55 protein-coding genes and 2 tRNA genes (2 of these 57 only partly in view) are annotated in these 54018 nt (G+C 73.7%); 28 read left to right on the top strand and 29 right to left on the bottom strand.

The window, feature by feature from the left end:
• Positions 1-617, bottom strand: partial view of a LacI family DNA-binding transcriptional regulator gene (locus ACH4C6_RS08540; protein ID WP_398107758.1) — the 5' portion only. It extends 412 nt beyond the left edge of the window; the window shows 617 of its 1029 coding nt (coding positions 1-617); its start codon is at positions 615-617; its stop codon lies beyond the left edge, outside the window.
• A 108-nt stretch (positions 618-725) separates the two neighbouring features.
• On the opposite strand from ACH4C6_RS08540, the gene ACH4C6_RS08545 reads away from it, so the two are divergent.
• Genes ACH4C6_RS08545 through ACH4C6_RS08555 form a run of 3 tightly spaced genes read left to right on the top strand, consistent with a single transcriptional unit; the run spans position 726 to position 3717 of the window.
• Positions 726-1883 carry a phytanoyl-CoA dioxygenase family protein gene (locus ACH4C6_RS08545; protein WP_398107759.1) on the top strand — a complete coding sequence of 386 codons (1158 nt, stop codon included), beginning with the start codon at positions 726-728 and terminating at the stop codon, positions 1881-1883.
• 8 nt (positions 1884-1891) lie between these two features.
• Positions 1892-2668, top strand: coding sequence for an SDR family oxidoreductase (locus ACH4C6_RS08550; protein WP_398107760.1), 777 nt, complete (start codon positions 1892-1894; stop codon positions 2666-2668).
• 44 nt (positions 2669-2712) lie between these two features.
• Positions 2713-3717, top strand: coding sequence for a Gfo/Idh/MocA family oxidoreductase (locus ACH4C6_RS08555; protein ID WP_398107761.1), 1005 nt, complete (start codon positions 2713-2715; stop codon positions 3715-3717).
• A 99-nt stretch (positions 3718-3816) separates the two neighbouring features.
• Here the strand turns inward: ACH4C6_RS08555 and ACH4C6_RS08560 are convergent, their stop codons facing one another.
• Genes ACH4C6_RS08560 through ACH4C6_RS08580 form a run of 5 tightly spaced genes read right to left on the bottom strand, consistent with a single transcriptional unit; the run spans position 3817 to position 8774 of the window.
• Positions 3817-4836, bottom strand: coding sequence for a Gfo/Idh/MocA family protein (locus ACH4C6_RS08560; RefSeq protein ID WP_398107762.1), 1020 nt, complete (start codon positions 4834-4836; stop codon positions 3817-3819).
• 18 nt (positions 4837-4854) lie between these two features.
• Positions 4855-5757 carry a sugar phosphate isomerase/epimerase family protein gene (locus ACH4C6_RS08565; protein ID WP_398107763.1) on the bottom strand — a complete coding sequence of 301 codons (903 nt, stop codon included), beginning with the start codon at positions 5755-5757 and terminating at the stop codon, positions 4855-4857.
• A 1-nt stretch (position 5758) separates the two neighbouring features.
• Positions 5759-6673 carry an ATP-binding cassette domain-containing protein gene (locus tag ACH4C6_RS08570; protein WP_398107764.1) on the bottom strand — a complete coding sequence of 305 codons (915 nt, stop codon included), beginning with the start codon at positions 6671-6673 and terminating at the stop codon, positions 5759-5761.
• 5 nt (positions 6674-6678) lie between these two features.
• Positions 6679-7755, bottom strand: a complete 1077-nt coding sequence (locus ACH4C6_RS08575) for an ABC transporter permease (RefSeq protein WP_398107765.1) — start codon at positions 7753-7755, stop codon at positions 6679-6681.
• Positions 7755-8774: a sugar ABC transporter substrate-binding protein gene (locus tag ACH4C6_RS08580; protein WP_398107766.1), complete on the bottom strand. Its 1020-nt coding sequence runs from the start codon at positions 8772-8774 to the stop codon at positions 7755-7757. Before ACH4C6_RS08580 ends, ACH4C6_RS08575 begins: the two co-directional genes overlap by 1 nt.
• 321 nt (positions 8775-9095) lie before the next feature.
• On the opposite strand from ACH4C6_RS08580, the gene iolC reads away from it, so the two are divergent.
• The 6 genes from iolC to galE all read left to right on the top strand — a co-directional run bounded on the left by iolC (position 9096) and on the right by galE (position 15810).
• Entirely contained in the window at positions 9096-10073 is a 978-nt protein-coding gene (gene iolC, locus ACH4C6_RS08585) for a 5-dehydro-2-deoxygluconokinase (protein ID WP_398107767.1), read from the top strand.
• Between the two features lie 13 nt (positions 10074-10086).
• The gene (locus tag ACH4C6_RS08590; RefSeq protein ID WP_398107768.1) at positions 10087-10965 is read left to right on the top strand and encodes a deoxyribose-phosphate aldolase; all 879 of its coding nucleotides are present in this window, start codon (positions 10087-10089) and stop codon (positions 10963-10965) included.
• Positions 10966-11020: 55 nt separating this feature from the next.
• On the top strand, positions 11021-11914 hold the full coding sequence (iolB, locus tag ACH4C6_RS08595) for a 5-deoxy-glucuronate isomerase (RefSeq protein ID WP_398107769.1): 894 nt from the start codon (positions 11021-11023) through the stop codon (positions 11912-11914).
• Positions 11911-13782, top strand: a complete 1872-nt coding sequence (iolD, locus tag ACH4C6_RS08600; RefSeq protein WP_398107770.1) for a 3D-(3,5/4)-trihydroxycyclohexane-1,2-dione acylhydrolase (decyclizing) — start codon at positions 11911-11913, stop codon at positions 13780-13782. Before iolB ends, iolD begins: the two co-directional genes overlap by 4 nt.
• A 59-nt stretch (positions 13783-13841) precedes the next feature.
• Positions 13842-14627, top strand: coding sequence for a GntR family transcriptional regulator (locus tag ACH4C6_RS08605; protein WP_398107771.1), 786 nt, complete (start codon positions 13842-13844; stop codon positions 14625-14627).
• Positions 14628-14709: 82 nt separating this feature from the next.
• On the top strand, positions 14710-15810 hold the full coding sequence (galE, locus tag ACH4C6_RS08610) for a UDP-glucose 4-epimerase GalE (RefSeq protein ID WP_398107772.1): 1101 nt from the start codon (positions 14710-14712) through the stop codon (positions 15808-15810).
• 88 nt (positions 15811-15898) lie between these two features.
• Here the strand turns inward: galE and ACH4C6_RS08615 are convergent, their stop codons facing one another.
• On the bottom strand, positions 15899-17719 hold the full coding sequence (locus ACH4C6_RS08615) for a glycoside hydrolase family 15 protein (RefSeq protein WP_398107773.1): 1821 nt from the start codon (positions 17717-17719) through the stop codon (positions 15899-15901).
• A 199-nt stretch (positions 17720-17918) separates the two neighbouring features.
• Here ACH4C6_RS08615 and ACH4C6_RS08620 point away from each other — a divergent pair, with 199 nt between their 5' ends.
• From ACH4C6_RS08620 to ACH4C6_RS08640, 5 genes are read left to right on the top strand one after another with little or no spacing between them, the layout of a single operon-like run.
• Positions 17919-18740 carry a glycosyltransferase family 2 protein gene (locus tag ACH4C6_RS08620; RefSeq protein ID WP_398107774.1) on the top strand — a complete coding sequence of 274 codons (822 nt, stop codon included), beginning with the start codon at positions 17919-17921 and terminating at the stop codon, positions 18738-18740.
• The gene (locus ACH4C6_RS08625; protein WP_398107775.1) at positions 18737-19990 is read left to right on the top strand and encodes a glycosyltransferase; all 1254 of its coding nucleotides are present in this window, start codon (positions 18737-18739) and stop codon (positions 19988-19990) included. Before ACH4C6_RS08620 ends, ACH4C6_RS08625 begins: the two co-directional genes overlap by 4 nt.
• A gap of 10 nt (positions 19991-20000) precedes the next feature.
• Positions 20001-21350: a lipopolysaccharide biosynthesis protein gene (locus ACH4C6_RS08630; protein ID WP_398107776.1), complete on the top strand. Its 1350-nt coding sequence runs from the start codon at positions 20001-20003 to the stop codon at positions 21348-21350.
• Between the two features lie 16 nt (positions 21351-21366).
• Positions 21367-22344, top strand: coding sequence for a glycosyltransferase family 2 protein (locus tag ACH4C6_RS08635; protein WP_398107777.1), 978 nt, complete (start codon positions 21367-21369; stop codon positions 22342-22344).
• Entirely contained in the window at positions 22341-23165 is an 825-nt protein-coding gene (locus tag ACH4C6_RS08640; protein ID WP_398107778.1) for a polysaccharide deacetylase family protein, read from the top strand. Before ACH4C6_RS08635 ends, ACH4C6_RS08640 begins: the two co-directional genes overlap by 4 nt.
• 7 nt (positions 23166-23172) lie before the next feature.
• Here ACH4C6_RS08640 and ACH4C6_RS08645 read toward each other — a convergent pair whose 3' ends face one another.
• From ACH4C6_RS08645 to ACH4C6_RS08655, 3 genes are read right to left on the bottom strand one after another with little or no spacing between them, the layout of a single operon-like run.
• Positions 23173-23997, bottom strand: coding sequence for a family 16 glycosylhydrolase (locus ACH4C6_RS08645; RefSeq protein ID WP_398107779.1), 825 nt, complete (start codon positions 23995-23997; stop codon positions 23173-23175).
• A gap of 5 nt (positions 23998-24002) precedes the next feature.
• Positions 24003-24458 (bottom strand): hypothetical protein, encoded by a 456-nt coding sequence (locus ACH4C6_RS08650; protein WP_398107780.1) that lies wholly within the window; start codon positions 24456-24458, stop codon positions 24003-24005.
• The gene (locus tag ACH4C6_RS08655; RefSeq protein WP_398107781.1) at positions 24455-26281 is read right to left on the bottom strand and encodes a glycosyltransferase; all 1827 of its coding nucleotides are present in this window, start codon (positions 26279-26281) and stop codon (positions 24455-24457) included. The genes ACH4C6_RS08650 and ACH4C6_RS08655 overlap by 4 nt, the downstream gene beginning before the upstream one ends.
• Before the next feature lie 179 nt (positions 26282-26460).
• On the opposite strand from ACH4C6_RS08655, the gene ACH4C6_RS08660 reads away from it, so the two are divergent.
• Positions 26461-27345, top strand: a complete 885-nt coding sequence (locus ACH4C6_RS08660; protein ID WP_398107782.1) for an alkaline phosphatase family protein — start codon at positions 26461-26463, stop codon at positions 27343-27345.
• Between the two features lie 9 nt (positions 27346-27354).
• Here the strand turns inward: ACH4C6_RS08660 and ACH4C6_RS08665 are convergent, their stop codons facing one another.
• Both ACH4C6_RS08665 and ACH4C6_RS08670 read right to left on the bottom strand, forming a co-directional pair.
• Positions 27355-28437, bottom strand: coding sequence for a GNAT family N-acetyltransferase (locus ACH4C6_RS08665; protein WP_398107783.1), 1083 nt, complete (start codon positions 28435-28437; stop codon positions 27355-27357).
• On the bottom strand, positions 28434-29519 hold the full coding sequence (locus ACH4C6_RS08670) for a phosphotransferase family protein (RefSeq protein ID WP_398107784.1): 1086 nt from the start codon (positions 29517-29519) through the stop codon (positions 28434-28436). Before ACH4C6_RS08670 ends, ACH4C6_RS08665 begins: the two co-directional genes overlap by 4 nt.
• A gap of 166 nt (positions 29520-29685) precedes the next feature.
• On the opposite strand from ACH4C6_RS08670, the gene ACH4C6_RS08675 reads away from it, so the two are divergent.
• Entirely contained in the window at positions 29686-30474 is a 789-nt protein-coding gene (locus ACH4C6_RS08675; protein WP_398107785.1) for a TetR/AcrR family transcriptional regulator, read from the top strand.
• Here the strand turns inward: ACH4C6_RS08675 and ACH4C6_RS08680 are convergent.
• Positions 30428-31264, bottom strand: a complete 837-nt coding sequence (locus tag ACH4C6_RS08680; protein ID WP_398107786.1) for a DUF427 domain-containing protein — start codon at positions 31262-31264, stop codon at positions 30428-30430. The genes ACH4C6_RS08675 and ACH4C6_RS08680 overlap by 47 nt on opposite strands.
• A gap of 197 nt (positions 31265-31461) precedes the next feature.
• A tRNA-Pro gene (locus tag ACH4C6_RS08685) sits at positions 31462-31535 on the bottom strand.
• Positions 31536-31633: 98 nt separating this feature from the next.
• On the opposite strand from ACH4C6_RS08685, the gene ACH4C6_RS08690 reads away from it, so the two are divergent.
• Positions 31634-32173, top strand: a complete 540-nt coding sequence (locus ACH4C6_RS08690; protein WP_398107787.1) for a DUF309 domain-containing protein — start codon at positions 31634-31636, stop codon at positions 32171-32173.
• A gap of 51 nt (positions 32174-32224) precedes the next feature.
• On the opposite strand, the gene ACH4C6_RS08695 is transcribed toward ACH4C6_RS08690, so the two are convergent.
• Positions 32225-32998, bottom strand: a complete 774-nt coding sequence (locus ACH4C6_RS08695) for a sulfite exporter TauE/SafE family protein (RefSeq protein WP_398107788.1) — start codon at positions 32996-32998, stop codon at positions 32225-32227.
• An 86-nt stretch (positions 32999-33084) separates the two neighbouring features.
• A complete protein-coding gene (locus tag ACH4C6_RS08700) occupies positions 33085-34272 on the bottom strand; it encodes a thiolase family protein (RefSeq protein ID WP_398107789.1) in 1188 nt (395 codons plus the stop codon).
• Positions 34273-34458: 186 nt separating this feature from the next.
• Between ACH4C6_RS08700 and ACH4C6_RS08705 the strand changes: the two genes are divergently transcribed.
• The 7 genes from ACH4C6_RS08705 to ACH4C6_RS08735 all read left to right on the top strand — a co-directional run bounded on the left by ACH4C6_RS08705 (position 34459) and on the right by ACH4C6_RS08735 (position 38917).
• Complete coding sequence (locus ACH4C6_RS08705) at positions 34459-34749, top strand: WhiB family transcriptional regulator (RefSeq protein WP_398107790.1); 291 nt, start codon at positions 34459-34461, stop codon at positions 34747-34749.
• Between the two features lie 16 nt (positions 34750-34765).
• A complete protein-coding gene (locus ACH4C6_RS08710; protein WP_398107791.1) occupies positions 34766-35248 on the top strand; it encodes a Dps family protein in 483 nt (160 codons plus the stop codon).
• Positions 35249-35310: 62 nt separating this feature from the next.
• The gene (locus ACH4C6_RS08715) at positions 35311-35655 is read left to right on the top strand and encodes a DUF3140 domain-containing protein (RefSeq protein ID WP_398107792.1); all 345 of its coding nucleotides are present in this window, start codon (positions 35311-35313) and stop codon (positions 35653-35655) included.
• A 3-nt stretch (positions 35656-35658) separates the two neighbouring features.
• Entirely contained in the window at positions 35659-36300 is a 642-nt protein-coding gene (locus tag ACH4C6_RS08720) for an endonuclease (protein ID WP_398107793.1), read from the top strand.
• Between the two features lie 186 nt (positions 36301-36486).
• Positions 36487-37308 carry a hypothetical protein gene (locus ACH4C6_RS08725; protein ID WP_398107794.1) on the top strand — a complete coding sequence of 274 codons (822 nt, stop codon included), beginning with the start codon at positions 36487-36489 and terminating at the stop codon, positions 37306-37308.
• 125 nt (positions 37309-37433) lie between these two features.
• Positions 37434-38246: an SAM-dependent methyltransferase gene (locus ACH4C6_RS08730; RefSeq protein ID WP_398107795.1), complete on the top strand. Its 813-nt coding sequence runs from the start codon at positions 37434-37436 to the stop codon at positions 38244-38246.
• A 143-nt stretch (positions 38247-38389) separates the two neighbouring features.
• A complete protein-coding gene (locus ACH4C6_RS08735) occupies positions 38390-38917 on the top strand; it encodes an NUDIX hydrolase family protein (RefSeq protein ID WP_398107941.1) in 528 nt (175 codons plus the stop codon).
• A gap of 90 nt (positions 38918-39007) precedes the next feature.
• Here ACH4C6_RS08735 and ACH4C6_RS08740 read toward each other — a convergent pair.
• A tRNA-Pro gene (locus ACH4C6_RS08740) sits at positions 39008-39081 on the bottom strand.
• 136 nt (positions 39082-39217) lie between these two features.
• Here ACH4C6_RS08740 and ACH4C6_RS08745 point away from each other — a divergent pair.
• On the top strand, positions 39218-39922 hold the full coding sequence (locus tag ACH4C6_RS08745) for a transketolase (protein ID WP_398107796.1): 705 nt from the start codon (positions 39218-39220) through the stop codon (positions 39920-39922).
• Positions 39923-39988: 66 nt separating this feature from the next.
• Positions 39989-40900 carry a transketolase family protein gene (locus ACH4C6_RS08750; RefSeq protein ID WP_398107797.1) on the top strand — a complete coding sequence of 304 codons (912 nt, stop codon included), beginning with the start codon at positions 39989-39991 and terminating at the stop codon, positions 40898-40900.
• A gap of 12 nt (positions 40901-40912) precedes the next feature.
• Here ACH4C6_RS08750 and ACH4C6_RS08755 read toward each other — a convergent pair whose 3' ends face one another.
• The 12 genes from ACH4C6_RS08755 to ACH4C6_RS08810 form a co-directional block, all read right to left on the bottom strand.
• Complete coding sequence (locus ACH4C6_RS08755; RefSeq protein ID WP_398107798.1) at positions 40913-41272, bottom strand: MmcQ/YjbR family DNA-binding protein; 360 nt, start codon at positions 41270-41272, stop codon at positions 40913-40915.
• A gap of 30 nt (positions 41273-41302) precedes the next feature.
• Positions 41303-41830 carry a GNAT family N-acetyltransferase gene (locus ACH4C6_RS08760; RefSeq protein WP_398107799.1) on the bottom strand — a complete coding sequence of 176 codons (528 nt, stop codon included), beginning with the start codon at positions 41828-41830 and terminating at the stop codon, positions 41303-41305.
• Positions 41827-42402 (bottom strand): helix-turn-helix domain-containing protein, encoded by a 576-nt coding sequence (locus ACH4C6_RS08765; protein ID WP_398107800.1) that lies wholly within the window; start codon positions 42400-42402, stop codon positions 41827-41829. Before ACH4C6_RS08765 ends, ACH4C6_RS08760 begins: the two co-directional genes overlap by 4 nt.
• A 46-nt stretch (positions 42403-42448) precedes the next feature.
• Entirely contained in the window at positions 42449-43366 is a 918-nt protein-coding gene (locus tag ACH4C6_RS08770; protein ID WP_398107801.1) for a LysR family transcriptional regulator, read from the bottom strand.
• A gap of 18 nt (positions 43367-43384) precedes the next feature.
• Positions 43385-44590, bottom strand: coding sequence for a glycine C-acetyltransferase (locus ACH4C6_RS08775; protein ID WP_398107802.1), 1206 nt, complete (start codon positions 44588-44590; stop codon positions 43385-43387).
• Positions 44591-44626: 36 nt separating this feature from the next.
• Positions 44627-45655 (bottom strand): L-threonine 3-dehydrogenase, encoded by a 1029-nt coding sequence (gene tdh, locus ACH4C6_RS08780; RefSeq protein WP_398107803.1) that lies wholly within the window; start codon positions 45653-45655, stop codon positions 44627-44629.
• A gap of 178 nt (positions 45656-45833) precedes the next feature.
• Positions 45834-46406: a GAF domain-containing protein gene (locus ACH4C6_RS08785; RefSeq protein ID WP_398107804.1), complete on the bottom strand. Its 573-nt coding sequence runs from the start codon at positions 46404-46406 to the stop codon at positions 45834-45836.
• A gap of 60 nt (positions 46407-46466) precedes the next feature.
• On the bottom strand, positions 46467-47096 hold the full coding sequence (locus ACH4C6_RS08790; RefSeq protein WP_398107805.1) for a GTP-binding protein: 630 nt from the start codon (positions 47094-47096) through the stop codon (positions 46467-46469).
• Entirely contained in the window at positions 47074-47445 is a 372-nt protein-coding gene (locus ACH4C6_RS08795; RefSeq protein WP_333935161.1) for a DUF742 domain-containing protein, read from the bottom strand. The genes ACH4C6_RS08790 and ACH4C6_RS08795 overlap by 23 nt, the downstream gene beginning before the upstream one ends.
• A 2-nt stretch (positions 47446-47447) precedes the next feature.
• Positions 47448-47882, bottom strand: coding sequence for a roadblock/LC7 domain-containing protein (locus ACH4C6_RS08800; protein WP_086564018.1), 435 nt, complete (start codon positions 47880-47882; stop codon positions 47448-47450).
• A gap of 80 nt (positions 47883-47962) precedes the next feature.
• On the bottom strand, positions 47963-50209 hold the full coding sequence (locus ACH4C6_RS08805) for a sensor histidine kinase (RefSeq protein WP_398107806.1): 2247 nt from the start codon (positions 50207-50209) through the stop codon (positions 47963-47965).
• Between the two features lie 569 nt (positions 50210-50778).
• Entirely contained in the window at positions 50779-52047 is a 1269-nt protein-coding gene (locus ACH4C6_RS08810) for an MBL fold metallo-hydrolase (RefSeq protein WP_398107807.1), read from the bottom strand.
• A 128-nt stretch (positions 52048-52175) separates the two neighbouring features.
• Here ACH4C6_RS08810 and ACH4C6_RS08815 point away from each other — a divergent pair, with 128 nt between their 5' ends.
• Both ACH4C6_RS08815 and ACH4C6_RS08820 read left to right on the top strand, forming a co-directional pair.
• Complete coding sequence (locus ACH4C6_RS08815; protein ID WP_398107808.1) at positions 52176-53354, top strand: Glu/Leu/Phe/Val dehydrogenase dimerization domain-containing protein; 1179 nt, start codon at positions 52176-52178, stop codon at positions 53352-53354.
• 60 nt (positions 53355-53414) lie between these two features.
• Positions 53415-54018, top strand: partial view of a TetR/AcrR family transcriptional regulator gene (locus ACH4C6_RS08820; protein ID WP_398107809.1) — the 5' portion only. Its footprint extends 11 nt past the window's final position; 604 of the gene's 615 nt are visible here — the first part of the coding sequence; it begins with the start codon at positions 53415-53417; its stop codon lies off the right edge, out of view.

Genomic DNA, 54018 nt, shown 5'->3' on the forward strand with positions numbered 1-54018 from the left:
AAGCCCATCTCGCGCTCCTCCTCGTTGCGGAAGAACCCGCTGCTGAGGCTGGTGAGGACGTTGCCGGGGCGCTCCCCCAGCCACTGGCCCGTCAGATAGGCGGCCGTGGCGCCCGCCGCCCGGTCGTCGATGCCGACGAAGGCGCGGCGGGCGCTGGCGGGCAGGTCGGTCACCAGCGTCACCACGGGGATTCCGGCGGCTTCGAGGCGCCCGACCGCGGCGGTGACCTCGGGAACGTCCGGGGCCTTGAGGACGACGCCCTGCGAGCCGCGCCGGGCGATGCGGTCGAGGATCCGCACCAGGTCCGCCGCGCCGGTCTCGCGGAAGTGGAAGCGCGAGCGCAGCACCGCCGGGTGCAGGGACGGCAGTTCGGCCTCCAGTGCGGCACGCACCGCCGTCGTGAAGCGTTCCGGGGCCTGCATGACGATGTCGACCATGAACGTCCGGCCGACCAGCCGGACCTGGGTGCGCTGCCGGTCGAGGTCGGCGATGGCCTGGTGGACCTCCCGCGCGGTGCTCTCGCGCACGCCTCCCCTGCCGTTCAGGACCCGGTCGACGGTGGCTTCGCTCAGTCCCGCCTGACGTGCGATCTCCCGGATCGGGAAGGGGTGGCCCATGCGCCGGCTCCTTGAGGGGTTTTTGATGGCTCGCTGCTGGTTGTTCGAGGGGTTTGTACTGACAAGAATGGCAGGGCTGCGTCGCTCCGTGACCCCGAAGGGACGACGATGTCCTTCACTTCCGTCCACCACCGCGCCTGGCTGTCCGAACAGGACTGCGACCTCGACGCGTTCCGCGCCCTGGTCGAGCAGGCGACGGATCCCACCGACTACCCGCACGCCTCCACCGTGGAGCGCGACGTGCCCGTGTACGACTGCGCGCTGCTCGAGGGCGACCGCGTGGTGCAGGCCGAGCTGGTGCGGGCCCTCGCCGACGGCCCCGGCATCGTCGTCTTCCGCGGGGCCTTCCCCGATCCGGGGGTCGTGGACCGGGCCACCGCCGTCTTCGAGGCGCTGATCGCCGAGCAGCGCGCCTCGGGCGCCGCCGCCGGCGACCACTTCGCCGCGCCCGGCGCCAACGACCGCGTGTGGAACGCGCTGGAGAAGGCGGCCCTGCACGACGCGGAGGCGTTCGCCGACTACTACGCCAACGACGTCCTCGCCCTGGTGGCCACCGCCTGGCTGGGCCCCGGCTACCAGGTCACCTCCCAGCTGAACGTGGTCAACCCGGGCGGCGCCGCGCAGAGCGCCCACCGCGACTACCACCTGGGCTTCCTGACGGACGAGGCGGCCGCCGCCTACCCGGCGCACGTGCACCGCCTCTCCCCCGTGCTGACCCTCCAGGGGGCGGTCGCGCACTGCGACATGCCGGTGGAGTCCGGGCCGACGAGGTACCTGCCGCACTCGCAGAAGTACGAGCCGGGCTACCTCGCCTGGCGGCGCCCGGAGTTCCGGGCCTACTTCGAGGCGCACCAGGTGCAGTTGCCGCTGGCCAAGGGCGACGCGGTGTTCTTCAACCCGGCTCTCTTCCACGCGGCCGGCACCAACCGCTCCACCGGCATCCGGCGCATGGCCAATCTGCTGCAGGTGTCGTCGGCGTTCGGGCGGGCCATGGAGACGGTGGACCGGGAGGCCGTCGTCGGCGCCGTGTACCCGGTGCTGCTCAGGCGCCAGGCCGAGGGCGCGGACCGGGCCTGGCTGGAGCACGTGGTCGCGGCGAGCGCCGAGGGCTACCCCTTCCCCACCAACCTCGACCGCGACCCGCCGCTGGACGGACTGGCCCCACCCTCGCAGGCGGACCTGGTACGGCGGGCGCTCGCCCAGCGGTGGGAACCGGACGTGCTCCGGGCGGAGCTGCGGGCCGCCGCGCGGCGGCGGGAGAGCTGAGGAACTCCATGGGACTTCTCGAGGACAAGGTCGTCCTGGTCAACGGCGGCAGCCAGGGGGTCGGCGCGGCCGTCGCGCGGGCCGCGGTGCGCGAGGGAGCGGCCGTCGTCGTCACGGGCCGGCGCACCGGGCCGGGCGAGGCGCTGGCCGCGGAACTGACCGCCGCGGGCGGCAGGGCCCGCTTCGTACGGGCCGACCTCGCCGACGCCGAGCAGGCCAGGGGCGCCGTCGCGCGGACCGTCGGCGCCCACGGGCGGATCGACTGCCTGGTCAACTCGGCGGGGCTGACGTCCCGGGGCACCCTGCTGGACACCACGCCGGACCTGTTCGACCAGCACATCGCCATCAATCTGAAGGCGCCGTTCTTCGCGATGCAGGCGGCGGTCGCCGACATGGTGGCGCGCGGGGCGCCCGGCACGGTCGTCAACATCATCACGTCGTCGGCCCACGGCGGCCAGCCGTTCCTCGCCCCGTACGTCGCCGCGAAGGCCGGCCTGATCGGCCTGACCCGCAACGCCGCGCACGCGCACCGCTGGGACCGCATCCGGATCAACGGGCTGAACATCGGCTGGACGGCGACCGAGGGCGAGGACGCCACGCAGCGGGCTTTCCACGGGGCCGGGGACGACTGGCGCGAGGAAGCCGCCGCCAGGCTGCCCATGGGCCGGCTGGGCCGGCCGGACGAGATCGCCGACTTCGTCGTCCTGCTGCTGTCCGACCGGTCCGGGGTGGTCACCGGGTCGGTGATCGACTGGGACCAGAACGTCCTCGGCGGACTCGACTGAGCACCACCCGCACGCCCCCTCACCCTCTCCAGGAGCACCACCTCATGCGTATCGGAATCCTCGGCCTCGGCCGCATCGGCGCCTTCCACGCCGAGACCCTCTCCGGACTCGACGCCGTCGACTCCCTCGTGCTGACCGACCCGTTCGCGGACGCGGCCAAGACCGCCGCGGAGCGGTTCGGGGCCGAGGTCGTGGACTCCCCGGAGGCCCTGCTGGCCGCCGGGGTGGACGGCATCGTCGTCGCGGCCGCCACGGACGCCCACCCCGCGCTGATCCTGGCCGGGGTGGAGGCCGGCGTGCCGGTGTTCTGCGAGAAGCCCGTGGCCCGCACCATGGGCGAGGGCGTCGAGGTGCTCCGGGCCCTGCGGGGTGCGGACGTGCCGGTCCAGATCGGCTACAACCGCCGCTTCGACGCGGGGTTCGTCAACGCCCGCGCGGCCGTGCTGGGCGGTGAACTCGGCACGCTGCACACGGTCCGCTCGACCACGCTCGACCCGGCGCCCCCGCCGGCCGCCTACATCGCCGCGTCGGGCGGCATCTTCCGCGACTGCTCCGTGCACGACTTCGACATCATCCGCTGGGTGACCGGCCGCGAGGTGAGCGAGGTCTACGCGGTGGGCGGCAACCGCGGTGCGGACTACATCAAGGACGCCGGCGACGCCGACACCACGGGCGCGATCCTCACGCTGGACGACGGCACCCTCGCGGTCGTCTCCAACTCCCGTCACAACGCCCGGGGTTACGACGTCCGCATGGAGATCCACGGCTTCGCGGACTCCATCGCGGTCGGCCTGGAGGACAAGCTGCCGCTGCGCTCGGTCGAGCCGGGCGTGACGTTCCCGGCGGGCACCCCGCACGACTTCTTCATGGACCGCTTCACCGACGCCTACCGTGCCGAACTGACCGCTTTCACCGAGGTCGTGGCCGGTGTGCGGCCCTCGCCCTGCACGATCGAGGACGCCCTGGAGGCGGGCTGGATCGCCGAGGCGTGCACGCTGTCGCTGCACGAGCACCGGCCGGTGACCATCGAGGAGGTGCGGCAGGCCTGAGCGGCCGCCGCGCGTGCGGCCCGCGTGTGAGCGCGCGCCAGGCCCGCAGGGGGAAGGGCCCGGTACCGGTACCGGGCCCTTCCCCCTGCGGGCGGCTCCTCAGGCGTACAGCGCGGGTCGGTCCACCAGTTCGACCGCCACCCGTCCGCCGTCGTGCAGCGCCCGGACGCCCGCCTCGCACACCGCCGCCGCGGCGTAGCCGTCCCAGACGCTCGGGCCCGTGACCTCACCGCGCCGGGTGGCGTCGACCCAGGTCTGGATCTCGCGGTCGTAGGCGGTCTCGAAGCGTTCGGTCCAGTCCTGGGCGATGGTGCCGCCCCAGCGGCCGGCCATGTGGGTGACCAGGGCGTGTCCGTCGCCGATGCGGGCGGTGCCGCGTTCGCAGACCAGCTCGGCCTGGACCTGGTAGCCGAAGCCGCAGTTGACGAAGATCTCGACGTCGCTGAGGGCGCCGCCGTCGGTCTCGAAGACGACGAACTGGGGGTCCTGCAGGCCGTCCGGGGCGCCGGCCGAGGGGGTGGGGCGCAGCACGGTGACGGCGGTGATCTCGTGGCCCAGCAGCCAGCGGGTCGCGTCGGCCTCGTGGGCGACGGAGTCGGTGACCAGCATGGAGCTGGTGAAGGAGGGCGCGCTGGCGACGTTGCGGTGCCGGTTGTGCAGCATCAGCGCGCGGCCCAGCTGCCCCGTCGCGAGCAGGGTCTTCAGCCTGGCGTACTCGGGGTCGTAGCGGCGCATGAAGCCGACCTGGACCCGGCGGTGGCCGAGGCGCTGTTCGGCTTCCAGGACGCGCAGGGCGGAGGCCGCGTCGGGGGTGAGGGGCTTCTCGCACAGCACGGGCAGGTCGCGTGCGAACGCCGCGAGCAGCGCGGCCTCGTGGGCCGGGCCCGGGGAGGCGATCAGGACGGCGTCGACGCCGTCCGCCTCCATCGCGGCCACCGGGTCGGTGTGGACGGTGCAGCCGCCGACGCGGGCGGCGACGGCCTTCGCCCGCTCCGCGTCGACGTCCGCGACGGCGGCCACCCGTGCTCCGCTGGTGACCTCGTGGATGCGGCGGGCGTGGTCGGCGCCCATCCGTCCGGTTCCGATGACCGCGACTCCGAGAGGGGCACGCTCGGTCATGGCCGTCCTTTCGGGTCGTCAGGCGCCGCAGGACCTGAGGAACGCGCGGGTCCGCACGGCGATCGGCAGCGGCTTGTCCGGCTCGCAGGGGTACATGTCCTGCTCGACGATGGCGAACAGGTCCACGCCGAGCTTCTGCGCCGCGGTCAGGACCGGACCCAGCTCCGGCACACCGGCGGGCGGTTCGCACATCACACCGCGGGCGACGGCCGGCCCGAAGGGGACCTCGTTCTTCACGACGTCGGCGAGGATCTCCGGGTCGACCTGCTTCAGGTGCAGGTAGCCGATGCGCTCGCCGTAGGTCTCGATCAGCTTGACGCTGTCGCCGCCGCAGTAGGCGTAGTGCCCGGTGTCCAGGCAGAGGTTGACGTGCCGGGAGTCGGTCGAGTCGAGGAAGCGCTCGACGTGCTCCTCGGTGTCGATGTGGGTGTCGGCGTGCGGGTGCACCACGATGTCCAGGCCGTAGGTGTCCTTGACCTCCCGGCCGAGGCGCTCCATGCCGGTGGTGAGGTGGCGCCACTGCTCGGTCGTCAGCTCCGGCGGCTCCAGGATCTCGGCGGTCCTGTCGTCGCGCCAGAAGGACGGGATGACCACCAGGTGCCCGGCGTCCATGGCCTGGGTGAGCGCGGCGACCCGGCTGACCTGCTCCCAGGTGGAGTCCCACTCGGAGGGGCCGCGGTGCAGTCCGCAGAAGATCGTGCCGGCCGAGACGTTCAGGCCGCGGCGGGTCACCTCGTCGGTGAGCCGGGCCGGGTCGGTGGGCAGGTAGCCGTAGGGGCCGAGTTCGATCCAGGAGTAGCCGGCCTCGGCGACCTCGTCGAGGAAGCGTTCCCAGGGCACCTGCCGGGGGTCGTCGGGGAACCAGACACCCCAGGAGTCGGGGGCGGAACCGACCCGGATGCGGTCGAGCGCGTGGGCCATGTCAGGACTTTCCTTCCGACGACGACGCGGCTGCGGGAGCACCGATCTCCCCCTCCTCGGGGAGCCCCTGGACGTCGACGCCGCGAACCTGCGCCAACTCGTGCTTCAGGGAGGCGAGTTCGGCGCCACCGGCCATGTGGTTGGTGAGCTCTTCGAGGCTGACCTCGCTGCGGTCCGCGGACATCTCCAGGGTGCCGAGGCGCAGCACGCTGAAGTGGTCGCCGACCATGTAGGCGTGGTGCGGGTTGTGGGTGATGAAGATGACGCCGAGGCCCTTCTCGCGGGCGGCGGCGATGTACTTCAGCACCACTCCGGACTGCTTGACGCCGAGGGCCGCGGTCGGCTCGTCCAGGATGAGGACGCGGGCGCCGAAGTAGACGGCGCGGGCGATGGCGACGCACTGGCGCTGGCCGCCGGAGAGCGTGCCGATGGGCTGCTCCAGGTCGTCCAGGACGATGCCCATGTTGCGCAGTTCCTCGTCCGCCGTCTTCTTCATCTTCTCGATGTCGAGGCGCCGCACGGGCCAGGGGCCCTTGGTCAGCTCGGAGCCGAGGAAGAAGTTGCGCCACACCGGCATCAGCGGGACGACCGCGAGGTCCTGGTAGACGGTGGCGATGCCCCGGTCGAGGGCCTCGCGCGGGGTGGAGAAGCGCACGGGCTCGCCGTCGACGAGGAACTCGCCCTCGGTGTGCTGGTGCAGCCCCGAGATGATCTTGATGAGGGTGGACTTGCCGGCGCCGTTGTCGCCGAGGACGCAGGTCACCTTGCCGGGGTGGACGGCGAGGTCGACGCCGTGCAGGGCGCGGACGTTGCCGTAGGACTTGCCCGCGTCGCGCAGTTCGACGAGGGGGCGGTCTCCGGCCGTCGGCTCGTCCTTCAGGACGGCGCCGTGGGTGCCGGGTGTGTTGCTGGTCATCGCGGTCACCTCCGGGTCGCCGTGCGCTGGACCCACAGATTGATGAGGACGGCGCCGAGGAGCATGACGCCGAGGAAGGCCTTGAACCAGTCCGGGTTCCAGCCGGCGTAGACGATGCCCTGCTGCACCATGCCGAACATGAACGCGCCGAAGACCGGGCCGATCGCGGAGCCGTAGCCGCCGGTGAGCAGGCAGCCGCCGATGACGGCCGCGGCGATGTAGATGAGCTCCTGGCCCACGCCCTCGCCGGACTGGACGGTGTTGAAGGAGAACAGCTGGTGCATGCCGACGAACCAGGCGCCGAAGCCGACCAGCATGAACAGGGAGATCTTGGTGAAGGTCACGGGCACGCCGACGGCCCGCGCGGAGTCCTTGTTGCCGCCGACGGCGAAGATCCAGTTGCCGTACCGGGTGCGCAGCAGCACCCAGGTGGCCAGGGCGGCGAAGACCAGCCACCACACCACCGTGATCTTGACGTTGACGCCGCCGACCTCGAAGCTCGAGGCGAAGATCTTCTGCGCCTGCGCGAAGCCGTCCATGTCGCTGATGTCGTCGGTGGCGACGTTGCCGGTGACCAGCTTGGTCACCGCGAGGTTGACGCCCTGGAGGATCAGGAAGGTGCCGAGGGTGACGAGGAAGCTGGGCAGGCCGGTCTTCACCAGCATCCAGCCGTTGAAGGCGCCGATCCCGAGGGACACCAGGAGGGCGACGACCACGCCGACCCAGACGTTCAGGGTGAGCTGGTAGCTGAGCATCGACGCGGTCAGCGCCGAGGTGACCACGGCGACGCCGGCGGACAGGTCGAACTCGCCGCCGATCATCAGCAGGGCCACGGGCAGCGCCATGATCCCGATGGTCGACGACTGGTACAGGATGTTCGCCATGGAGCTGCCGTCACGCACGGGAGGCGCGGCGAACAGGAAGAACACGAGGACGGCGACGGCGCCGAGGAAGACCCCGACCTCGGGGCGGGCGAGCAGCCGCAGGGCGAGCGGCCGCTGCCGCGTGCGCCCGTCGGACTGCCGGGGGCCGGGGGCCGGCGGTGTGTCCACCGCCGGCGTGGCCTGCTGGGTCATGCTCATCACCGGGTGCCCTTCGCGGCGAACTCCCCGATCCGGTCGACGTTGGACTTGTCGACGAAGGCCGGGCCGGTCAGCACGGGCTGCTCGCCGCCGCCGCTGTAGTTGCCGTTGTTCTTGTAGAGCCACAGGCCGTCGACGGCCAGGTAGCCCTGGAGGTAGGGCTGCTGGTCGACGGCGAACTTGATGTCGTCGGCCTTGATGGCCTTGATCAGGTCCTTGTTCAGGTCGAACGTGGCGATCTCGGCCTTGCTGCCGGCGTCGCCGACGGACTGGACCGCGGTCAGGGCGAAGGGGGCGCCGAGGGTGACGACGTAGTCGATCGACGGGTCCTGCTTCAGCTTGGCGGTGATCGTCGACTTCACGGACGGCATGTCGGTGCCGTTGACGTTCTGGGTGTCGAGCTTGCCGTCGAAGGTCTTCTCCACGCCGTCGCAGCGCTGGGTCAGACCGACGTTGCCCTGCTCCTGCACCACGCACAGCGCGTGCTTGGCGCCGACCTCGTTGAGCTTCTTGCCGAAGGCCTCACCGGCGACGGACTCGTCCTGGCCGAAGAACTCCAGCAGGTCGAGGTCCTTCCAGTCGCTGAGGCCGCTGTTGAGGCCCACCACGGGTATGCCGGCCTTCTCGGCCTTGCCTATGACGCCCTTGAGCGCGTCCGGCTTGGCGAGGGTGACGGCGATCCCGTCGACCTTCTGGTCGATCGCGTTCTGGACCAGGTTGGCCTGGTTGCCCGCGTTCGGGTCGGCGGAGTAGACGAGCTTGATGTTGTCCTTGGCGGCCGCGGCCTCGGCGCCCTTGCGGACGGTGTCCCAGAAGGTGTCACCGGGTGCCTGGTGGGTGACCAGGGCGACGGTCATGCGGGGCGTGTTCGCCTTGCCGGCGGAGGCGTTCGCGCCGCCTTCCTCGGACTTCTTGCCCCCGGAACTGCTGGAGCAGCCGGCGAGGGTCAGGGCCGCCGCCGCGGCGACGGCGACGACGGGCGCGAGCCTGCGGGAGCGGGGGTGGGAAGAGCGGTCCATCTTTCCTGGCACCTCACTGTGCTGCTGCGGGGGAAAGGGAGGGATCACGAAGGGATCCGTGGTCCCGGAGCCTTACGGAGTCCGGATCATGATGCCGCACACCGACTGTTGCGATGGCACGGGATACAAGTCCCTGCCGCGCCCGCTGTCAATACTTTGTTAAGACATCATTTCACGAGCAGGTCCGAATGTAAGAACAAAGTATTGACAGCGCCGCCCTCCGCGACCTACACCTGGGAGGCGGCAGGTCCCGCGGATCCCCGCCCCCACCGTGTCAGGGGCCCCTCGGGGCCGCATCCCCAGCTTCCGAGGAGGTCGCCCATGACCGGGCCAGCCCAGTATTTCGATGTCATCACGATGGGCCGCATCGGGGTCGACCTCTATCCCCTCCAGACGGGCGTGCCCCTGGCCGACGTGGAGACCTTCGGGAAGTTCCTGGGAGGTTCGGCGGCGAACGTGGCCGTGGCCGCCGCCCGCCTGGGCCGCCGCACGGCACTGATCAGCCGTACCGGCGACGACCCCTTCGGCGCGTACCTGCACCAGGAGCTGACGGGCTTCGGCGTCGACGACCGCTGGGTCACCCCGGTCGCCGCGTACCCGACGCCCGTCACGTTCTGCGAGATCTTCCCGCCGGACGACTTCCCGCTGTACTTCTACCGCCGCCCCAAGGCGCCCGACCTGGAGATCCACACCGGCGAACTGGACTTCTTCGCGATCCGCGGGGCCCGGATCTTCTGGATCACCGGCACCGGCCTGAGCGAGGAGCCGAGCCGCTCGGCCACGCTCGCCGCCCTCAAGGCCCGCGACCGGGCCGGCGTCACCGTCTTCGACCTCGACTGGCGTCCGATGTTCTGGCGCGACCCCGAGGAGGCACGCCCGCACTACCGCGAGGCCCTGCGCAACGCCACGGTCGCCGTCGGCAACCTCGACGAGTGCGAGATCGCCACCGGGGTGCGCGAACCGCACGCCTGCGCCGACGCCCTGCTGGAGGCGGGGGTGGAGCTGGCCGTGGTCAAGCAGGGGCCGAAGGGCGTGCTGGCCGTGCACCGCGACGGCAGCCGGGCCGAGGTGCCGCCGGTGCCGGTCGAGGTGGTCAACGGCCTGGGGGCGGGCGACGCCTTCGGCGGGGCCCTCTGTCACGGTCTGCTCGCCGGCTGGGACCTGGAGCGGACCATGCGCCACGCCAACGCCGCCGGCGCCCTCGTCGCCTCCCGCCTCGCCTGCTCCTCCGCGATGCCCACCGCGTCCGAGGTCGAGGACCTCCTCGCCGGCGTGCCGTCGCCGGGCACGAGCCACTGAAACGGAGCCTTCCTTGAACATCGGCATTCCCGAGCTGACCACGGTCCGGGCCCGCAACCCCGAGGCGGTCGCCGAGGCCGCGGCCCGCCGGACGCGGCGCCCGCTGCTCGGCGAGAGCGGCCGGCTGATGATCGTGGCCGCCGACCACCCGGCGCGCGGCGCGCTGGCGGTCGGCGACCGCCGCCTGGCCATGGCGCACCGCGCGGACCTGCTGGAGCGGCTGTGCACCGCGCTGTCGCGGCCCGGTGTCGACGGGGTGCTCGCCACCGCCGACATCCTGGACGACCTGCTCCTGCTCGGCGTGCTGGAGAACAAGGTCGTCATGGGCTCGATGAACCGCGGCGGCCTGGCCGGGGCCTCCTTCGAGATGGACGACCGCTTCACCGGCCACCGGGCCGAGGACATCGACCGCCTCCGCTTCGACGCGGGCAAGCTCCTGCTGCGCATCGACTACGACGACCCGGGCTCGCTGGCCACGCTGGAGTCCTCCGCCCGGGCGGTCGACGCCATGGCCGCCCGGCGGCTGCCGCTGTTCGTCGAGCCGTTCATCTCCCGCCGGGTCGACGGCAGGGTCCGCAACGACCTGTCCGCCGAGGCCGTCACCAGGTCGATCGCCATCGCCTCCGGTCTGGGCGGCACCTCCGCCTACACCTGGCTGAAGCTGCCCGTCACCGACGACCCGGACGACATGGGGGCGGTGCTGGAGGCCTCCACCCTGCCGGTGGTGCTGCTGGGGGGCGAGGTCGGCGGCGACCAGGAGGGCGCCTACGAACGCTGGCGCAAGGCCCTGCGGCTGCCGACCGTCCAGGGGATGGTCGTCGGACGGTCGCTGCTCTACCCGGCCGGGGGCAGTGTGGAGGAGGCGGTGGACACCGCCGTCGGCCTGCTGTGAGCCAGTCTGTGAACCGGTTCGTGAGTCGATTCCGCCGTGATCCGAAAGGCACACGATGACGTATCACCTTCCCGCGGGCAAGGCCCGGGGCGGCCCCTACACCGTCGACGTCACGCCCGGGTCGGCCGGCTGGGCCTTCGCCGGTCTGCGGGTCCTGGAGCTGCCGCCGGGCGGCACGCACACCTTCGACACCGGCGACAGCGAGTGGATCGTCGTCCCGCTCTCCGGCGGCTGCACCGTCGCCGCGGCGGACGACTTCGGCCAGGACACCTTCGACCTCACCGGCCGCCCCGACGTCTTCAGCGGCGTCAGCGACTTCGCCTACCTGCCACGCGACGCCCGGGCCACCGTGGCCTCCGCCGCCGGCGGCCGGTTCGCGCTGACCGGAGCGCGCTGCACGCGCCGGCTGCCCGCCCGCTACGGCCCCGCCTCCGAGGTCCCCGTGGAGCTGCGCGGCACCGGCACCTGCTCCCGGCAGGTCAACAACTTCGGCGCGGCCGGCGTCTTCGAGTGCGACAAGCTCATCGCGGTCGAGGTGATCACCCCCGGCGGCAACTGGTCGTCGTTCCCGCCGCACAAGCACGACGAGCACCGGCCGGGCGAGGAGTCGGTGCTGGAGGAGATCTACTACTTCGAGTTCGCCGGCCACGACGGCGTCCCCGGCCTCGGCTACCAGCGGGTCTCCCCCTCCGGCCCCGGCCGGGACACCGACGTGCTGGCCGAGGTCCGCGACGGCGACGTGGTGCTCATCCCGGACGGCTGGCACGGCCCGTCGATGGCCACACCCGGCCACCACATGTACTACCTCAACGTCATGGCGGGTCCGGAGGCCGAGCGCGCCTGGCTGATCTGCGACCACCCCGACCACGCCTGGATCCGTGACACCTGGCCGGACCAGCCGGTCGACCCCCGCCTGCCCCTCTACACCGCCCCGGAGAGGACCCGATGAGCGCCCGCACCCGCCGACTGACCACCGCCCAGGCCCTGGTGCGGTTCCTGTCCGCCCAGTACACCGAGCGCGACGGCGTGCGCCGCCGGCTGATCGCCGGGACCTGGGGCATCTTCGGCCACGGCAACGTCGCCGGGATCGGCCAGGCGCTGCTCGAGCACGCCGAGGCGATGCCGTACCACCAGGGCCGCAACGAGCAGTCCATGGTGCACGCGGCGGTCGGCCACGCCCGCCAGCTCAACCGCCTGTCCGCCCAGGCGGTCACGACCTCCATCGGCCCGGGCGCCACCAACCTGGTCACCGGGGCGGCGCTCGCGACGATCAACCGGCTGCCGGTGCTGCTCCTGCCCGGGGACTACTTCGCCTCGCACGCGGCCGACCCGCTGCTGCAGCAACTGGAGCACCCGGTCGAGGCCGACGTGTCGGTCAACGACACCCTGCGCCCGGTGTCGCGGTACTTCGACCGCATCACCCGCCCCGAGGCGCTGATCCCCTCCGCGCTCCAGGCGATGCGCGTACTGGCCGACCCGGCCGAGACCGGCGCCGTCACCCTCGCCCTGCCGCAGGACGTGCAGGCGGAGGCGTACGACTGGCCGGAGGAGTTCTTCGCCGAGCGCGTCTGGTACGTCCGGCGTCCCGCCCCGGACCCCGTGGAGCTGGCGGCGGCCGTCGAGGCGATCCGGTCGGCCGAGCGGCCGCTGATCGTGGCGGGCGGCGGCGTCCATCACAGCGAGGCCGAGGACGCCCTGAAGGCGTTCGTGGAGGCCACCGGCATCCCGGTGGCCTCCACGCAGGCGGGCAAGGGTTCCCTGCGCCACGACCACCCCGCCGACCTCGGCGGCATCGGCCACACCGGTACGGCCGTCAGCGACGACCTCGCCCGCGCGGCCGACCTCGTCATCGGCGTCGGCACCCGCTATACCGACTTCACCACCGCCTCCGGCACGCTCTTCCAGAACCCGGACGTGCGGTTCCTCAACGTGAACATCACCGGCTTCGACGCCCACAAGCTGGCGGCGCGCACCCTGGTCTGCGACGCCCGCGCCGGGCTGGAGGAGCTGACCGGGGCACTGGCCGGACACCGCGTGCCCGAGGCGTACGAGGCCGAGTACCGCGCCGGCAAGGAGCGCTGGGAGGAGGTCGTCGAGGCCGCCTACCGGGCAACCGACGACAGCGCGGTGCCGACCCAGACACAGGTGCTGGGCGCGCTGGACGCCGTCGTGGGCGACGAGGACGTGGTGATCAACGCCGCCGGTTCGCTCCCCGGCGACCTGCACAAGCTGTGGCGCGCGCGCAGCCCGCGCCAGTACCACCTGGAGTACGGCTACTCCTGCATGGGCTACGAGATCCCGGCCGCCATCGGCGTCCAGCAGGCCGCCCCGGGTACGCCCGTGTGGGCGCTGGTCGGCGACGGCACCTACCTGATGATGCCGACGGAGATCGTCACGGCCGTCCAGGAGGGTCTGCCGCTCACCGTCGTCCTGCTGCAGAACCACGGCTACGCCTCCATCGGCGGCCTGTCGGAGGAGACCGGCGGGGAGCGCTTCGGCACCGCCTACCGGTTCCGGGCCGCCGACGGCACCTTCACCGGCGCCCCGCTGCCCGTCGACCTGGCGGCCAACGCCGCGAGCCTCGGCATGGACGTGCTGCGCGCCAAGACCGTGCGGGAGCTGCGGGAGGCCCTGGCCGCGGCCCGCGCCGCGGACCGGCCGACGTGCGTGTACGTGGAGACCGACCCCGCCCCGACCGCCCCGCCGGCCGAGGCCTGGTGGGACGTGCCCGTCGCCGAGACCGCCTCCCGGCCGGCCGCGGTCGAGGCCCGTGCCCGCTACGACCGCGGGGCCGCCGGGCGCCGCCGCCACCTCTGACGCCACCGCCACCGCTCCGGCTGCGCTGCTCGACCCGACCCTCGGAAAGGGGCATCTCCATGGCGAAGACCGGTGACCGGACCCGCACCGCGGCCGCCCCCGCCCTCGCCTCGCTGCACTTCGCCCCGGACCGGATCAGCCCCGTGCCGCTGTACCACCAGCTCGCACAGCAGCTGGAGCGGGCGATCGGGCAGGGGCTCCTCGCCCCCGGGGACCTGCTGGGCAACGAGGTGGACCTGTCGGTCCGCCTCGGCCTGTCCCGCCCCACCGTCCGCCAGGCCATCCAGTGCCTGGTCGACAAGGGCCTGCTGGTCCGCCGGCGCGGAGTGGGCACGCAGGTGGTGCACAGCAAGGTCAGGCGCCCGCTGGAACTGAGCAGCCTGTACGACGACCTGGAGGCGGCCGGGCAGGGGCCGGCCACCCGGGTCGTGCGCCACGAGACGGTCCCGGCGGCCTGCGACGTGGCGGCCGCCCTCGGGGTGCCCGAGGGCAGCGAGGTCGTCCTGCTGGAGCGGCTGCGCAGCACCCACGGCACGCCGGTGGCCCTGCTGCGCAACCACCTCCCGTCCGGGCTGCTCGACCTGGACGGCGCGCGCCTGGAGTCGACGGGCCTGTACCGGATGCTGCGCGCGGCGGGCATCACCCTGCACAGTGCCCGCCAGCGGGTGGGCGCCCGTGCGGCCACGGCGCGGGAGGCGGCGCGTCTGGACGAGGCGGAGGGGGCGGCGCTGCTCACCATGCGGCGCACCGCCTTCGACGACACCGGCCGCGCGGTCGAGTACGGCACGCACGTCTACCGCGCCTCGCGGTACTCGTTCGACTTCCAGTTGCTGGTGAGGCCTTGACCCACCCCCCGCACCGGGTGCAAAGTCGTACATATACACCGTAAACATACGGTGGCGACGCACCCGACGCGGGAGTCCTGGCATGGTCCGCAGCAACCAGTTGCCGACCACCCGGCAAGCCGGCTCGTCCTGGGCGCCCTCGACCGTCCTGGTCACGGGCGGGGCGGGGTTCATCGGCAGCCACACCTGCGTGGAGCTGCTCGACCACGGCTACGAGGTGATCGTGGTCGACGACTACTCCAACAGCTCGCCGCAGGTCCTCGCGCGGGTCGAACGGATCGCCGGCCGGTTCGTCGGCGCCGTCTACGAACTGGACATCCGTGATCGTCACGCCCTCACGGCCGTCTTCGACCGACACTCCGTGGACGTCGTCGTGCACTTCGCCGCGCACAAGGCGGGGGGCCTGTCGACACGGATGCCCGCCGCGTACTACGACACCAACGTCGGCGGCACGACCGCCCTGCTGCACACCATGCAGGAGCACGGCGTGCACCGGCTGGTGTTCCCCTCCTCCTGCTGGATCTACGGCGACGCCGGGGGTGGTCCGCTCGACGAGGCGACCCCGGTCCGGCCCGGCACCCCCTACGCGACCTCGAAGTGGATGTGCGAGCAGATCCTCGGCGACGTCTGCCGGAGCCATCCCGACTTCACCGTGCTCTGCCTGCGCTACCCGGTGCCGGCCGGGGCCCATCCGAGCGGGCTCCTCGGGGAGGACCCGCGCGGCACCCCCGAGAACCTGCTGCCCCGCCTCGCCCAGGTGGCCGTCGGCCGGCGCGAGCTGCTCAGCGTGTTCGGCGACGACTACCCGACCCCCGACGGCACCGGCGTACGGGACTACCTGCACGTCATGGACGCCGTCGAGGCGCACCGTGTCGCGCTGGACCACCTGGTCGACGCGCCGGGGATGCGGGTGTACAACCTCGGCGCGGGAACGGGCCGTTCGGTCCTCGAGGTGGTCGGGGCGTTCTCCCGCGCCTGCGGCCGGCCCCTGCCCTACGCCGTCGCCCCGCGCCGCCCCGGGGACGTCGCCGAGCTGGTCGTGGACGCGTCGGCCGTGAGCCGCGCCTGGGGCTGGCGCCCCACCCGGGACCTGGCCGACGTGTGCCGGGACGCCTGGCGTTTCCAGCGGCTCAATCCGCACGGTTACACCGGCACCGCCCGGACGGCGGAGAGCGGTCAGTAGGACCGCCGGAGCGGTCAGCAGGACCTGCCGGTGCGGTCGACAGGCCCGCCGGTGCCGTCGGCTGCTCGCGGGAGAGGCGCCGTCCGCGTCACCGCCCGGGTGCGCCGGGGCCGCGCCCGCTCCACGCCGTGGCCGGCGAGAGGGCGAAGGCCGTCTCCACCAGGGCGATGTGGCTGAACGCCTTGGGGGCGTTGCCCAGTTGGCGGCCGCTGCCGGGGTCCCACTGCTCGGCCAGCAGACCGACGTCGTTGCGGACGGCGAGGACCCTTTCGAAGACCTCGCGGGCCCGCCCGCGCTCGCCCGTGGCCGCGAGGGCCTCGGCGTACCAGAGCGTGCAGGAGACGAAGGCGCCCTCGGCGTCCGCCCGGTGCCCCGGTGAGCCGCCGTGCGCCCCGGTCCCGTACCTGCGGAGGAACCCCTCGTGGCCCAGCCCGCTCGCGGCGCGCACGGTGGCGCGGACCCGCTCGTCGTCGCCGGGCAGGAACCCGACCCGGGGCAGGAGCAGCGCCGAGGCGTCCAGGCCGGGGGCGCCGTAGGACTGCACGAAGGACCGCCGGTCGGGGTCCCACCCCCGGCGGCAGACCTGGCGGTGGATCTCGTCGCGCATGACGCGCCACTGCCCGCAGGGGCCGTTGCGGCCGAGGAGCCGGGCCATGCGCACGGCGCGGTCGGCCGCGACCCACGCCATGACCTTGGAGTGGACGAACTGCCGTCGCGGGCCGTCCACCTGCCACATCCCCTGGTCCGGTTCCCTCCAGTGCCGCATCAGGAAGCCCATGAGCGACTCGACCAGGTCCCACACGTGCGCCGGCAGGGCGATGCCCGCCCGCAGGGACAGCCACAGGGTGTCCATGACCTCGCCGTAGACGTCCAGTTGGAAGCAGTCCACGGCCGAGGTGCCGAAGCGCACGGGCCGGGATCCCTCGTAGCCGGGCAGCCAGGGCGCCTCGGTCTGCGGGAGCAGCCGCTGTCCCTTGACGCCGTAGACCGACTGGAGGTCGGCGGGATCTCCGGCGACGGCCCGCATCAGCCAGCCGAGCCAGGCCGTGGCCTCGTCGTGGTAGCCGCTGCGCAGCAGGCAGGACAGGGTGCGGGTGGAGTCGCGCAGCCAGCAGAACCGGTAGTCCCAGTTGTGCGCGCCGCCGATGGAGCCGGGCAGGGAGGTGGTGGGCGCGGCGACGATGGCGCCGGTGGGGGCGTAGGTGAGGGCCTTGAGGGTGATGAGGGAGCGCACGACGGCCTCCCGCCAGGGCCCCCGGTAGCGGCACCGGCCGGCCCAGCTCCGCCAGAAGCCGGTGGCCTCCTTCACGGCGGTCTCCGCCGGGACGGACAGCGGTGAGGGCGGGCCGGGCCGGTGCGAGGGCGTCCAGCCCAGGGTGAGGGCCAGCCGGCGTCCGGCCGTGACGGTGAACTCCCAGACCGTGGCGTCCTGGTCGCCCCGGTCGTGGACCGATCCCTCGGCCCCGAGCCAGACGGCGTCCGGGCCGGCGACCGCGACGGTGCAGTGGCCCGCGTCCCGCACCCACGGCACGACGCGGCCCTGGTGGAAGCGGAGCCGCAGCTCGCTGCGCAGGTCCACGGTGCCGGTGAGGCCCTCGACCACCCGGACCAGGCACGGGACGTCCGCGCGGGGCGGCATGAGGTCGGTGACGCGGACGGTCCCGGTGGGGGTCTCCCAGACGGAGTCCAGGACGAGGGTGTCGGGCCGGTAGGAGCGGCGCGCGCAGGTGCCGCCGGAGACCGGGGCGAGGCGCCAGCGTCCGTTGTCCGGGGTGCCGAGCAGGGCGGCGAGGCAGGCCGGGGAGTCGAAGCGGGGCAGGCAGAGCCAGTCGACCGACCCGTCGCGGCCGACCATGGCGGCCGTCTCCAGATCGCTGATGAGGGCGTAATCCTCGATGCGTGCGTTCATGATCGGGACCACGCCGCCGTGCGCTTCGCCGCTTTCGAGCCTACTCCGCGCCCGGCGCTCCGGCACGGGCGTGCGCGCGTGGGTGCCGATCGGCGCCGGCACCCTCTTGACCTGCGGGACAATTCGGGCAAGATGTACGTATACGTCGTAAATATATGGCGTCTCCGCAGGGACGCTTCACCGGGGAGACACCGGCATCATGAACCACTCGCATCACCTGACCGAGCACCCCAGCTGGACGTCGCAGGTCACCGGCAACGGCACGGCACGACCGGACCGTGCGGCCCATCCCCTGCGCCGGTCCGGGGACCGCCCCCCACCCCGTGCCACCGTGAGCCTGGTCGTCCCCGCCCGCAACGAGGCGCGCAACATCCCGTGGGTCTTCGAGCAGATACCGGACTGCGTCGACGAGGTCATCCTGGTCGACGGCGACTCCGCCGACGCCACGGTGCACATGGCGACCCGGTGCCTGCCGACCGTCCGCCACGTCGAGCAGAGCGGTCCGGGCAAGGGCAACGCCCTGCGCACCGGCTTCCTCGCCGCGACCGGTGACCACATCGTCATGATGGACGCGGACGGCAGCATGCTGCCCGGGGAGATCCCGCACTACCTGCACTTCCTCGACAACGGCTTCGACTTCGTCAAGGGCTCGCGGTTCATCGCGGGCGGCGGCTCCCTGGACATCACGCGCATCCGGCGTCTGGGCAACCAGGTCCTGCTCGCCGCCGTGAACCGCCTCTACGACGCGAAACTGACGGACCTGTGCTACGGCTTCTGCGCCTTCCGCCGGGACTTCCTCGACGACCTCGACCTGCACTCCTCGGGCTTCGAGATCGAGACGGAGATGATCGCCCACGCCCTGCGCTCGGGCCTGCGCATCGCCGAGGTCCCGAGCCTCGAACTCCCCCGCCGCAGCGGACGCTCCAACCTGCACGCCGTCTCGGACGGCCGACGGGTCCTGCGCACCCTGCTGTCGGAGCGGCCCGGGGCCCGCACCGCCGCGCGCGGGAACCCGGCGTGAGCGTCACCGGTCCCGCGGCGCCGGACGTCCGCCTCCCGGCGAGCGCTCCGGCCCAGGTCGTCGACGTCGACCTGGCGCGGCCGCACGAGTTCCGCCCGCCCGGACGGCCCGGGCTGATCCGCCCGGCGCCCCCGGTGCTCGCCCTGGTGCGGCTGCGCGGCCGACCGCTCGGCATGGTCCACGCCACCGGGGAGCGGGAGGACACCCCCGAGGAGCTGTGGCGCTCGCTGGCCGACATCGCCCGCCGGCGCTTCGTGCCGCCCGGGTCCGGTCCCCCCGCCCCGAGCACGTCCGTCCGGCCGTACGTCAGTGTCGTCGTCGCGACGCACGACCGGCCCGGGATGCTCCAGGACTGCCTCGACTCCGTGCTCCGGCAGGACTATCCGCGCTTCGAGGTGATCGTCGTGGACAACGCCCCGGCGGACGACGCGGCCGAGCGGCTGGTGCGCGGACACTACGCGGGCCGGGTCCGCTACCTGCGGGAACCGGTGCCGGGGCTGGCCCACGCGCACAACCGGGGCCTGGCCGGGGCCCACGGCGAGATCGTCGCCTTCACCGACGACGACACCCTGGCCGACCCGGGCTGGCTGGCCGCGCTCACCGGCGCCTTCACCGCCGACGAACGGATCGCCTGCGTCACCGGGCTGATCGTCCCGGCAGAGCTGGACACCGCGGCCCAGGTGGCCCTGGAGCGCCACGGCGGTTTCGCCAAGGGCTGGGCACCCCGCAGCTGGTCGCTGCGCCACCCACCGGACGATCCGCTGTTCCCCTTCACCGCGGGGCGCTTCGGCTCCGGCACCGACATGGCCTTCCGCGTCACCGCGCTGCGGGCGCTGGGCGGCTTCGACCCGGCGACCGGCACCGGCACTCCGGCACGCGGCGGCGACGACCTGCTCGCCTTCTTCCGGATCCTCACCGCGGGCCACACCCTGGCCTACCGGCCGGACGCCATCGTCTGGCACCGCCACCGGCGCACCCCCGACGCCCTGGACGCCCAGGCGTTCGGCTACGGAGCCGGGCTCGGCGCCTACCTCACCGGCGCCCTGGCCGGCGAGCCCCGCATGCTCCCGGCCCTGCTGCGCAGGCTCCCCCGGGGCGTGCGGTACGCCCTGGTCCAGGCCCGCCGCAAGGCCCGGGCGGACACCGCGCGTCCGCGCCGGCTCGCGCTGCTGGAGCTGCGGGGGCTGCTCTACGGGCCGGTCGGCTACCTGCGCAGCCGCCACCGCAACCGCGCCCACCGACCGCGCTGAGGAGGGAGCCGTGTACGCGTCCCAGCAGACGGCCGGCCCGCCCGGGTCCGCCGGCGCAACGGGCCGGGCGCGGTCGCTGACCGCCGTGGTGCGCACCGGCGTCGCCCGCGTCCTGCCCAGCGAACCGCTCGTGCGCAACGGCCACCTGCTCGCCGTCGGTTCGCTGGTGAACGCCGGAGTCGGCGCCATCTTCTGGCTGTTCGCGACGCACTGGTACGACGACGAGGTCGTGGGCGTGAGCTACTCCGCCCTGTCCGCCTCCCTGCTCCTGGCCAACATCGGCCAGCTCAACCTCAACGACTTCCTGATCCGGTTCCTGCCCTGCTCCGGCCGGCAGACCCGCAGACTGCTGCTCACCTGCTACGCGGTGACCGCCTCCTGGAGCGCCGTGGTCTGCCTCGTCTTCGTCCTGCTGGTGCCCGGCCTCGCGCCCGACCTGGCCTTCCTGCGCGACCCCCTGGTCGCCCTGTGGTTCGTGGCCGCGACCGCCGCGTACACCGTCTTCGTGCTGCAGGACGGCGCGCTGACGGCGATGCGCCGCCCCGGCTGGGTGGTCGCGGAGAACATGGTCTTCGCCGTCGTCAAGATCGCCCTGCTGGCCGGCGGGGCCGTCCTCGCCCTCACCAGCGGCATCCTGCTGTCCTGGGCGGGAGGACTGCTGGTCTCGCTGATCGTGGCCAACTACCTCCTGCTGCGGCGGGCGGTGCCGCGCCACGAGCGGGACAACCCCGAGGCCGTGCGCCCGCCGCGGCTGCTCAGCTACGCGGCCGCCGACTACACGGGCTCCCTGTTCCGCATGGCCGCCTACACCCTGGTGCCGCTGATGGTGCTCAACGCGCTCGGCGCCGAGCAGAGCGCCTACTTCTCGCTCGCGTGGATCATCGGCTACGTCCTGTTCCTGGTGGTGCGCAACATGGGCAGCTCGCTGGTCGTGGAGGCGGTGCGCCGCCCGGAGCGGCTCGCGGAGCACGGACTGCGCGTGCTGCGCCACTCCGGGACGCTGCTGGCCGCCGGGGTGGCCGTCATCGTCGCCGGAGCCCCGTGGATCCTGCGGCTGTTCGGCCCCGGCTACGCCGAGCACGGCACCACCCTGCTGCGCCTGCTGGCCCTGTCCGCGCTGCCCAACCTGGTCTTCAGCGTGGCCGTGGACGTCCTGCGCGCCCGGCGCCGGATGCGGCTGGTGGTGGGACTGCAGGTCGCCCTGTGCGTGCTGGTGCTGGGGCTGGTGCGGCTGCTGCTGCCGGTGTTCGGCGTGACGGGGGCCGGCCTCGCCTGGCTGGCGGCCGAGTGCCTGATCGCGGCACCGCTGCTGGTCCTGCGGTCCCGCTGGCTGGTCACCGCCTCCGCGAGCACGCCCTGACCCCCGGGAGGACCTCATGAACACCGCACCGACCCTCTCGGTCGTCGTGTGCGCGTACACGCTCGACCGCTGGGAGGACCTTCAGGCCGCGATCACCTCGGTCCATGCCCAGCGCCGCCCCCCGGAGGACGTCCTCCTGGTCGTGGACCACTGCCCGGCGCTCCAGCGGCTGGCCGGGCGCATGCTGCACGGCGTCCGCGTCCTGCCCAACGAGCAGCGCAAGGGCCTGTCCGGTGCCCGCAACACCGGCGTCGCGGCGGCCGTCGGGGACGTGGTGGCGTTCCTCGACGACGACGCGACGGCCCACCCCGCCTGGGCGGAGCGCCTCCTGGCCGCCTACCGCGATCCGCTGGTCGCCGGCGTGGGCGGGCTCGTCGTCCCCTGGTGGGAGACGGACCGTCCGCGCTGGTTCCCGCCGGAGTTCGACTGGGTGGTGGGCTGCTCCTACCGCGGGCTGCCCGAGGAGCGGGCACCGGTCCGCAACTTCATCGGGGCCAACATGTCCTTCCGCAGGGACGAACTCCTCGCGGCCGGCGGCTTCCGCACGGACCTGGGGCGGGTGGGCACCCGGCCTCTGGGCTGCGAGGAGACGGAGCTGTGCCTGCGCGTGACCGCCCGCCGTCCACAGGCCGTGCTGCTGCACGACCCCTCGGCTGCCGTGCGCCACCGCGTCCCCGCGGCTCGGGCCACGTGGTCGTACTTCCGGTCGCGCTGCTACGCCGAAGGCCTGTCCAAGGCGCTGGTGGCCCGGTACGGCGCCGGTTCCGCCGCCCTGTCCAGCGAGCGCGCGTACCTGGCCCGGACCCTTCCACGCGCGGTGCGCGACGCCCTGCGGCCGGGCCGGCCCCCGGCGGTGCGCACGCTCCTCGCCCTGGTGCTGGGCACGGGTGCCACCGCTCTCGGGTACGCCGTGGGGTCCGTGCGCGCCCGGTTCCCGGCCGGCCGCACCCCGGCCGCTCCCCTGCCCGTGCCCGTGGGCGGGAGGCCCGCATGAGGTGCCGGCCCGTCCCCGTGCTGCTGTACCACTCGGTGTGCACCGACCCGCCGGGCTGGATCGCCCCGTTCACCGTGAGCCCCCGCGTCTTCGCCGAACACCTCGACCTGCTGGCGGATTACGGCCTGGAGGTGGTCCCGCTGCGGCGACTGCTCGACGCGGTGCGGGGCGGCCCGCCCCTGCCGCCGCGCCCGGCCGTGCTGACCTTCGACGACGGGTTCGCCGACTTCCGCACCACCGTGGCCCCCCTGCTCTCCGCCCGCGGCCTGCCGGCGACGCTCTACGTCACCACCGGCGCCCTCGGCGGCCCCGCGCGGCCGGCGGGGCACGGCAGTCTGCTCCCGCCGGCGCCGATGCTGACCTGGCCGCACCTGCGCGAGCTGGACCGGCACTTCGAGATAGGCGGCCACACCGTCACCCACCCGCAACTGGACACCCTGCCCCGGAGCGCGGCGCGGCGGGAGATCGCCGGGTGCCGGGCCCGGCTGGAGGACGCGCTCGGCCACCGCGTGGACGCCTTCGCCTACCCCCACGGCTACTCCAGCCGCCCGGTCCGCCGGCTGGTGCGCGAGGCGGGCTGGACCTCGGCGGCGGCGGTCCGCGACGGCTTCAGCTCCTCCGCGGACGAACCGCTGCGCCTGGCGCGGCTCATGGTGCGCGCCGACACCCCCCGGGCCCGGTACCTGGACTGGGTGCGCGGTGAGGGCGCCCCGGTCGCGCCGTTCCCGGAGGGGCCCCGCACCCGGGTGTGGCGCGGCTACCGCAGGCTGCGGGCGGGCATCGACCGCCCCTACCCGTCCCTGCCGCCGGCGACGGCCTGACGGGCCGTCACCGTTGCCAGACGCGCACCCAGTCCACCGTCATACGGGCGGAGTCCACCGACCGCGGAGGTGACGCGGGCACGCCGACGGCGAGGTTGATCAGGACCTCCATGGGCACGTGCGGGACGCGTTCGGGTTCCGTCACCCGGAACCTGCGCACCCCGTCGACGTACCAGCTCACCTCGTCCGGGGTCCACAGCATGGCGAAGACGTGGTGCCCGTCCGGGAAGGCGACGGGTCCGTACCCCGCCCGGGCCCGCTGGTCGCCGTCCGGGCTGCGCCAGTGCACGTACATCATGACCCGGTCGGTGCGCTCGAGGAACTCCATGATGTCCAGCTCCGGCGGGGTGAACCTGGACGCCGGCATCATCCAGAACGCGGGGAACATGCCGCCCTCCGCGGGGATGCGGATGGACGCCTCGAAGTACCCGTAGGTGAAGACGTGCCGGGGTTCGGCGTACCAGTCGTCGCGGCCGGTCGAGATCATCCCCGAGCGCCAGGGGTAGGTCCGGTCGTCGCTGCCGCGGGTGGCGCGCCGCTCGGCGTTCAGGCTGAGCTGCCCGTCGCCGACGGAGACCTGTCCGGGCAGGTACCACTGCTCCTCGTCGTTGCCGCTGTTGGTGCACCCGTCCCGGTTCCAGTCGTAGCAGGTCGCCCAGCGGCCGGTGTCGAGCTCCGAGCCGTCGAACTCGTCACGGAACGTCAGTTTCCAGTCGCCCGGCACCGGTGCGGGCCTGCGGGGCTGCTCCCGGTCGGCGGCTGCGCATCCGGCGGTGAGCACGAGTGCCGCCGCCAGGGCGGCCAGGGCGGTGCGCAGCCGTTGCGCCGGCATGGGGGCTACCGCCGTTTCCCGGCCGGTGCGGCGTCACCGGTGCGGCCGTCCGGCGGCTCGGCGCCGGGTTCGGCCCGGCGGCGCCGGTCCGGGACGGGCAGCAGGGCCAGGAGGGTGGTGACGGCCGCCAGGGTGCTCAGGACCGGCGTCGTGCCGTAGGCCCCGCCGAGGTAGAACGGCACCACCACGAGGACGTCCAGGCACAGGCTGAGCACCACCGGCAGGAAGGCGCTCTCGACGGCGAACGGCCGTCCCCCCACGGGCCAGGGCGAGGGGCCCGACCAGCGCGTGGCCGCTGCCCCCGGGCACAGGAGCAGGAAGGCGCACACGACGATCAGGCGCGGGACGCTCGCGTCCGGCAGGAGGTGCGCCGCGGCCAGGGCGATCCAGCCGGACAGGGCCAGCCCGATGCGCAACGGCCGTGTCCGGCGCGGGGAGTGGCCGGTGAGGAGCGTGGTCATGACGACTCCGCGCGGTCGGGGTTCTGGTAGCGGTAGACCACCGCGTCCTTGTTGCGGAACACCGGCACGAAGCCCCAGGTGCCGGCCATGGCCGTGTCCATCCGCCGCATGGTGTCGGCGGGCAGGGTGCCGTTGAGGTAGCACTCCGCGGCCTGGGCGCGGCTGAGCACGATGTAGGCCGGTTCGCGCTCGGTGGCACCGTCGATGAACGGCTCCAGCCCCTCGATCGGATCCCTCACCAGCCGCCGGCGGACCGCGAGGTCCTGTTCGTTGAGCTGGACGCGCGGGTGCTGGTCGTAGTTCATCTCCAGGCCGGGCACGTCGGAGGTGAGCGAGACGATGAGGGAGCCCGGGGGCGTGGTGGCCGTGACGAAGCGGGTGGCCGCCACCTCGTCCTTCGTGAAGTAGTTGGCCGACTCCTTGCCGTAGTACCCGAAGAGCAGCCCGCCGAGCATCGCCAGGAGCACCGGGGCGACGGCGAACACGCGCAGCCGCGGGCGTCGCCGCGATTCGAACAGCAGCGCCGAGATGAGCAGCACGGCGGCCGGCAGCGCGAACAGATAGGCCCGGAAGATCATTTCGCCGCCGTAGGCGTTCGCCACCAGGACCGGCAGGGGAGCCAGGACGAGCAGCGGCAGCCCGGTGCGGCGGGTCCAGCGGCGCCGGACGAAGGCGATCGCCGCCAGCAGGAACACCGCGGCGGACAGGCCCCGGTCGATCCAGGAGACCTGCACCTGCCCGGGCGCGGCGGTGCCGAGCGCGGCGAGCCCGGAGACCACGTTGGAGTCCGGTTCCAGCAGCGCGCCCACGAACTCGCTGAGGTTGGCCGAGACGAAGGGCCGGGCCACGGTGGCGTCCCAGAGGAGGGTGAGCAGCACCCCGGCGCCCAGGACGGGCAGCAGCACGCGTCTGTTGCGCCGGGGCAGCGACAGGGCGACCAGCGCGCTGATCATCATGAGCGGGGTCAGCGGGTGGGAGCAGACGATCACCGCCATGATCAGCACGACGGCCAGGAACCTGCCGGGGGGCCAGGCCCGGGCCGTGGTGCCCGGGGGTCGTTCCGCCGAGGCCCGCAATTGGCTCATCAGCAGGGCGACGAGCGTGACGAAGAGCAGGAAGGCGAAGGCCTGGGGGGCGAAGTAGTCCTGCCCCACCCAGGAGCAGGAGTAGTAGATCCAGACGGCCCCCCAGATCAGCCTCCGGTCGGTGGTGACGGACCGGTAGATCAGGAGCAGCGGCGCGATCAGCAGGGCGTTGACCACGGGCGGCGCCCAGACCGCGTAGCCGAGTGCCGACTCCAGGCCGGTGGCCTGCACGACCAGGGCGTTGAGGTGGAAGAAGCCGGGCCACTGGTCGTAGACGTCCAGTTTCTCCGCGCCGGGCACGCTGCCGCCGTTGCGGATCATGGCGTCGACGACCGCGACGTGCTTCCACGCCCAGCCGTAGCGCAGGGTCGGGTAGAGCAGGGCCGGTGTGGCGTGCAGGATCGCGATCAGGGCGAGGACGTGGGCGAGGAACCAGCCGCTGTGGGTCCGCCGGTCCGACAGGGCCGCGCAGAAGCCGAGGACGAGCAGTCCGAGGGCGACCCAGAAGAGCACGGGCAGCACCTGCAGCAGGCCCAGGTCGGTCATGGCGCCGAGGTTCACGTGGCGCAGGGACAGCAGCCACAGCACGAGGGCGACGGGCAGGGGGGCCCGCGCCGCCCACTGCCGTGCCGCCGGCCGTCGCGCGGGCGGTCCGGCCGCCGTGTCGGGGGTCCGCCGCGTCTCCGGGACGGCACGCGGCGCCCACTGACCAGCCGTCAGCGGCGAACGCTTGCCCATGGAGATGCCTCCCGCACAGCGGGTGCGACGACCGGGCCGGGGAAGCACCCGCGCGGCGCTTCCTCATCGGCACACACCAGCGATCGATGCCGAGCGATATGCGGCATAAATGCTAAAAATTACGTTACTGCCCTTCAGTGCGAGTGGCAGCGCGAACGGGCGAGCGTCGAAGGAGCACCGTGACACCACGACTGGGGCCCCTGTCCCGGCCCCTGCACCGCCTGCGCGGGCACCTCGCCGCCTTTGCGGCCGCGGCCCTCCTCGTGCCGGTGGCGGCCTGCGGATCCTCGGGCGGGGACGACGGTGTCCCGCGGCCGGACCACGTCGTGGTGGTGGTCGAGGAGAACCGCGGCTACGAGGACGTCATCGGCTCCCCCGAGGCCCCGTTCATCAACGAGCTGGCCCGCAAGGGCGCCAACCTCACCGAGTTCTTCGCCATCACCCACCCCAGCCAGCCCAACTACCTGGCCCTGTTCTCCGGCTCCACCCAGGGCGTGGACGACGACTGCCCGAACGACTTCTCGTCCCGCAACCTCGCCTCCGAGCTGCTCCAGGCGGACCTCACCTTCGCCGGCTACGCCGAGAGCCTGCCCAGGACCGGCTTCCGGGGGTGCACCAGCGGCCCCTACGTCCGCCGGCACGCGCCGTGGGTCAACTTCACGAACCTGCCCGACTCGGTCAACCGCCCCTGGACCGATTTCCCCGAGGACTTCTCGAAGCTGCCCGACGTCTCGTTCGTGGTGCCGAACCTGGACAACGACATGCACGACGGCGGGGTCGAACGCGCCGACGCCTGGCTGCGCGAGAACCTCGGGGACTACGCGGAGTGGGCCATGACCCACAACAGCGTGCTGGTGGTCACCTGGGACGAGGACGAGGGCGGCGAGGACGAGGACAACCACATCCCGACCGTCGTCGTCGGCGAACGGGTCGAGCCCGGCGACCACGACCAGCCCAACAACCTGTACGGACTGCTGCGCACCCTCCTGGACGCCTTCGGCCTCGACGCGCTCGGTCACAGCGCGGAGGCCGAACCGCTGGACATCTGGAAGGGCGACGGCTGACCGGGGCTGTCAGGCGTCCTGGAAGCGGATCGCCCGCTTGACGGCGGTGCGCAGCCCCCGCTCGGCGGCGGAGACCGGCAGCCGCTCCCGCCAGTAGCGGGGCGAGGGCCGGCTCACCGCGCCGAACCCGGCCTTGAAGTGCTCCAGCGAGGAGCCCGGGGCCGACTCCCCCAGGTCGAAGACCCGGCACCCCTGCGCACACGCGTCCTCGACGGCCAGGCGGTACAGCAGCGGGGTGGCCCGGACCGGGTGTGCCACGTCCCGGTCCATGGCCGCCCGCCAGAACTTGGCGTGCGGGCCGTGCCGCAGCACCACGAGGGCGGCGGCGGGCTCACCGCGGTCCCAGGCGGCCCACAGGGAGCAGGCGGCGCCGAAGCGGGCGGCCACGGCGGCCAGCCGCTCCTCGGGGAACTCCCGCCGTCTGCGCAGGCGGGCCAGCGCCCGGGGCTCGTGCTGCTGCACGGCCCAGCGCTCGATGGACCGGTCGTACAGCTCCTGGAAGACCGGCACGAGCCGGCCGGACCGGTCCACCTCCACGTCGAGGTGTGCCTTCTCGGCGCGCTTGACGTCCCGCCGGACCCGCTGGTGGAAGCGGTCCCGCCAGACCGTGCCGAACCCGCCGTCGAGGTCGATCGCCTGGGTGGTGTGGGGTTCGAGCCGCAAGAGGCCGCGGGCGGCGCGGCCCCACAGCTCGGCTCCCTGCGGGCGCAGCCGCAGGCCGACCCGCAGGGCTGGGCGGCGGGCCAGGTCCTCGCACACCGCCCGCGCCTCGTCGGGGCCCACGCCCGCAGAGGCCACGGGCCCGCCGATCCCCCAGCCGGCCGGCCAGGACTCCTCCGCGTCCAGCCGGCGGGGACGCCTGCCCCGGCTGACGAGCGGCAGCACGATCCGGCCGCCGCCGGGGAACGTGTAGAGGCGGCTGGCGTCCCGGTGGGGTCCGGTCGCGCACAGGCAGTCGAGCCAGGTCGGCGTCTGGGTGACGGCGAGATCCGGGTCCCGCCCGGCCAGGTCCCACCACACCTCCCGGGGCGCCGGGGTCGTCACCTGCACGGGGCCGGCCGGGGTGGCGACGGCCGGCTCGGTCGGGTTCACGGCGTCCTCCCGGGAGGTCGTGGGCGCGGCGCCGCGGACCGGACCGGCGCTGCGCCGTCGGACGGGGGCACTTCGGCGAGGACGGCCACGACGTTGTCGGCGACCCAGCGGTGGCTGCGCCCGTACCGCTGCGACTTGTCCAGGTTCCCGGCCACGTGCCACAGCCAGGTCAGCAGCGCGGCGGCCGTCTCCGTCCGGGGTTCCGACGGCAGGGCCCGCACCCCCGCGAGCAGCCGCCGGTCGGCGGGCCGGAGGCAGGCGCGCCGCAGGACGTCGGCGACGACCGCGCCGAACTCCCGGCCGGCGAGCTGGTGCCGCAGGGTCAGCACGAACGTGTGGCAGTCCAGCAGCGCCGGGCCGTCCGGGACGGCACCCGCCCAGTCGATCACCCCGGACGGCGTCCCGCGGTCCGGCCGGAGCAGCAGGTTGCCGGGGTGGAAGTCACCGTGGGTCCACCCCACCAGCAGGCGGCGGCCGCTCAGTTCCCGCTCCAGCAGGTCGCGCACGGCCTCCAGGGCCCGCGCGCCCTGGCCGCTGCGGCACCAGCGCACCTCCCGGGCCAGGACGTCGAGCCGCGGTTCGACCCACTCGGCGGCCCGCCGTGTGACGTCCTCGGTGCGTCCGGTGGCCCGGTGCAGCGCGCTGATCGCCGCGAGGGCGGACTCGGCGACCCGGCGGGCCTGCCGCGGTGCGTGCCTCAGGTACGCGTCGGCCCCGGTCCCGGGCAGGCAGGACTCCACCACCAGCGGCAGCGGACCGTCCGGACGGTGTTCCTCCACGACCGGGAGCAGCCGCCGCCACGGCCCCAGGCGCTCGTCCTCGGCCAGGCGCCGCACGACCTCGCACTCGTGGGCCAGTGAGGCGGACGCGCGTGCGCTGCGGGGGTGTTTGACCACGGCCGTGCGATCCGGGCCGTCGAGGCGGAAGACGAGGAGGTCGGAGAAGGTCCGCCTTGGAAGGCTCGGCTCACCGGTGCCGAGCGAGTCCGCCAGCCTGCGGGCCGTCAGGGCGTCGGCGGGGCGCGTCACCACGGGGGCGGGGCGCAGGGGCAACAGCCCCCGCAGTTCCTCGGTCAACGTCACCCGGCACTCCCTTCCGCCAAGTGGCCGCGCATGCCCCGTGCCGCTAGTTCTCATCCTCGGCGCAGCTCGGTCGAGGTGCGACTCGGCCGCGATCGTGTATGTGTACGTCGTAGGAGTCGTCCCCCGTCCCGCCCGGGACGTCGCGTCCGCACACCGAGGAGGCAGCATGGCGAACGGCCGTGGGTCACGGGAGGCCCGGCGCGCCAGCGACCGCGGCCGCTACGGCCGGCTCAACCGGGAGCGCGTGCTGGCCAGCGCCCTGGTCCTGGTCGACCGTGAGGGCCTGTCCGCGCTCAGCATGCGCCGCCTCGGCACCGAGCTCGGTGTGGAGGCCATGGCCCTGTACCGGTACGCCCCCAGCAAGGACTCCCTGCTCGACGGCCTGGTCGAGGCGCTCTACCTGGAGCTGGAGGAACAGCTCGCCGCGGACGGGGACGCGGACGAGGACTGGCGGGCCGGTCTGCACCGCATCGCCCGCGCGACCTACGACGTGTGCCTCACCCACCCGCAGGCGGTGCCGCTGCTGTCCACGCGCCTGCTGGCCGTGCCGCTGGTGCGGCGGCCCCCCGCGGTGCTGCGGGACCACGAGCGGGTGCTGGCGCTGCTGCGCGGCGCCGGATTCGGGCCTCAGGCCGCGGCGGGCCTGTTCCGCGCCTTCACCGCCTGGCTGCTGGGCTACGTCTCGGTGGAGCTGCGCCCGGTGGTGGACAACCCGGACGAGACCGAACCGGCGTTCCGGCTCGGTCTGCACCGGCTGTCGCCCAGGGAACTGCCCACCCTGCGGGACACCGCGGCCGCGCTCGCCGAGCCCGGTGGCCCCGAGGGGCTCGCGGCCGGCCTCGACGCCTTGCTCGACGGCTTCGAGGACGACGTGGAGCACGGCCTCGAGGACGGCCTTGGGGACGGCCTCAAGGACGGCCCTGAGAACGGCTCCCCTCCCGCAGCATCCGGCTGAACGGCGTCGTGGGCCGCTCCAGCGGCTCACCGTCGAGCACGATGTCCACGACCTCGTTGAAGAAGGCCAGACGCCCGCGGACCGCCGCCACCGCGGGCAGCGGCTCGGCGTAGCTCCAGAGCACGTTCGGGGGTACGTCGCCCGCGCCGCGCCAGGTCCAGTAGGAGGCGGTGCCCTTGTAGGGGCAGCCGGTGCTGTGGTCCGTGGGCGCGAAGAGGTCGAGCCGGACGTCCTCGGGCGGCAGGTAGTAGCGGGTGGGCAGGGACGTCTCGAAGAGCAGGACCGGCGCGCGGCTGTCGGCGACGGTCTGCCCGCCGACCTCGATGCGCACGTGCCGGCTGCTCGGCAGGGCGTCGACGCGTTTGTGCGGGTCACGCGGGTGGACGAAGATCTCCTCGTCCTCCTCGTACCAGTGGTCGAGGCCGGTGTCGGTGCGCCGGAACCACTCGAAGGCGATGTGCCCGGACAGGTCGTCGGCGGGGAAGGTCCAGGCCGCGCCCGGCCGTACCGGCCCGTCGGCGTGCAGGTCGTAGAAGACCTGGGAGCCGGTGTGGCTGCCGGTGGGCGGGTGCAGGGCCGGGCGCAGGAGGTCGGTGCGGACGTCCTCGCGCGGGAAGGCGTACTGCGGCACGGGCAGGTGGGGCTCCCAGACGAGCACCGGGCGCCGGCTGTCGACGACGGTGGTGTCGCCCACGCGTCCGCGCACCCAGCGGTCGCTGGGCTCCCACAGCAGGCCCTCGGGGGTGGTCCTCATCGAGCGGGCGGCGGGGTGGGCCGGGTGGAGGGTCATGACCGGTGTGCTCCTTCCGGAGGTCCGGGCCCGGATTCCCGCGGCCTTCCGGAGCAGGGGCCCGTCTGTCTCCACGGTCCCACGGCGCGGGGAAACGGTCCCACGGCGCACGAAAGGCCCCACGGCGCACGGAAAAGGGCCCATGGCGCACAGAAAAGGCCCTCGCGGACATCCGCCCGCGAGGGCCTTCCACACCGTCGGGACGACAGGATTTGAACCTGCGACCCCTTGACCCCCAGTCAAGTGCGCTACCAAGCTGCGCCACGTCCCGGTGCGCGCCACCCGCCGAGACCGGCGTGATCGCGCGGACAGCACTTTACCCCACACCCCTGGCCGCGCCGAAAACGGGCCGCGCGGGACAATCGCCGTATGGGCAGCACAGGAGAGACGCACTCGGGCCCGACCGGCGGCGCACGGGACCGCGACGGCGAGGGGCGGGCCCGCAACGCCCGGCCCCGGGACGGTCTCGGGCGGCCCCTGCCGTACGGCAGCGAGGGGGTGCCCCGGCAGCCCGAGGGTGTGGTCCGCACGCCCGAGGAGACCGTCCGCGAGGCGCAGCGGCTGCTCGACGAGGGCAAGCCGTTCCACGCGCACGAGGTCTTCGAGGACGCCTGGAAGGCGGGGCCCGAGGAGGAGCGCGAGCTGTGGCGCGGGCTGGCCCAGCTGGCCGTGGGGCTCACGCACGCCGCACGCGGCAACCTCACGGGAGGGGCGCGGCTGCTGCGCCGTGGGGCGGGCGCGGCCGGGGCGTGGGTGTCCGGCTCGGGACAGCGGCGGCCGCACGGGATCGACGTCGGCGCAGTCGCCGCCTGGGCGCGGGAGCTGGCCGCCGAGGTGGAGCGCGAGGGCCGTTCCGTGGACGCGGCGGCCCGCGCGCCGCGGCTGCGGGGAGCGGACGGGGGCCGCTGATCCGCGGGGCGGTCCCGCGGTGCGGCGACGGCGGCCTGGCCGCTCGCGGGGTCAGCGCAGCAGCAGTTGCAGGCCGCCCACCACCGTCGCCGCGATGACCAGTTGCTCGAACAGCCGCTGGTCGATCCGGTGCACCGCCCACGTGCCCAGCAGCGCGCCCGGCACGACGAACAGCACGAGCGCCAGGTCCAGGAGCAGGGACCGGCCGTCGATCAGGCCGAGGCCGGCGCTGAAGGGCAGCTTGGAGACGTTGACGATGAGGAAGAAGAACGCGGAGGTGCCGAGGAAGCCGAGCTTGCGGAAGCCGGCGGACAGCAGGTACAGCGACATCACCGGGCCGCCCGCGTTGGCGACCATGGTGGTGAAGCCGCCCAGGACGCCGTAGGAGCGGGCCTTGAGGCGCCCGGCCCGGGTGGTGACCGGCTCCGGCTCCGCCCCGGTGTCGGCGGTGCGCCTGCGCCAGAGGGTCACGGCCGCCATCAGCAGCAGGATGGCGCCGATCGAGGTCCGTACGGCCGCGTCGTCCGCCCACAGCAGGAAGACGGTGCCGACGACGACACCGGCCGCGACCGCCGGGAACAACCGCCACAGCGTGGGCCAGTGCGCGTGCCGCCGGTAGGTGGCGACGGCGAGGAGGTCCCCCGCGATCAGCACCGGCAGCAGCACCCCGGTGGAGGCGCGTGCGGGCAGCACGGCCGCGAAGATCGCGAGGCTGACCGTGTTGGCCCCGCTGACGGCGGTCTTGGAGAAACCGACGAGCAGGGCCGCGAAGGCGAGGGCGGCGAACTCCCAGCCGGTGAGGTGCCAGAGCGTCATGGTGTTCATGCGAACACCGATGCTATGTGCACCGAGTCGACGGGGTCAGGGCCGTCTCGCCCGGTGGCCGCGCACCCGGGATGCGCGGGGCGCGGTCAATGGCGCTCGACGAGAACCGCGCTGCCCTGCCCCACGCCGACGCACATCGTCGCCAGGCCCCGCTCCGCGCCCGTGCGCCGCATCCGGTGCAGCAGGGTGGTCAGGATGCGGGCGCCCGAGCAGCCCAGGGGGTGGCCGAGGGCGATCGCGCCGCCGCTGGGGTTGACCAGCTCCGGGTCGATGCCGAGCTGGTCGACGCAGGCCAGGGCCTGGGCGGCGAACGCCTCGTTGAACTCGGCCTCCTGCAGGTCGCCGATGCTCCAGCCGGCGCGGGCGAGCACCTTGCGGGTGGCGGGGACCGGGCCGATGCCCATGACGTCGGGGTGGACCCCGGCGGAGGCGCCGGCGACGTAGCGGCCGAGGGACTCCAGGCCCAGATCGTTCAGGGCCTCCTCGCTGACCAGGAGGAGGCCGGCGGCGCCGTCGTTCATCGGTGAGGCGTTGCCCGCGGTGACCGTGCCGCCCTCACGGAAGACCGGCTTCAGCCGGGCCAGCTTCTCGGGCGAGGTGTCCTCGCGCACGCTCTCGTCGGCGTCGACCACGACCCCGTCGGGCCGCTCCACGGGCAGCAGTTCGTCGTCGAAGTGGCCGTTCTTGCGGGCCAGGGCGGCCAGCCGGTGGCTGCGCAGGGCGAAGTCGTCCTGGCGTTCGCGGGTGATCCCGTACCGGGTGGCGACCTCCTCGGCGGTCTCGCCCATGGCGAGCAGACCGTGCAGGTCGCGCATCGCGGGATTGACCAGGCGCCAGCCGAGGCGGGTGTCGGCGGTCTCCATGCGGTGCGGCAGGGCCTCGTCGGGGCGGGGCAGCACGAAGGGGGCGCGGCTCATCGACTCGGAGCCGCCCGCCACGACGATGTCGGCCTCGCCGGCGGCGATGGTGCGGGCGGCCGTGGTCACGGCCTCCAGGCCGGAGGCGCACAGGCGGTTGACGGTGGCGCCGGGCACCGACTCGGGCAGACCGGCGAGCAGGACGGCCATGCGGGCGACGTTGCGGTTGTCCTCGCCGGCCTGGTTGGCCGCGCCCCAGTAGACGTCGTCGATCCGGGCTGGGTCCAGCGCGGGGACGTCGGCGACCAGGGCGCGCACGACACCGGCGGCGAGGTCGTCGGGCCGGACCGCGGACAGGGAGCCGCGCAGCTTGCCGATGGGGGTGCGGCGGGCGGCCGCGAAGTGGACGGGACGCACGGGAGGACTCCTCACACCGCCGGTTAATTAGCACCGCTAGTTTCGGACTATAGCCCCTTGGCGGCCCCCTGTGAAGGATTCAGGGGTGAAGGGGGCGTCGGCACGGTGGTATCGCAGGCCACTCCACCGGCACCCCGCCTTCCGTATCCGCGTTTGCACCGGTGTGCCCGGGGCACCCGCGCGTCCATGGAGTGGTTGCGGAGCGCCGCCTGCGTGGACGAGGACCCCGAGCTGTTCTTTCCCGTGGGCACCGCCGGACCCGCCCTCCGGGACGTGTCGGCCGCCACGCGCGTCTGCGCGCGCTGCCGAGTCGCCGACGCCTGCCTGACCTATGCGCTGAGCAACGGCCGGGCCTCGGGCGTGTGGGGCGGCCCCTGCGAGGAGGAGCGGGACGCACTGCTCCGGACGACCCGAACGACGAGTACGACCCGAACGACGGGTACGACGCGAACGACAAGTTCGACGCGAACGACCTGAGAAGGAGAAGCACCCCATGACCCCTGTCAGGAGCACCCTGCCCGACGAGGCCCGCCGGGTCTCCTGCGAAGCCCTCCAGGACACCCTGGTGGATCTGCTCGGTCTGTCACTGATCGGGAAGCAGGCGCACTGGAACATCGTCGGACCGCGGTTCCGTTCCGTCCACCTCCAGCTCGACGAACTGGTCACGGCCGCACGGAACTTCGCCGACACGGTGGCCGAACGCTCCGCCGCCCTCGGGGTGCCGCCGGACGGCCGCCCGGAGACGGTCGCGAAGGCGTTCACGCTGCCGGCCCCGCAGGAGGGCTGGGTGCGCGACGCGGACGCCGTGCAGGTCATGGTCGACGCGCTGCAGGACGCCGTCACCCGGCTGCGCGAGCGCATCGACACGACCGAGAAGGCCGACCCGGTCACCCAGGACCTGCTCATCGCCGTCACCGCGGAACTGGAGAAGCAGCGCTGGATGTTCGTCGCGGAGAACGTCCCGGGCGAGAGCTGAGCCCGCCCGGACGCGCACGAAGCCCCGAGCAGGCACCGACACAGGCACGGAAGGGGCAGACGATGACCGACGCCCTCGAACTCGACGCGCTGTGGGAGGACTTCCACCGCGCCGTCAACATGACCTCGCAGGAACTCACCGCCTGGCTGCGGGTCCGGGACGCCGGCGAGGACACCGAGCCGCTGCCCGAGCAGGCGGGCACCGACACCGGGCAGCACGTCCTGGCGATCCTGCAGAAACGGCGCACGGACCTGACCGAGGACGACCTGCGGGTGATGCGGAAGGTCGTCGACACGGTCGACGAGCAGACCGATCCGGAGAACGAGCCCGAGCCCGAGGCGACGGAGGGCGACACCCGCCGCCGCCACCGGCTGATGACGCTCGGCCACGACCCGTCGAGGGCGTGAGCCGTGGAGCGGCAGGAGCGCGTCCTGCGCCGGCTGCTCGACGCCCACGGCCGGACCTACGCCGACGAGGCGGGGATCCGGCTGCGGGACACGCCCCAGCCGCTGTACCGGCTGCTGGTGCTGTCCCACCTGCTCAGCGCCCGCATCCGCGCGTCGGTCGCGACGGCCACCGCCCGTGCCCTGCACGAGGCGGGGCTGCGCGACCCGCGCCGGATGTCGGCGGCCTCCTGGCAGCAGCGCGTGGACGCGCTCGGCCGGGGCGGCTACCGGCGCTACGACGAGCGCACCGCCACCCAGCTCGGCGACGCCGCCGAGCTGCTGAACGACCGGTGGGGCGGGGACCTGCGGAAGCTGCGCCGGGAGGCCGACGGCGAGGTCGCCGAACTGCGGCGCCTGCTGCAGGAGTTCCCTGGCATGGGACCGGCCGGGGCGGACATCTTCCTGCGGGAGGCACAGGGCGTCTGGTCGGAACTCGCCCCCTTCCTGGACCCCAAGGCCCTCCAGGGCGCCGAACGGCTGGGTCTGCCGCTGGACTCCGAGCGCCTCGTCGCCCTGGCCGGGAACACCGGCGCGGACGTCCTCGCCGCCGCGCTGGTCCGCGCGGCGGTCGGCAAGGACGTGGCGGCGGACGCCCTCGGCGACTGAACCCTCCGCCCCCGCCGCGAGGCCCCCCCGCCCGGACGGGCGGTTCCCGGCCCGCTCCCGTCGCGGCGGCTCGCTGCCGCGGGAGCCCGGCCGTCCCGCTCACCCGAACGGTCCGACGCCGCTGGTGGGCCGCAGGTGCCGGTGGTGCGCTGGGGACACGCGCCACGTCCCCAGGAGGCACCCGCCATGACCCGTCGATCGCCCCGGCTCGCCCGCACCCTGACCATCGCCCTGGCGGCAGGCACCCTGCTGGCCACCGCCGCCTGCTCGGACGGCGGGGACACGGACGGCGGCACACGGGTCACCGGGGTCCGGGCCTCGCAGGTCGCCGGGGAGCGGCAGACCCCCTCCCCCACCGCCACCCTCAGCACCGACGGAGCCCGCACCGCGCTGATCACCGAGGCGGACATCGAGGACGACTGGACCCAGGTCAAGGACACCGAGGCGGAGAACTGGCACGACAACCTGCTCATCGGCAAGGTCGACGTCAACGACTTCGTCAGCGGCAAGAACCAGGCAGCCGACTGCCAGCGCCTGATGGACTCCCTCTTCGACGACGACCTGCTCGGCAGGCCCTCGGGCGCCTCCGCCCTGCGCGGCTTCACGCAGGGCGACTCCCGCCTGCTGTACCAGGTCGCGTCCTACGACCGCACCGACCCGCAGGACTCCCTGACGTGGATGTCGACCCTGCCGGACACGTGCGACCAGTTCACCGTCACCGACGGCGGCGACAAGCGCACCGTCCAGGTCGTCGAGACCTCGCTGCCCGGCGTCGGCGACGCCCGGCAGGGGCTGCGCGTGACCGTGCAGGGCGACAGCGGGGGCGAGCCCGCCACCCTCACCCTGGACGTCGCCGCCGTACGCGTGGGCGACGACGCGATCACCGTCACCGCGGGCGGTCTCGACGGGGACGAGAACGACTCCACCAAGCAGGCCGTCGAGCAGGGCACCCAGCGCCTGGAGGACGTCCTGGCCGGCAAGTCGCCCGCCGCGAGCCCCACGGACTAGCCTCCCCCCGGCCACCCCCTCCCTCGGCACCGCCCGCTGCGCCGATTCTCGGGACACCGTGATCATCGGCGCGGCACAATGGCGGCCATGACCGATCGGTCGTTCGTGCGAGGAGAGGACGAGTCGTGAGTGATGGCCACACCCCTTCGGGAGGATCGGCGCGGCTGAACACCGGTGTGGCGCACAACGCGCGCGTGTGGAACTACTGGATCGGCGGCAAGGACAACTACGAGGTCGACCAGCAGGTCGGCGAGCACGTCGCCGGCATGTTCCCGATCATCCGGGACATCGCCCGGGCGGACCGGGACTTCCTGGGCCGCGCCGTGTCGTTCCTGGCCGGCGAGGCCGGGGTACGGCAGTACCTCGACATCGGCACGGGTCTGCCGACCGCGGACAACACCCATGAGATCGCCCAGCGGATCGCCCCGGACTCCCGCATCGTCTACGTCGACAACGACCCCATCGTGCTGGTGCACGCCCGGACGCTGCTCACCGGCACGCGGGAGGGCGTCACCGCGTACATCGACGCCGACGTGCACGACCCGCAGGCCATCGTCGAACGGGCGGCGGACACCCTCGACTTCACGCGGCCGGTCGCCGTGATGATGCTGGGGATCCTCAACTTCGTCCTGGACGTCGACAAGGCCCGCGAGATCGTGCGCCGGGTGATGGCCGCCGTGCCCTCCGGCAGTCACCTGGTGCTGACCCACCCGACGTTCGACGAGGAGCTCGGCGGCGCCGGCCAGATCCCGGCGATGGAGTTCTGGAACGAGAACGCCACTCCCCCGATCACCGCGCGCAGCGGCGCGGACATCGCCGCGTTCTTCGAGGGTCTGGACCTGCTGGAGCCGGGGCTGGTGTCGTGCGGGCAGTGGCGGGCCGACCCCGGCGCGGCCGTGCTGGTGCCGCAGTACGGCGCGGTGGCCGTCAAACCCTGACGCCCGTGGCGGACCGCCGCGCGGCCGGCGGCTCCGCCGACAGCCGAAGGACGATTGAACGGGGGTGTGGACGGTCACAGTTCTCTGGGAGCTGCTCCCCAGGAAGTCCGAACGGCTGAAAGTATGATCAAGCGATGTCTGACATGACCGAAACCACGCCCGGCTGGCTGTCCTCCGACGAGCTGGAGATGGCGCGCGCCCGCATGCCGATCCTGTACGTCGAGGCCGTGCCCGTGCGTGTCGACGACAGCGGCGAAGTGACCAGTGTCGGCCTGCTGCTGCGCATAGGGCCCGACGGAACGGTCAGCCGGACGCTGGTCTCCGGCCGCGTGCTGCACCACGAGCGGGTCCGCGACGCGCTGCTGCGGCACCTGGAGAAGGACCTCGGTCCGGTCGCCCTGCCCCGCGTCCCGGCCTCGCTCCAGCCGTTCACGGTCGCGGAGTACTTCCCGACGCACGGCATCACGCCGTACCACGACCCGCGTCAGCATGCGGTGTCCCTCGCGTACATCGTGCCGGTGACGGGCGACTGCCGGCCCCGGCAGGACGCGCTGGACCTGGTGTGGTTCAGCCCGCAGGAGGCGCTGTCGCCGGCGGTGCAGAGCGAGATGCCGGGCGGCCACGGGGTGCTGCTGAAGCAGGCGCTGTCCCACGCGGGCTGCGTGATCTGACCTCGCGCGTGGCCGCCGCGGCCTGGCGGCGGCCACCCGCACGACGACCAGCGGGTCAGCCGATGCCGGCTGACCCGCTGGTCGATGCTGTCGGGACGACAGGATTTGAACCTGCGACCCCTTGACCCCCAGTCAAGTGCGCTACCAAGCTGCGCCACGTCCCGTTGCCCGTCTGACCTGGGGTTTCCCCCGGCCGAACGCGCAGGGAAACCATACCGCACTCGCGCCGGTGATCGCGCACCCGTTTTCGTCGTCCCGCCGCTTGACCTCGACCTTGCTCGAGGTTGCACGCTCGGGGACATGACACACGCGACACGGACCTCTCCGTACGGCTACGCCGACCTGCCGGGGCTGATGGCCCTGATGACCGGCGACGAGAAGCACGGACCGGCCGCCACCTCGACCCTGGACGTGCTGTGGGTGCTCTACGACCGGGTGCTGCGGGTCGACCCGCAGCGGATCTCGGACCCGGAGCGGGACCGGTTCCTGCTGTCGAAGGGCCACGGGCCGATGGCGTACTACGCCGTGCTGGCCGCCCGGGGCTTCCTGCCAGTGGAGTGGCTGGCGGACTTCGGCTCCTACCACTCCCCGCTCGGCCACCACCCCGACCGCACCCTGGTGCCGGGAGCCGAGATCGGCAGCGGCTCACTGGGACACGGGCTGCCGATCGCCGTCGGCACCGCGCTGGGGCTGCGCGCGCAGGGGCTGGACGCGCCGCGGGTGTGGACGCTCGTGGGCGACGCCGAGCTGGACGAGGGCAGCAACCACGAGGCGATCGCCTTCGCCGGTCCCGCCGGCCTGGAGCGACTGCACACCGTCGTCGTCGACAACGCCTCGGCGACCTACGCGCGGCCGGGCGGGATCGCCGCCCGCTTCGAGGCGGCCGGCTGGTCCGCGCTGACCGTCGACGGGCGCGACCACGAGGCCCTGCACGCCGCGTTCACCGCGCCGCACCCGGGCCGTCCGCACGCGGTCGTGGCCCGGGTCGAGCCGAAGACCGGCTGATCCGGCCGTCCGTCCACCCGGGCGGCCGACGCCGCCCCGACCTCTCCGAAAGGGAACCCCGACCCCATGGACACCATGCGTGACCGCTTCGCCCCTGTCGTCTCCCGGCTGCTCGAGGAGGACCCCCGGGTCGCCGTGGTCCTCGCCGAGATCGGTGTGAGCGGCTTCGAGGAGGCCGCCCGGCGCCACCCCGGCCGGGTGATCAACGTCGGCATCCGCGAGCAGCTGCTGATCGGCGCGGCCGCGGGCCTCGCGCTGACCGGGCTGCGCCCCGTGGTGCACACCTTCGCAAGCTTCCTCGTGGAGCGGCCCTTCGAGCAGGTCAAACTGGATCTCGGGCATCAGGACGCGGGCGCGGTCCTGGTGAGCGCGGCCGCCTCGTACGACTGGCCCGCCGGCGGCTACACGCACATGGCGCCGGGCGACGTGGCGCTGCTCGACACCCTCGACGGCTGGACCGTCCATGTGCCGGGCCACCCCGACGAGGCCGAGACGCTGCTGCGGCACGCCGTCGCCGCGGGCGACGACAAGGTCTACGTGCGGCTGTCGGTGCAGTCCGGCGAGCGGGCCCTGCCCGTCGACGGGGCGCGCCTCCTGACCGTCCGCGAGGGCCGCCGCGGTGTCGTGGTCGCCGTCGGGCCGATGCTCGACGCGGTGCTCGCCGCCACCGAGGGCCTCGACGTGACCGTGCTGTACGCGATCACCGTCCGCCCCTTCGACGCGGCCGCCCTGCGCCGGGCCACGGAGGCGGCCGGGACGGATGTCGTCCTGGTGGAGCCCTACCTGGCGGGCACGTCGTCGGCTGCCGTGAACGACGCGCTGTCGGCGGTGCCGCACCGGGTGCTGGGACTGGGGGTGGGACGCCGTGAACTGCGGCGGTACGGGCGGCTGGAGGAGCACGTCGCCGCGCACGGCCTGGACGCGGCCTCGCTCAGGGAGCGCATCGCGGCCTTCACCGGAGCGGCCGCCGCCGCGTGAGCCCCGAGGCGGTCATCCTCCCGCCGGGAGACCGAGCCGGGGGTGGGCCTCCAGGAGCCGGGTGGGGGCGGCCTGGCGCCAGGAGTCGGCCAGGATGTCCCGCAGTTCCTCCTCGCCCTCCAGCGCGTCGAGCCGGGCCCGCACCCAGGCGAACGACGACTCGTGGTCGGCGATCCAGAACTTGTCCGGCTCGGCGAGCACCAGTTCGTCCCGCTCCTCCTTGGGGCAGCGCACGGCGATCGAGGTCTCCTCCTCGGGCAGGGTGGCGAACATCTTGCCCGCGACCCGGAACGTGGGCATGTTCCAGGCGGCCTTCTCCGTCGTGTCCGGCAGGGACAGGGCGATCCGTCGTACGTCTTCGGCATCCGGCATGGCAGGCACCGTAGCGGCCGGCACTGACAGTCAGCCGGTGGGCGTGGGGGCCGTGAGCCGCTTGTAGTAGATCGTCGTCGGCCGCAGCACGCCCTCGGGGCTCGCCGCGTAGTCGGGGACCGTGCCCGCCGGGGTCCAGCCCGCGGAGCGGTACAGCCGCTCGGCGGGACTGCCGGTCTCGGTGTCCAGGTGCAGGAGCGTGACTCCGGCGGCGACGGCGGCGGTCTCGGCGGTGGCCAGGAGCCGGCGTCCCAGCCCCCGTCCGCGCGCCTCGCGGTGCACCATCAGCTTGACGAGTTCGGCCCGGTGGCGACTGTTGGGCTTGGCGGCGAAGGCGAGGCTCACGGTGCCGAGCACCCGGCCGCCGTCGTGCACCGTCCAGACGGCGAGCCGGCCCGCCGCCACGTCGGCGGCCCGCTCGCCCCACCAGGCGAGGGCCTCGGCGCGGCCGAGCGGGGCGAGGAACCCGATCGACGCCCCGCCGCGCACGGTGTCCGCCAGCAGGTCCGCCAGCCCTCCCGCGTGCCGGCGCACCCCGGTCGCGTCCAGACGCCTCACGGCCGCACCACCGCCAGCAGGTAGCGCACCCCGCCGGGTGCGGTGCACCGGAACCTGGTCGGTCCCCACACCCGCATCCGCAGGCAGTCACCGGTGGCCAGGTGGTGCTCGGCGCCCTCCACGGTGACGTCCAGGGTGCCGTCCAGGACCCAGACGTGCTGCTCCAGCCCAGCCACCGGGGGACGGTCGTAGGCGAGGTCGGAGCCGGCGGCGAGGCGGCCCTCGACGAGTTCGCCGCGCAGTGCCGGGTGCGGGGGCGAGACGGCCCGCCGGACGAAGCCGGAGGCCCGGTCCTGCCAGACGGGCTGGGCCCCGGCGCGGACCACGGGTGCGGGTTCTGCCTCGACCTCGCTGAGCAGCTGCGACATGGTCCGCCCGTAGACGGCGCACAGGCGGTTGAGCAGGGCGGCCGTGGGGCTGGTCTCGGCGCGCTCGGCCCGGGACAGGGTGGACCGGCTGACGCCGCTGCGCTCGGCCAGTTCGCCCAGGGACCAGCCCTGTGCGGCCCGCAGCTCGGCCAGGCGCGCGCCCAGCCGCACGTCCACGGGGTCCGCGTCGTCGTCGTTTCTCATATCCGGGACGGTATCCCTGATGTGAGACAGCCGGGTTACGGAGTCCTCACACTGGCAGCGGCTGCGCCTGGGCCGCCGCGCTCAGCGCCTCCAGCACCGGGCGGATCAGCGGGTGCTCCTCGGCCCCACGGCGTACGGCGGCGAAGACCCGCCGGGTCGGGGCGGTGCCGTCGACGGGACGGACGACCACCCCGGTGAGGTCCATACCGCGCAGCGCCGAGCGCGGCACGAGCGCCACCCCCACGTCGGCCGAAGCGAGTGCGACAACCGCGCGGAAGTCGTCGGAGGAGTGCTCCATACGGGGCTGGAATCCGGCGTTCTCGCAGGCCAGGACCACCACGTCGTGACAGGGGTTGCCCGGGTAGGGGCCGATCCAGGGGTCCTTGCCCAGTTCGGCGAGCGGCACCTCCGCCGCCCCGGCCAGCCGGTGGCTGACGGGCACGACCGCGTCGAAGGGCTCCGCGTACAGCGGCACGTGCGCCAGGCGCGGATCGTCGGCGGGCGGGGCGCCCCGGTACTCGACGGCCACGGCCACGTCCACCTGCCGGTCCAGCACCATGGGCAGGCTGGCGTCGCCCTCCGCGTCCTGGACGCGGATGCGGATGCCCGGCGCCGACTCAGCGAGCCGGGCGACCGCGGGCGCCACCACCAGGGCGATGCCGGTGGCGAAGGCGGCGACGGTGACCGTCCCCGCCTCCCCCGAGCCGTAGGCGGCCAGCTCGGCCTCGGCCCGCTCCAGCTGGGCGAGGACCACGTTGGTGTGGCTGAGCAGGATCTCGCCGGCCGGGGTGAGCCGCACGCCCTTGGCGCCGCGCTCGACCAGCCGGTGGCCGGTCTCCTGCTCCAGCGCGGCCAGCTGCTGGGACACGGCCGAAGGGGTGAGGTACAGCGCGGCGGCAGCCGCCGTCACGGTGCGGTGGTCGGCCACCGCACGGAGGATGTGGAGCCGCCGCGCCTCGATCATGCGACCGATTCTCTCAGGTCACCGGCTGTTTTCGGCCTCCAGCTCCGCCCGGGCCGCCACGAAGGCGTCCACGGCGCGGTCCACGTCGTCCGTGGAGTGCGCCGCCGACAGCTGGACCCGGATCCGGGCCTGGCCTTGCGGCACGACCGGGTACGAGAAGCCGATCACGTACACCCCGCGCTCCAGCAGCAGTTCGGCCATGCGTCCGGCGACCGCCGCGTCGCCGATCATGACCGGCGCGATGGCGTGGTCACCGGGCAGGACGTCGAAGCCCTCCTCGGTCATCCGGCCGCGGAAGAGGGCCGTGTTCTCCGCCAGCCGCACGCGCAGGTCGTCCGCGGACTCCAGCAGGTCGAGCACCTTCAGGGAGGCGGCCGCGATCACCGGGGCGAGGGTGTTGGAGAACAGGTACGGCCGCGAGCGCTGGCGCAGCAGGGCGACGATCTCGGCGCGGGCGGCGACATAGCCCCCGGAGGCGCCGCCGAGGGCCTTGCCGAGGGTGCCGGTGATGATGTCGACGCGGTCCATGACGCCGTGCAGCTCGGGCGTGCCGCGGCCGCCGGGGCCGACGAAGCCGACCGCGTGGGAGTCGTCGACCATGACCATCGCGTCGTAGCGGTCGGCCAGGTCGCAGATCTCGCGCAGCGGGGCGACGTAGCCGTCCATGGAGAAGACGCCGTCGGTGACGATGAGGCGGCGGCGCGCGTCGGAGGCCTCCTTCAGGCGGGCCTCCAGTTCGGCCAGGTCGCGGTTGGCGTAGCGCAGGCGGCGGGCCTTGGACAGCCGGATGCCGTCGATGATCGACGCGTGGTTCAGCGCGTCGGAGATGACCGCGTCCTCCGGGCCGAGCAGCGTCTCGAAGACACCGCCGTTGGCGTCGAAGCAGGAGGAGTACAGGATCGTGTCCTCCTGGCCGAGGAACGCCGACAGCCTCGCCTCCAGCTCCTTGTGCACCTCCTGCGTGCCGCAGATGAAGCGGACGGAGGCCATGCCATAGCCCCAGCGGTCCAGGGCCTCGTGGGCGGCGGCGACGACCTCGGGGTGGTCGGCCAGGCCGAGGTAGTTGTTGGCGCAGAAGTTGAGGACCTCGCCGGGGCGGCCGCCCGCGGTGACGTTCACGGTGGCGGACTGCGGGGTGCCGATGACGCGCTCGGGCTTGTGCAGTCCGGCGGCCCGGATCTCGTCGAGGGTGGCGCGCAGGTCGTCGCGCACGGAGTCGAACATCGGGGAAGCTCCTAAGGTGCTCGCGGAGGGAGGGGGTTACGCGGTCCAGTCGAGGATGACCTTGCCGCCGCGGCCGCTCGCCGCGTCCTCGAACGCCGCTTCGTAGTCGCGGTGGCCGTAGCGGCCGGTGATGACGGGCGCGAGGTCCAGGCCGGCTTCGAGCAGGACGGACATGGCGTACCAGGTCTCGAACATCTCGCGGCCGTAGATGCCCTTGATGGTGATCATCGAGGTGACGACGCGGGCCCAGTCGACGGGGAACTCCTCGGCGGGCAGGCCGAGCATCGCGATCCGGCCGCCGTGCGTCATGTTGGCGATCATGTCGCGCATCGCCTCGGGGCGGCCGGACATCTCCAGGCCGATGTCGAAGCCCTCGCGCAGTCCGAGCGTGCGCTGCCCGTCGGCGATGGTGGCCCCGGAGACGTTCAGCGCGAGACTGACGCCGATCTTGCGGGCGAGTTCCAGCCGCTCCTCGCTGACGTCGGTGATCACGACGTTGCGCGCTCCCGCGTGCCGGGCCACGGCTGCGGCCATCAGGCCGATCGGGCCCGCGCCGGTGACCAGGACGTCCTCGCCGACGAGCGGGAAGGACAGCGCGGTGTGCACGGCGTTGCCGAAGGGGTCGAAGATGGCGGCCACGTCGAGGTCGACGGGCACCCGGTGCACCCAGACGTTCCCGGCGGGCAGGGCCACGTACTCGGCGAACGCGCCGTCCCGGCCGACCCCCAGTCCCACGGTGGCCCGGCACAGGTGACGGCGGCCCGCGAGGCAGTTGCGGCACTTGCCGCACACCAGGTGGCCCTCGCCGCTGACCCGGTCGCCGACGGAGACCTCGGTGACATCGCGGCCGGTCTCGACGACCTCGCCGACGAACTCGTGCCCGACCACGAGCGGGGTGCTGATGGCCTGCTGGGCCCAGCCGTCCCAGGCGCGGATGTGCAGGTCGGTGCCGCAGATGCCGGTGCGCAGCACCTTGATCAGGACGTCCCCGGGGCCGATGACCGGCTCGGGTACGTCCGCCAGCCACAGGCCGGGCTCCGCCTTCTGTTTGACCAGCGCCTTCACCGCTACGGCTCCAGGGGGTGAGTCCCGGCTCCGGGCATGCCGAAGGAACCCCTGGGCCGGGAGAGGAGTGGGATCGCACAGCAATCTGCCGTACGACGGCGCACCCGGTCCATCGAGGATTTCTTAAGCGCCGCCTCAGCTTTGCTTCACGCCCCGGCGGCGGCCGGTGCCGGCGGGCTCAGTGCGGCGGCAGACCCTCGCGGCGCTCCAGCTCGGCGGAGAGCAGCGCGGCGTGTTCCTTGATCGCCGTCAGGCCGGGTCTGCCCCACGGCCGCGGCTGGACGTCGGCGACGCTGACGGTGCCCAGCACCACCCCGGAGCCGTCCAGCAGCGGCGCCCCGAGGTAGGAGCGGATGCCGAACTCGTCGACCACCGGGTTGCCCGCGAAGCGCGGGTAGTCGCGGACGTCCTCCAGGGCCAGGGCCTTGCGGCGCGCCACCACATGGGGGCAGAAGCCGTGGTCGCGGGGCAGCACACGGCCCAGGCGCGGACCGGTGCCGTCGCTCCGCACGGCCGGCGGGACGGGCGGGACGGCCAGGCCCGCGTAGAACTGCCCCTGCTCGCCCGGGAAGTTGACCATCGCGTACGGCGCCCCGGTGACGTCGGCGAGGCGCTGGGCGAACGCGTCGAGGGCGGGTTCGGGGTGGTCCCCGAGGCCCATCCCGCGCAGTCGGCGAGCGCGGGCGGGGGCCTCTGTGTCCTCGGGGGTGAGCAGGAGACGACCGGCCGGGCGCGGCGGGTCGTAGGTCATGGGCGTGGTCCGGGGCTGTGGGCAGGCGTCATGGAGGCACTCCGTGGCGGTGTCGGTCGGTCACATGTGGGCGCTGTACCCCGTGGTGGGGGCGGGTGTGTGGGCGATGAGGTGGCGCACCAGGGTGAGCAGGGTCTGCACCCCGGAGCTGGAGATCCGGGCGTCGCAGCGGACGACCGGGATGTCCGCGGGCAGGTCGAGGGCGCCCCGGACCTCCTCGGGGTCGTAGCGGTGGGCGCCGTCGAACTCGTTGACGGCGACGATGAAGCCGAGCCCGCGCTGTTCGAAGAAGTCGACGGCGGCGAAGCACTCCTGGAGGCGGCGGGTGTCGGCGAGGATCACCGCGCCCAGCGCGCCCTCGCACAGCTCGTCCCACATGAACCAGAAGCGCTCCTGGCCCGGGGTGCCGAACAGGTACAGCACGTGCTCCGCGTCGAGTGTGATGCGGCCGAAGTCCATCGCCACGGTCGTCTCGAGCTTGTTCTCGATGCCGTCGAGGTTGTCGGTGGTGGCGCTGACGGTGGTGAGCAGCTCCTCGGTGCTGAGCGGCGCGATCTCGCTGACCGCGCCGACGAAGGTGGTCTTGCCCACGCCGAACCCGCCCGCCACCAGGATCTTCAGCGCGGTGGGGAAGGGATCGGCGCCGTGGCCGGGTCCGCCGGCGTAGTCAGAGCTGTCGTCGTAGTCCATCGAGCACTGCCTCCAGAAGAGCCCGGTCCGTCGGGTTGTGGTGGAACGCGGGGGGCTTGGTCGTCAACGCCCCGCAGTCGACGAGGTCGGCCAGCAGCACCTTGGTGACGGCCACCGGCAGTTTCAGGTGGGCGGCCACCTCGGCGACCGCGACGGGCACCCGGCACCGTTCCAGCGCCTGGGTGTGCTCGGGGCCGAGGTAGCCGAGGGGGGTCGCCCCGGTGGCCATCACCTGGGACACGAGGTCGAGCGCGACGGTGGGACGGGTCCGGCCGTTGCTGACCGTGAACGGGCGCACGAGGCGCCCGGCCGCGTCGTCGAGCCAGGGCCCGTCACCGGCCGCCGTCACGCTCAAGGCCTCATCGCCGGGGATTCGACGGACTGCTGCCGGGGCGCGGTCACCAGGTAGGGGCGGACGCTCTTGACCAGCATGGCCATCTCGTAGCCGAGCACGGCCGCGTCGGCCTCGCGGCCGGCGAGCACGGCGAGGCAGGTGCCGGACCCGGCGGTGGTCACGAACAGCAGGGTCGAGGCCAGTTCGACGACGACCTGGCGGACGTCGCCGCCGTCGCCGAAGCGGACCCCGGCGCTGCGGCCCAGCGAGTACAGGCCGGAGGCCAGGGCGGCCATGTGGTCGGCGCTGTCCGGGTCCAGGCCGTGCACGGACTTCACGAGCCCGTCGCAGGACAGCAGCACCGCGGCGCTCGTGTGCGGTACGCGCTGCACGAGCCCGCTCATCAGCCAGTCGAGGTCGGATACGTGGGCGGTCGGCGCGTCGCTCGCCATGGTGGATCGACTCCTTGGGGTGCGAAGGTCTGCGGGAGCGCTGGGGGTGGGGGCAGGGGTGGGGGTGGGAGGGGGGGTGGTCATCCGGCGGGGGCGCTCCCGTCCCGCCGGTCGGTGGTCGTGTGGTCGGGCCGCGGCCCAGGGGCCGGGGCGGCCGGGGACACCTCGGTGGTCAGCGGCTGGGACCGCACCGGCCGCAGAGGACTGAGTCCTCTCAGCGCGGAGTCCCCGGGTGCCGAGTCCCTGTGCGTCGCCGTCATGTGCGCGGGGTCCATGAGGGCCGGGGCTGTGTGCGGCGGGTGCACGGGGGCCGGGGCTGTGTGCGTAGGGTCCATGGAGGCCGAGGCTGTGTGCGCAGGGTCCATGGGGGGCCGGGCGCTGTGGGGCGGGGCCGGGTGCGCGGACTCCATGTGGGCCGGCACCGTGTCCCCCCACGCCATGTCCCCTGCCTCCAGGCTCTGTTGCGCCTCGGCGAGGCTGATGCCGCGCTGGAACGCGGCCATCAGGCCCGGGTCGTGCCCCACGAGGAACTCGGGGTCCTGCCGCGGCGCGGGACCGTCGCGCAACTGCGGTGCGATGTGCTCCTGGGCGCGGCGGCGGGGCAGTTGGGGCTTGCCCATGGTGCCGCGTACGGCGCCGTTGCGGGGGACGGGGGGTGCGGAGCCGTGCGCGGCCAGCACGGACCGGGCATCCGGACTGATACCGGGTGCTGCCTCGGCCGGGGTGGGCCGCTCACGGCGGGCGCCGCGTACCGGCAGGGGTGCGGGGGCGCCCGCGGGCGGACGGGCCGGCTGACCGCCCCTGTCGGGGGCGGCGTCGGCACCGCCACCGGCACCCGTCGGGGCCGGAACGGATGCCGCGGAGCGGCCGTTCGCCGCGTGCCTCTCCCCCTGCCCGCTCTCCCCGCCCGGCCCGCTCCCACCGACCTGTCGGTACTGCCCGGCCTGATTGGCCTGCCCGGCGTGATCGGCATGATCTGACTGCCCGGACTGCCCGGACTGCCCGGTCCGCGGCAGCTGCGGGAGCGGGGAGGGCTGCCCGCCCGTCGCCACCGCACCCGTCACGACCCCACCCTGCGGCTCCGCACCCGCACCGGCCTCCGGCGCCCCGGCCTCCACCCCGAGCAGCGCCTGCGGCACCACGAGCACGGCCTGGACGCCGCCGTAGATGTTGGACTGGAGGCGGACGGTGATGCCGTGCCGCCGGGCGAGTTGCGAGACGACGAACAGGCCGATGCGGCCGTCCGCGAGGAGCCGTGCGACGTTCACCTGGTCCGGGTCGGCGAGCAGCGCGTTCATCCGCGTCTGCTCCTCGACGGGCATGCCGAGGCCGCGGTCCTCGACCTCGACGGCGAGCCCGGACGTGACCAGGTTGGCGCGCAGCAGGACCTGGGTGTGCGGGGCGGAGAACACCGTGGCGTTCTCGACGAGTTCGGCCAGCAGGTGGATGACGTCGGCGACGGCGTGCCCGTGCAGCTGCCCGTCGATCGGCGGGACGAGTTTGACCCGGGAGTACTGCTCGACCTCGGCGATGGCCGACCGCAGCACCTCGGTCATGTCGACGGGGTTGCTCCACTGCCGCCGGGAGACGGCCCCGCCGAGCACCGCGAGGTTCTCGGCGTGACGGCGGATGCGGGTGGCGAGGTGGTCGACGTGGAAGAGCCCCTTGAGCAGGTCGGGGTCCTCCATCTCGTTCTCCAGCTCGTCGAGGAGGGAGATCTCGCGGTGGACCAGCGACTGCAGCCGCCGGGCGAGGTTCACGAACACCTCGAGCTTCTGCTCGCTGCCCGCCTGGCTGGAGAGCTGGGAGGCTTGGACGACGGCAGTGACCGCACTGTCGTGAGCCCGGGTCAGATCGGCGCTGAGCAGGTCGAGGTCGTCGGCGTCCGTGCCGGGGCCGCCGCTGTGGTCCCGCGCCCCGGCCTGCGGCGGTCCGTCGCCGCGGCGCAGCGCCTCCACCAGGGCCCGCAGGTCGGCCTCGCGCCGTGCCGTGGCGCGGCGCAGGACGCCGACGCGGTCGTGCACGGACCGGGCGGCGCGGCCGGCGGCCACCGCGGCCACGACGAGGGCGACGAGGGTCACCGACAGCGCGCCGGCGAGCACGGCCCACAAGGTGAGCCCGGGGCGTGCGCCGGTGGAGCGGACGGTGAAGAGGACGGCCGCGCAGCCGCTGAGGGCGACGGCGACCGGCGGCAGCACGGCGATGCGCAGCAACTGGGACCGTATGTGGGTCTCGGGCAGCGCGGGTGCGGGGCGGGAGGCGGGCCGCCCGTGCCGCCCGCCCTCACGGCGGTCTGCGCGTACGGCCGGTGGCCGGAGGTGTGACATCGGTGTCCTCGTGCTGGTCCGTCGGGCGTCGGGGCCAGGGGCGCTCGCGGTGGTGCGCCGGGGTTCGCGTGGCCGCTGGCGCGCCGGGGCGCCCGGGGTGATGCGCCCGGCTTCGCGTGGTCGCTGCCGTGCGCCGCGGGTGTCGGCAGCCTCGCTCCGCGGCCGCCCGGCCGCGTTCCGGTCCGGGTTGGCGTGGCGTCCCGGGCCGGGGCCCGCGGCGGCGCCGGCGTCGGTGGTGCGCGGGCAGCGGGGGTCCCCGCCGCGTCGACTCCCTCGTCCGCCTTGCGCCTGCACGTGCCGGCCCCCGCTCCTTGGTCCGTCCGTTTCCCGACGGCCACTGACAGTAGTCGTCAGCGCATCATGTGCGGTGGGCAGTTGACAAACTCATACGGAGAGCGTCCCGCTCTGGTATGAGGGCTCGTACGACAGACCGATAACCCCCTCAGGATTTCGTTCAGGAACGGCAACAGCACGATCCGACCTGCTCAGGGACGGTCACACGAAGACGGCGAGGGACGGGGAGCCATCCGCTCCCCGGCCCTCGCCGTCCATCGTTCGTGCGCCCCTGCTCAGCCCGCCGGGAGCGACTCGGCGCCCTCGGTGCCCGTACCGGCCTTCCGGTCACCGTCACTCACGGTATCGGCCTGGGCCACGGCTGCCCGGTCGGACACCGTCTTGATCGTGCTGTCGGTGACGGCCTCGACGGCCGCCGGCCGGCGGCCCGACGGGGCGAGCGCCACCCCGCGCCACCACGGCTCCGAGGGGACGGACTCGGCCGTCGGCTCGAACGGCTCGCCCGGGTGGGGCAGGGCGATCCGGGCCCCCACGGCGCGGGCGGCCCGCAGCGTCCCTTCGCCCGGCTCCGCCCACGGATGCGTGGCCAGGTTGAAGGTCGCCCAGTGGATCGGCAGCATCAGGCCGTGGTCCGGCCCGCCCTGGAGGTCCAGGTGGGCGCGCATGCCCTCCTCCGGGGTCATGTGGATGTCCGGCCAGAAGTCGGAGTAGGCGCCGATCTGGATCATGGTGGCGTCGAACGGGCCGTGCGCGGAACCGATCTCCTTGAAGCCGTCGAAGTAGCCGGTGTCCCCGCTGTGGTAGATCCGGTGCTCCTCGCCCTGGACGACCCAGGAGGCCCACAGGGTGTGCTGGGTGTTGCGCAGGCCGCGGCCGCAGAAGTGCCGGGCGGGGGTGGCGGTGAGGGTGAGACCGCCGACCTCGGTCGACTCGTGCCAGTCCAGCTCGCGCAGCCGGCCGGGCGCCACGCCCCAGCGCTCCAGGTGGGCGCCGACCCCGAGCGGGACCGCGAAGAGCGTGTCCGTGCCGGCCAGCGCCTTGATGGTGGGCATGTCGAGGTGGTCGTAGTGGTCGTGCGAGATGACCACCACGTCGACGGGTCCGAGCGCGGCGAGCGGCAGCGGGACGGGATGCAGCCGCTTGGGGCCGGCGAAGGGGAACGGCGAGCAGCGCTCGCCCCACACCGGGTCGAACAGGACCCGCCGGCCGTCGATCTCCGCGAGGACGCTGGAGTGCCCCGTCCAGGTCAGCCGCAGGCCGGTGGCCGAGGGCCGGGCGATGTCCGCGAGCGTGGTGGAGTGCACCGGCACGGCGCCCTGCGGGGTGCGCCGCGGGCGGGTCTCCTTGTCGAAGAAGACCTTCGCGAAGTCCAGGGTGGAGCCCGAGGGCCGGGTCCGCGCGGGGCCGCCGGGGTTCTGGAAGACCCCGTCCGCGAAGTGGGGCGATCGGCGGATGCGCGCCATGCGCTCACCGCTCGGGTCCGCGCCGAACGCCCCGGGGCGCAGCGCGCGGAGCCCGGAGCTCAGGGTACGGAAACCGGCCACGGTACCTCCAGGTGGAGTCGGTCAGGCTTTCCATTATGGTCGGCCCCTCCGGCCCCACCCGTGCACCGGCGCCCCGCGAGGGGGGATACTGACCGGCGATTCAGTAGCCCGGTGGCGAAGGAGCCCATATGGCCAGTCCCTGGATGTCCCTCACCTGGACCGATCACCTCACCGGCCGGCAGGGCTTCCTGGTCGTCGACCGGCTGGTGCGCGGTGTCGCCAGCGGCGGCCTGCGGATGCGGCCCGGCTGCACCCTGGACGAGGTGACGGGTCTGGCCCGCGGCATGACGCTGAAGGAGGCCCTGCACTACGACCCCGCGGGCCGCTACGTCCCGCTCGGCGGCGCCAAGGGCGGCATCGACTGCGACCCGCGGGACCCGGAGGCGTACCCGCTCCTGGTGCGGTACCTGCGGGCGATGCGCCCGTACATCGAGAGCTTCTGGACGACGGGCGAGGACCTCGGACTCGGTCAGGACGTGGTGGACCGGGCCGCCGCCGAGGCGGGTCTCGTCTCCTCGATCCAGGCGGTGTACCCGCTGCTGGAGGACGAGGCGGCGGCGCGGCGCCGGTTGGCGGACGCCTTCGCCCTCGAGGTGGACGGCATCGGCCTCGACGAGCTGGTCGGCGGCTGCGGGGTGGCCGAGGCGGCGCTGACCGCGCTGGACCGGGCCGCGGTGCCCTACGCGGGGACCCGGGTGGCGTTGCAGGGGCTGGGCACCATGGGCGGGGCCACGGCCCGGTTCCTCTCCCGCGCGGGTCTGCCGGTCGTGGCCGTCGCCGACCTGAAGGGCACGATCGCCAACCCGGCGGGGCTGGACGTCGAGGCCCTGCTCGCCGCCCGTGACGCCCACGGCACGGTCGACCGTTCGGTGTTGCGCCCCGGCGACCTCGAACTGCCCGGCGGCGCCTGGCTGTCGGCCGACGCGGAGGTGCTCGTGCCGGCGGCCGTGTCGTACGCGATCGACGCGGAGAACCAGGCCCGGATCACCGCCCGCTGGGTCGTGGAGGCGGCCAACATGCCCGTCACGGCGGAGGCGGAGCCCCTGCTGGCCGCGCGGGGCGTGACGGTGCTGCCGGACGTCGTGGTCAACTCCGGGACGAACGCCTGGTGGTGGTGGACCCTCTTCGGGGACGTCGGCCCCGACGCCGAGGAGGCGTTCGCGCACATCCGCCGTGCGATGCGCGACCTGGTGGAGCGGACGCTGACCCGCGCGCAGGCCGGCGGGACCACGCCCCGGTCCGCCGCGCACGCGCTCGCGGCGGACCGGCTGCCGGAGCTGGCGCACCGGTTCGGCTGGCACCGCTGACGTGCGGGACCGGCCGGATCCGTACGCCGGGGGCCGTGCCCGCGTGGATAGGGTGACGGTGTGACGAGAGTCCGGTTGAGTGTCGCGGAGCGGCGCGGGGAGCTGTTGCGGGCCGCCATCGAGCAGATCGAGGCGCGGGGCGTGGCGGCGGTCAGGATCGCCGACGTGGCCTCGGCGCTCGGGGTGAGCAACGCGCTGGTGCTCTACCACTTCTCCTCGAAGGAGCAGTTGGTCGCCGCCGCGTTCCGGCACGCCGCCGAGGCCGACCTCGCGCACCTGCGCAGGCTGCTCGGCCGCCGGTCACCGGCGCTGCGCCGGCTGCGGTCGGCCGTGCGGTGGTACGCGCCGACCGGCCAGGCCAAGGGCTGGCGCCTGTGGATCGAGGGCTGGGCGGCCGCGTTGCGCGAGCCGGCGCTGCGGGAGGTCACCGAGGATCTCGACCGGCGGTGGAAGGCCGCCCTGGCCGAGGTCATCGCGGAGGGCGTGGCGGCCGGCGAGTTCCCCTGCCCCGATCCCCCGGGGGCCGCCTTCCGCCTCACCGCCCTCCTCGACGGCCTCGCCGTCCAGCTGACGTCCTACCCCGGGTCGGTCCCCCGGGCCCGCGCCCAGCAGTGGGCGGACGAGGCCCTGGCCCGGGAACTGGGCCTGGAACCGGCCGCGTCGC

It is taken from the genome of Streptomyces sp. NPDC017943 (genome assembly GCF_044328425.1).
GTDB lineage: Bacteria > Actinomycetota > Actinomycetes > Streptomycetales > Streptomycetaceae > Streptomyces > Streptomyces djakartensis_A.

What these genes read in the sequence shown, in the direction of transcription:
- ACH4C6_RS08790 (WP_398107805.1), bottom strand. Translation starts at nt 47,096, where the DNA reads ATGGACTACGACGACAGCTCTGACTACGCCGGCGGACCCGGCCACGGC.
- ACH4C6_RS08550 (WP_398107760.1), top strand. Translation starts at nt 1,892, where the DNA reads ATGGGACTTCTCGAGGACAAGGTCGTCCTGGTCAACGGCGGCAGCCAG.
- ACH4C6_RS08765 (WP_398107800.1), bottom strand. Translation starts at nt 42,402, where the DNA reads ATGAGAAACGACGACGACGCGGACCCCGTGGACGTGCGGCTGGGCGCG.
- galE (WP_398107772.1), top strand. Translation starts at nt 14,710, where the DNA reads ATGGTCCGCAGCAACCAGTTGCCGACCACCCGGCAAGCCGGCTCGTCC.
- ACH4C6_RS08605 (WP_398107771.1), top strand. Translation starts at nt 13,842, where the DNA reads ATGGCGAAGACCGGTGACCGGACCCGCACCGCGGCCGCCCCCGCCCTC.
- ACH4C6_RS08710 (WP_398107791.1), top strand. Translation starts at nt 34,766, where the DNA reads ATGACCCCTGTCAGGAGCACCCTGCCCGACGAGGCCCGCCGGGTCTCC.
- ACH4C6_RS08775 (WP_398107802.1), bottom strand. Translation starts at nt 44,590, where the DNA reads ATGTTCGACTCCGTGCGCGACGACCTGCGCGCCACCCTCGACGAGATC.
- ACH4C6_RS08725 (WP_398107794.1), top strand. Translation starts at nt 36,487, where the DNA reads ATGACCCGTCGATCGCCCCGGCTCGCCCGCACCCTGACCATCGCCCTG.
- ACH4C6_RS08695 (WP_398107788.1), bottom strand. Translation starts at nt 32,998, where the DNA reads ATGAACACCATGACGCTCTGGCACCTCACCGGCTGGGAGTTCGCCGCC.
- ACH4C6_RS08565 (WP_398107763.1), bottom strand. Translation starts at nt 5,757, where the DNA reads ATGGCCCACGCGCTCGACCGCATCCGGGTCGGTTCCGCCCCCGACTCC.
- ACH4C6_RS08635 (WP_398107777.1), top strand. Translation starts at nt 21,367, where the DNA reads ATGAACACCGCACCGACCCTCTCGGTCGTCGTGTGCGCGTACACGCTC.
- ACH4C6_RS08750 (WP_398107797.1), top strand. Translation starts at nt 39,989, where the DNA reads ATGGACACCATGCGTGACCGCTTCGCCCCTGTCGTCTCCCGGCTGCTC.
- ACH4C6_RS08545 (WP_398107759.1), top strand. Translation starts at nt 726, where the DNA reads ATGTCCTTCACTTCCGTCCACCACCGCGCCTGGCTGTCCGAACAGGAC.
- ACH4C6_RS08620 (WP_398107774.1), top strand. Translation starts at nt 17,919, where the DNA reads ATGAACCACTCGCATCACCTGACCGAGCACCCCAGCTGGACGTCGCAG.
- ACH4C6_RS08705 (WP_398107790.1), top strand. Translation starts at nt 34,459, where the DNA reads ATGGAGTGGTTGCGGAGCGCCGCCTGCGTGGACGAGGACCCCGAGCTG.
- ACH4C6_RS08645 (WP_398107779.1), bottom strand. Translation starts at nt 23,997, where the DNA reads ATGCCGGCGCAACGGCTGCGCACCGCCCTGGCCGCCCTGGCGGCGGCA.
- ACH4C6_RS08755 (WP_398107798.1), bottom strand. Translation starts at nt 41,272, where the DNA reads ATGCCGGATGCCGAAGACGTACGACGGATCGCCCTGTCCCTGCCGGAC.
- ACH4C6_RS08785 (WP_398107804.1), bottom strand. Translation starts at nt 46,406, where the DNA reads ATGACCTACGACCCGCCGCGCCCGGCCGGTCGTCTCCTGCTCACCCCC.
- ACH4C6_RS08800 (WP_086564018.1), bottom strand. Translation starts at nt 47,882, where the DNA reads ATGGCGAGCGACGCGCCGACCGCCCACGTATCCGACCTCGACTGGCTG.
- ACH4C6_RS08675 (WP_398107785.1), top strand. Translation starts at nt 29,686, where the DNA reads ATGGCGAACGGCCGTGGGTCACGGGAGGCCCGGCGCGCCAGCGACCGC.
- ACH4C6_RS08815 (WP_398107808.1), top strand. Translation starts at nt 52,176, where the DNA reads ATGGCCAGTCCCTGGATGTCCCTCACCTGGACCGATCACCTCACCGGC.
- ACH4C6_RS08770 (WP_398107801.1), bottom strand. Translation starts at nt 43,366, where the DNA reads ATGATCGAGGCGCGGCGGCTCCACATCCTCCGTGCGGTGGCCGACCAC.
- ACH4C6_RS08580 (WP_398107766.1), bottom strand. Translation starts at nt 8,774, where the DNA reads ATGGACCGCTCTTCCCACCCCCGCTCCCGCAGGCTCGCGCCCGTCGTC.
- ACH4C6_RS08640 (WP_398107778.1), top strand. Translation starts at nt 22,341, where the DNA reads ATGAGGTGCCGGCCCGTCCCCGTGCTGCTGTACCACTCGGTGTGCACC.
- ACH4C6_RS08680 (WP_398107786.1), bottom strand. Translation starts at nt 31,264, where the DNA reads ATGACCCTCCACCCGGCCCACCCCGCCGCCCGCTCGATGAGGACCACC.
- iolB (WP_398107769.1), top strand. Translation starts at nt 11,021, where the DNA reads ATGACGTATCACCTTCCCGCGGGCAAGGCCCGGGGCGGCCCCTACACC.
- ACH4C6_RS08615 (WP_398107773.1), bottom strand. Translation starts at nt 17,719, where the DNA reads ATGAACGCACGCATCGAGGATTACGCCCTCATCAGCGATCTGGAGACG.
- ACH4C6_RS08575 (WP_398107765.1), bottom strand. Translation starts at nt 7,755, where the DNA reads ATGAGCATGACCCAGCAGGCCACGCCGGCGGTGGACACACCGCCGGCC.
- iolD (WP_398107770.1), top strand. Translation starts at nt 11,911, where the DNA reads ATGAGCGCCCGCACCCGCCGACTGACCACCGCCCAGGCCCTGGTGCGG.
- iolC (WP_398107767.1), top strand. Translation starts at nt 9,096, where the DNA reads ATGACCGGGCCAGCCCAGTATTTCGATGTCATCACGATGGGCCGCATC.
- ACH4C6_RS08745 (WP_398107796.1), top strand. Translation starts at nt 39,218, where the DNA reads ATGACACACGCGACACGGACCTCTCCGTACGGCTACGCCGACCTGCCG.
- ACH4C6_RS08805 (WP_398107806.1), bottom strand. Translation starts at nt 50,209, where the DNA reads ATGTCACACCTCCGGCCACCGGCCGTACGCGCAGACCGCCGTGAGGGC.
- ACH4C6_RS08735 (WP_398107941.1), top strand. Translation starts at nt 38,390, where the DNA reads ATGACCGAAACCACGCCCGGCTGGCTGTCCTCCGACGAGCTGGAGATG.
- ACH4C6_RS08655 (WP_398107781.1), bottom strand. Translation starts at nt 26,281, where the DNA reads ATGGGCAAGCGTTCGCCGCTGACGGCTGGTCAGTGGGCGCCGCGTGCC.
- ACH4C6_RS08650 (WP_398107780.1), bottom strand. Translation starts at nt 24,458, where the DNA reads ATGACCACGCTCCTCACCGGCCACTCCCCGCGCCGGACACGGCCGTTG.
- ACH4C6_RS08570 (WP_398107764.1), bottom strand. Translation starts at nt 6,673, where the DNA reads ATGACCAGCAACACACCCGGCACCCACGGCGCCGTCCTGAAGGACGAG.
- ACH4C6_RS08715 (WP_398107792.1), top strand. Translation starts at nt 35,311, where the DNA reads ATGACCGACGCCCTCGAACTCGACGCGCTGTGGGAGGACTTCCACCGC.
- ACH4C6_RS08690 (WP_398107787.1), top strand. Translation starts at nt 31,634, where the DNA reads ATGGGCAGCACAGGAGAGACGCACTCGGGCCCGACCGGCGGCGCACGG.
- ACH4C6_RS08560 (WP_398107762.1), bottom strand. Translation starts at nt 4,836, where the DNA reads ATGACCGAGCGTGCCCCTCTCGGAGTCGCGGTCATCGGAACCGGACGG.
- ACH4C6_RS08555 (WP_398107761.1), top strand. Translation starts at nt 2,713, where the DNA reads ATGCGTATCGGAATCCTCGGCCTCGGCCGCATCGGCGCCTTCCACGCC.